A 55,713-nucleotide genomic window follows, 5' to 3' on the forward strand; every position below is an offset into this window, starting at 1 on the left:
GGCCGCAGCAGTGGCCTTGTCCTCGGCAGACGCGCCACCGGTACCCGGAGCGTGTTCACCGTGCGGGGCCAGGCGGATCAGCAGGTCGGTGTTGCCACCGACGCTCTGTACCTGGGCGCCGTCGAAGCCGTTCTGCTCAAGCTTGCTGCGGACGTCCTCGACGTCCACCGCATGCTCGAAGCGGGCTTCGATCAGGGTGCCGCCGGTGAAGTCCAGAGCGTAGTTGAAGCCCTTGAAGCCGATGATGCCGATCGATGCCAGGAACACGATGATCGTGACGACCATCGCGACATGGCGCCAGCGCATGAAGTCGATCTTGGTATCGTTCGGGAGGATGTGCAGCGGAAACAGTTTCATGTGCGTGTCGTCCCGTCAGATGGCCACGTTCTGGAGCTTCTTGCGACGGCCGTAGATCAGCGTCGCCAGTGCACGCGATACGGTGATCGCGGTGAACATGGAAGCGAAAATACCGATGATCATGGTCAGCGCGAAGCCCTTCAGCGGACCGGTACCGAATGCGAACAGCGCCACACCGACGATCAGGCCGGTCAGGTTGGCGTCGAGGATGGTGCCCGATGCCCGCTCGTAACCGGTCACGATCGCGGTCTTGCCCGGCACGCCGGCACGCAGCTCTTCACGGATACGTTCGTTGATCAGCACGTTGGCGTCGACCGACAGACCGACCGACAACGCCAGACCGGCAAAGCCCGGCAGGGTCATGGTTGCGCCGAACAGCGACATCACCGCCACAACGATCAGCAGGTTGAACAGCATCGCGATCGAGGTGATCAGGCCGAACATGCGGTAGTAGATGGTGAAGAACACCAGCGTGAACATGAACGCGTAGACCACCGCGGTGATGCCGTTCTTGACGTTCTCCGCACCCAGGCTCGGGCCGACCACACGCTCTTCGACGAAGTCCATCGGCGCAGCCAGCGAGCCCGACTTCAGCAGCTTGGCCAGGTCTTCGGCTTCCTTCTTCTGCAGACCGGTGGTCTGGAAGTTCTTGCCGAACACGCCGTTGATGTTGGCCACCGAGATCACTTCCTCGTTGACCTTGAAGCCACGCACTTCCTGGCCGTCAACCACGGTCACGGTCGGCACGCGCTCGGTGTAGACCACTGCCATCGGCTTGTTCACGTTGGCGCTGGTGAAGTCGAACATGCGCTGGCCACCGACGTTGTTCAGCGTCACGCTGACTGCAGGGGTGCCACTGGTGGAGTCGGTCACCGCCTGCGCGGCCACCATCTGGTCACCGGTGACGATCACGCGCTTGTTCAGCAGCACCGGACCGCCGTTGTCACGACGCTGGTAGACCTTGGCTTCCGGCGGGATACGACCCGACGCGATGGCATCCTGCGCGTTGCCATCCACAACCGCCCGGTATTCCAGGGTGGCGGTGGCACCGATCATGCGCTTGGCTTCGGCGGTGTCCTGCACGCCCGGCAGCTGCACCACCACGCGGTCGGCGCCCTGGCGCTGGATGATCGGCTCGGACACGCCGAGCTGGTTTACGCGGTTGCGCAGGGTGTTGATGTTCTGCTCGATGGCGCCGTTGGCGATCTGCGCGATCTCGGCTTCCGGAATGGACACCGTGATGCGGTTGCCGCTGACGTCGTAGCCGAGCGTCGGCTGCGCCTTGGCCAGCGCGGCGCGGGCACGGGTACCGGCATCTTCGCCGGCCGACGGGCTCAGGTTGGCGACGATGGTGTTGTCGGCACGACGCTCCACCGACTGGTAGGCGATGCGCGCATCACGCAGGGTGCTGCGCACGTCTTCGGTGTAGGCATCCAGGCGCTTGTCCAGCGCGGCCTTCTGGTCGACCTGCAGCACGAAGTGCACACCGCCCTGCAGATCCAGGCCCAGCACCATCGGGCGACCGCCGAGCTTGGCCAGCCAGTCCGGCACGGTAGAGGCCAGGTTCAGGGCCACCGTGTAGTTCTCGCCCACGCTGTCACGCAGCGCATCGCTGGCGGCGGACTGCGACTTCAGGTCCGACAGGCGGACGATCAGGCTGTCCCCTTCCTTCTCTGCGCCGAGCGTGGTGACACCGGCCTTCTTCAGGTCGGCCAGCACACGGTCACGCAGCGCATCGTCGATCTGGCCGCCACGGTTGGCGGTGATCTGGATGGCCGGGTCCTTCTGGTAGATGTTGGGCAGTGCGTACAGCGCGCTGAGCGCCAGTACGATCACGATGACGACGTACTTCCAGCGTGGAAATTCGAGCATTGCTTGGGTCCCGCGCGGCGCCATCCCCGGCGCCGCGGTTGTGCTTCAGAAAGGGAGTGGCTTACTTGGCCGAATCCAGGGTGCCGGTCGGCAGCACGCTGCCGACAGCGCCCTTCTGCACGCGGATGCGCACGTTCTCGGCCACTTCGACGGTGACGAAGTTGTCGCCGATATCGGTGACCTTGCCGGCGATGCCGCCGTTGGTCAGCACTTCGTCGCCGCGCTTGATCTTCTCCAGCATGGACTTGTGCTCCTTCTGCCGCTTCATCTGCGGGCGGATCATCAGGAAGTACATGATGGCGATCAGGATGATCGGGAACAGCAGCGTGGTCAGGCCCATGCCCTGCGGTTGGCCGCCAGCGGCCTGGGCGTGGGCGGCGGGAATCAGGAAGGCAAGCAGGTTCATCGTTGGTCCTTTGGTTGGGCGGCGCTTCGGCCGTTTCACGGGCACGAGGTGTCGACCGCGGATCTGGGTCAGCCTTGAAGTATGCCACGGCCCCGGGCATTCGTCCTTGGGCCGTTTGGCAGGGGGTGCTGCGGGTTTACAGGGGCGGCGCTACCGCCCCGCGTGCTGCGTAAAAGGACTCGCGGAAGGCCAGGAAGGTTCCCGCCTCGATGGCCGCGCGGATGTCGGCCATCAGTTTTTCGTAATAGAAGAGGTTGTGCTGGGTGCCCAGCATCGGCGCCAGCATCTCGTTGCAGCGGTCCAGATGGCGCAGGTACGAGCGGGAATAGCCGCCGGCGCAGGCCACGCAGCCACAGCCCGGCTCGATCGGGTCCATGTCCCGCGCGTACTGTGAATTGCGAATGCGGACGGTGCCGAACGAGGTGAAATAGTGGCCGTTGCGCGCATTGCGGGTCGGCATCACGCAATCGAACATGTCCACGCCACGTGCGACACCCTCGACCAGGTCCTCGGGGCGGCCGACGCCCATCAGGTAGCGCGGACGGTCGGCGGGCAATTCGGGGTCCAGATGGTCGAGCATGGCGTTGCGCTCGTCTTCCGGCTCACCCACGGCCAGGCCGCCGATGGCATAGCCGTCGAAGCCGATCCCCTGCAGGGCCTCGGCCGAGCGGCTGCGCAGGTCCGTATGCACCCCGCCTTGGACGATGCCGAACAGGGCCGCGTCGTTGCCGAGTTCATCATGGGCGTTGCGGCTGCGCTGGGCCCAGCGCAGGCTCAGCTCCATCGAGCGGCGGGCGACGTCCTCGGTGGCCGGGTACGGCGTGCACTCGTCGAAGATCATCACCACGTCCGAATCGAGCACCTTCTGGATCTTCATGCTCTCTTCCGGCCCCAGGAACACGCGGGCACCGTCGGTCGGCGAGGCGAAGGTCACGCCCTGCTCGGTGATCTTGCGGCGGTGGGCCAGCGAGAACACCTGGAAGCCGCCGGAGTCGGTCAGGATCGGGCCATCCCAGCGGCAGAAGCCGTGCAGGCCGCCATGGTCGGCGATGATGTCCAGGCCCGGGCGCAGATACAGGTGGAAGGTGTTGCCGAGGATGATCTCGGCGCCCAGTGCCCGCACCTGGTCCGGCAGAATGCCCTTGACCGAGCCATAGGTCCCCACCGGCATGAAGGCCGGCGTTTCCACCGTGCCGCGCGGGAAGGTCAGGCGGCCACGGCGGGCGCGGCCATCACGGGTCTGGAGCTGGAACTGCAATCGGGACATGGAGCGGTCATTCGGGCAAATAGTCGCCCATTGTCTCCCAAAACCGCCTTTTCTGCTCCGGTAGCGCCGGACCATGCCCGGCGGATGACCCGCAACTCCGCCACGCCGGGCATGGCCCGGCGCTACCCACCTCAGCCCTACCCCGCCTGCGGGAACAGCAGCATCGCGTCGCCGTAGCTGAAGAAGCGATAACGCTGCTCGATCGCGTGCTGGTAGGCCTCGAACACCCGCTCCTTACCGGCGAAGGCCGAGATCATCATCAGCAGCGTGCTTTCCGGCAGGTGGAAGTTGGTCACCATCGCGTCGACGCTGCGGATCCGGTAGCCCGGGGTGATGAAGATCTGCGTTTCGCCGGCGAACGGCAGCAGTTCGCCATCGCGCATCGCGCTTTCCAGCGCGCGCACCACGGTCGTGCCCACGCCGATCACCCGGCCACCGGCCGCACGCGTGCGCCGCACCTGCTGCACCAGCTCGGCACCGACGTTCAGCCACTCGCGGTGCATCACGTGGTCCTTCAGGTCATCGGCGCGCACCGGCTGGAAGGTGCCCGCGCCCACGTGCAGGGTGACGTGGCCGAAATCCACGCCCTTGTCCTTCAGTGCCGCCAGCAGCGCCTCATCGAAGTGCAGGCCGGCGGTCGGCGCCGCCACCGCGCCCACTTCGCGGGCAAACACGGTCTGGTAGCGCTCGCGATCGTCCACGCCCGGCTCGCGCTGGATGTAAGGTGGCAACGGCAGCCGGCCAGCGTGCAGCAGCCACTGTTCCAGCGACTCCGGCACATGGAACTGCAGCACATAGAACTCGCCATCGCGGCCCAGCACCTCGGCTTCGCCTCCGGCATCCAGGGCGATGCGGCTGCCGGCCTTCGGCGACTTGCTGGCACCGACCTGGGCCCGGGCCTGCTGGCCGCCGAGCAGGCGCTCGATCAGGATCTCCACGCGGCCACCGCTGGCCTTCTGCCCGAACAGGCGCGCCGGAATCACCCGGGTGTCGTTGAACACCAGCAGGTCGCCCGGCTGCAGCAGCGACGGCAGGTCGCGCACCTGTAGATCGGTGAAGGCAGCCGGAGCCGGCGGCACCAGCAGCAGACGGCTCGCCGAGCGTTCGGCCAAGGGTGCCTGGGCGATCAGTTCGGCCGGCAGGTCGTAATGGAAATCGGACTTCTTCAAGGCAGTGGACGGCAACAGGTCGACAATGGCGCGCATTGTACGTCCAGCGTCTGCGAGCCTGCGCAGCGGACCTCGAACGTCGCGCAAAATGCTGCTATGCAGCAGTCTTTTGCGGGGTTATCGCGCAAAAAAACAAGTGCTAGCATCGACGAGGAAGTCCGCTGCACGAGCCCGCCCCAAGCGCGCGTAAAGACGCGCGTTTTGCTTTTGAAGGCCCGTGCGACCCAACGTTTCAGGAGATCTGCAATGAGCTTCATCGAACGCCTCGCCCCCCTCCGCGCCCAGCCCGGCACCCGCCTCACCAACGGCCTGGATGACGCAACCCTGACCGCCCTCGCCGCCAACCATCCGCAACTGGTTGCCGCAGTCGATGCCGCTGCTGCCGAATTCGCGCGCGTGCAGGGCGAGCTGGGGCCGCTGCTGGCACAGGATGAGCAGGCGCAGATCGATGCCATGCAGGACGGCTTCGTCAATTTCTACGCCGATGATGCGGTGACCCCGTACGTGGCGCTGGCCGCACGCGGCCCGTGGGTGGTCACCCTGAAGGGCGCGGTGCTGTATGACGCCGGTGGCTACGGCATGCTCGGCTTCGGCCATACCCCCGATGCGGTCATGGAGGCGATGTCACGGCCGCAGGTGATGGCCAACATCATGACCCCCAGCCTGTCCCAGCAGCGCTTCATCACCGCGCTGCGGGCCGAGATCGGCCACCGTCGTGGCGGCTGTCCGTTCACCCGCTTCATGTGCCTGAATTCCGGCTCCGAAGCGGTTGGCCTGGCCGCGCGCATCGCCGACGTCAACGCCAAGCTGCAGACCGACCCGGGCGCGCGCCATGCCGGTGCGGCGATCAAGCGGGTGGTCATCAAGGGCAGCTTCCACGGCCGTACCGACCGCCCGGCGCTGTATTCCGATTCCAGCCGCAAGACCTACATGCAGCACCTGGCCAGCTACCGTGGCGAGGAGTCGGTGATCACCGTCGCCCCGTACGACGAGGCCGGGCTGCGCAAGGTGTTCGAGGATGCCGCGCAGAACAACTGGTTCATCGAAGCGGTGTTCCTGGAGCCGGTAATGGGCGAAGGCGACCCGGGCCGCTCCGTGCCGCCTGCGTTCTATGCGTTGGCCCGCGAACTGACCCGCGCCCATGGCAGCCTGCTGCTGCTGGACTCGATCCAGGCTGGCCTGCGCGCCCATGGCGTGCTGTCGGTGGTCGACTATCCGGGCTTCGAAGGCCTGGATGCGCCGGACATGGAAACCTATTCCAAGGCGCTCAACGCCGCGCAGTACCCGCTGTCGGTGCTGGCGGTGACCGAGCACGCCGCGCAGCTGTACCGCAAGGGCATCTACGGCAACACCATGACCAGCAACCCGCGTGCGCTGGACGTGGCCTGCGCCACCTTGGCCCAGCTGACCCCGCAGGTCCGCGCGGCGATCTCCGAGCGCGGTGCTGAGGCCGTGCGCAAGCTGGAGCAGCTGAAGAACGAGCTGGGCGGCCTGATCACCAAGGTGCAGGGCACCGGCCTGCTGTTCTCCTGCGAGCTGGCCCCGCAGTTCAAGTGCTATGGCGCCAATTCCACCGAGGAATGGCTGCGCCAGCACGGCATCAACGTGATCCACGGCGGCGAGAACTCGCTGCGCTTCACCCCGCACTTCGGCATGGACAGCAGCGAGCTGGACCTGCTGGTGGGCATGGTGGGCCGCGCGCTGCGTGAAGGGCCCCGCCGCGAGCAGGCTGCCGCTGCGTAACCGCAGACCCTCGTAGAGCCGGGCACTGCCCGGCTGAAGGCCGACGGGCTGGCGGTGATCTGAACGAAATGCCGCCGGGCATGGCCCGGTGCTACAGAGAACATCGGTAAGGCCTCATAATTGCCCGGACACCCCGCCCTGCGACCGGCTTCACTGGTCGACCGCGGGGCGTTTTCGTTTCCGGCCAAGACAGGAAGATCCATGAAGTCGATCTGTGTGTACTGCGGTTCCAACGCTGGCAGCAAGCCGGTCTACACCGAACGCGCCATTGCGCTGGGCGACCGCATCGCCCGCGACGGCATGCGCCTGGTGTACGGCGGCGGCAATGTCGGCCTGATGGGCACCGTGGCCAATGCCGTGCTCGCCGCCGGCGGTGAGGTCACCGGCGTGATTCCGCGCCAGCTGGCCGACTGGGAAGTGGCCCATCGCGGCCTGACCGAACTGGAGATCGTCGGTTCGATGCATGAGCGCAAGTCGCGCATGTTCGATCTGTCCGATGGCTTCGTCGCCCTGCCCGGCGGCTTCGGCACCATGGAAGAGATCTTCGAGATGCTGACCTGGCGCCAGCTCGGCATCGGCAACAAGCCCTGCGCATTCCTCGACGTGGACGGCTTCTACGCACCGCTGATCGGCATGATCGATCGCATGGTGGAAGAGCGCTTCCTGCACCCCGAGCAGCGCCAGGACCTGTGGTACGGCTCGGACATCGAAGAGATGCTGGCCTGGATGAAGAACTACCAGCCGGCCCAGGCCTCGAAGTGGATCGACGAGAAGCGCCGCGCGGCGCTGCGTTGAAGACTGCGTGCGCGGTGGCTCAGGCCGCCGCGCGCGTCCACGGTGCCGGCCGGCCCAGCAGGTAACCCTGGCCGTAGTCGCAGCCGAGCTCAAACAGCGTGTCACGCTGCGCCTCGGTCTCGATGCCTTCGCCAATTGTCTCGATGCCCAGCGTGCGGGCCAGTGACAGCACGCCCTCCACCAGCGCGCGCGTACTCTGCGCCTCCGGCCCGTGCAGGCCGGCAATGAAGCTCTGGTCGATCTTCAACGTGCTGATCGGGAAGCGGTGCAGGTAGGACAGCGCCGAGAAGCCGGTACCGAAATCGTCCAGCTGCACCTGGATGCCGCGTTCGCGCAGGCCCTTGAGGATGTGCAGCGTATGCGGACCATCGTCGAGCAGTGCAACCTCGGTGATTTCCAGGCGCAGCCGCTGTGGGTCAGCGTTGCACGCCTCCAACAAGCCATACAGCCGCCCACTGAACTCAGCGGAGCGGAAATGCCGTGGCGACACGTTGACTGAGACATAGCCACGCCCGCCGTCGGCAAGGCCGGCAATGACCTGCTCGTAAATCAGCCAGTCGACCTGTTCGATCAGGCCACTTTCCTCGCCCAGTTCCAGGAACGCGCCCGGCAGCAGCAGGCCGCGGCGCTCGTGCTTCCAGCGCAGCAGGGCTTCGTGGCCAACCACTTCGCCATCGGACAGGCGCACGATCGGCTGGTAGAACGGCACGAAATCACGGTTGTTGATCGCGCGCCGTAGGTCGGCCTCAAGATCCAGGCTGCGCAACGCCTGCTCGCGCATCTCCTCATCGAAGATCGAGCAGCGGTCGTGGCCCTGCGCCTTGGCCCGGTACATCGCCGCATCGGCATCGCGCAGCAGCTCCTCGCCGGTGCGGTAGCGCGGGTTCCACAGGGCGATGCCCAGGCTGCCGGAGGGAAACAGCTCCCGACCGGCGATCCACATCGACTCCTGCAGTGCCAACAACAACCGCTGGCCGAAATCCAGCGCCTGCGCCAGCCCGTCCGGGCATTGCAGCAGCACGGCGAACTCATCGCCGCCCAAGCGCGCAACCACGTCGTTGTCACCCGCCATCGATACGATGCGCTTGGCCACTTCCACCAGCATGCGATCGCCGGCGGCGTGGCCGATGCTGTCGTTGACCAGCTTGAAGCGGTCAAGGTCCAGGAACAGCACCGCGAACACCGGGCCGCCTTCGCGCCGGGCCAGCGCGAGCGCATCCTGCAGCCTGTCCAGCAGGTGCAGGCGGTTGGGCAGCCCGGTCAGCGCGTCGTGCATGGCCTGATGGGTGAGGCGCTGCTCGGCGCGAAGGCGTTCGCCGATCTGGCCCAGCAGCTTCTCGTTGACCTCGCCCAGTTCGCGGGTGCGCTCTTCCACCCGTTTTTCCAGCTCGGCATGCGCCGAGCGCAGGCGCTGCTGGTCGCGCTGGCGCGCAAGACCGGTGCCGATGTTCTGTGCGACAAAAATCAGCAGGCGCTGGTCATGCACACTGAAGGCGATCTGCTCGGTGTAGCTCTGCACCACGATCGCGCCGACCACTTCGTCGTCGCGCAGCAGCGGCACACCGAGCCAGCACTGCGAACGTGCGCCGGATTCACGTACCTCGCCGGTTTCCAGCAGCGCATCGATCTGTGCACGCGAGGCCAACAGGGGTCGCCGATGACGGACCACATATTCGGTCAACCCTCGGCTGAACGCGCGCGGTGCACGACTCGCGTTGTGCTCGTCTACCGAATAGACGAAATCCAGCCCATCGCCCTCGGCATTGACCAGCGCGATGTAGAAGTTGCGCGCATCCAGCAAGCGCCCGACCACGCCGTGGACCTGCCCGTAGAACTGCGCCAGGCTGTCGGCCGACATCGCCATCTCGGCAATGTTGTACAGCGCGGTCTGCAGCTGCTCTGCACGACGGCGCTCGGCCACTTCATCCTGCAGGCTGAGATTGGCGCGCTGCAGCTCCTGCGTGCGCCGTTCCACCTGCTGCTCCAGCCGCACCTGCGCCTGGCGACGATCCATGGCGGTCTGCACGTGCTGGGCGACAAAACCCAGCAGCGCCCGTTCGGCTTCGCCGTAGCGGTCGGCGTGCTCGTAACTCTGCACCACGATCGCACCACACACGCGGCCATCGCGCAGCATCGGCACGCCCAGCCAGTCCAGGCTTTCCGGGCCGCGCTGCGGGTCGTGCTCCTGGTCTACCCGCGCCAGCAGTTCGCGCGAAGGCCCGCTCAGCGGCCGGCCATGCCGCAGCAATGCCACGGTCAGGCTGCGCGGCATCTGGTCGATGTCGTAGCTCTGTGCAGGATCGGCAACGAAGTCATCTACCTGGTCGGCGAAGTACAGGAAGCGGATCTGCCGGCGGGCATCGTCATACTCGACGATGTAGCAGTTCTGCGCATACATCAGCGTGCCCAGTACGCCATGGACGTGGCGCAGCATCTCGCCCATTTCCAGGTCGGCACCGGCCAGGTCGGCAATCTGGAACAAGGCCTGCTGCAACCGCTCGGCCTGTTCCAGCGCCTTGATCTGACCCGCCTGGCGGTCGCGCTGCAAGGCCAGCTCCATCGCCTGCCGGGCCAGCCCCCACCAGGCCGGGGAGGGTGTCGCCCCGCTCACCGACAGAAGCAGCCGGGCGCCGTCGTACTCCCAGCCATGACGGCCTTCGGCATGGTCGGCCAACGGCTGCCAGACGTCCTCGCCGCCGCCACCGATCGGCCAACCGCCCTGCCCGCTGCCGAGCTGCGGATCGTCCCAACCGACGCGCACGACCGCCGTTTCCGGCAGCAGCGCATGAAGCGCGCGCACCAGCGCCGCGCTCAGCACAGGCTCGTTGTGTGACGCTTCCAGCGCGCGGTCGGCTTCGGTGGACAAATGACGTTCTCTTGGCGCCGCCTGAGCGCCGCCTCCCCTGAATTACCGAGCATAACGCGCCACCCGGGGGGCAATGGAAGCCCGGTAACCCCGAAACGTGCCGTCGGGCGTTTTTCCTGTCGATCCTCTCCTGATTCCCGCCGTGACCGTCGCCCTGTCCCACGCCATCGCCGGCTATGCGCCACCGCCTGCAGGGCTTACCCTGTACGACGTGGATGCCAGCGCCCTGCCAACCGATGAAGCCTTGATGCTGGCCTGGGCCGCCGGTGACGTGCACGCGTTTGAAAGCCTGTATGCACGTCATCGCAAGCGCCTGTTCGGCTTCCTGCTGCGGCAGCTGCGCGACACCGCGCTGGCCGAGGAGATGTTCCAGGACGTCTGGCAACGGGTGATCAGCGCGCGGGCCGGCTGGCAGGCCGACGCGGCCTTCAGCACCTGGCTGTTCCGCATCGCCCACAACCGCCTGAACGACCACTGGCGTGCCGCCCGCCATCGCCCTGCTGCACCGGCCGATGCCGATCTGCGCCTGGCTGCGCTGGAGGATGGGCAGACCCCGGAAGCGGAACTGTCCGAATTCGAACAACGTCGCCGCATCCAACTGGCGATGGAAGAGCTGCCCGCAGAACAGCGTGAAGTGCTGCAGCTGCGGCTGGAACAGGAACTGAGCCTGGAGGAGATCGGCCAGATCACCGGCGTTGGCCGGGAAACCGTGAAATCGCGGCTGCGCTATGCGATGGACAAGCTGCGTGCGGGACTGAACGCATGAACCGAGACGATCCCCTGACCCCGGAAGAACGCGAGCTGGCACGCCTGCTTGGGCGACGCGCCGAACAGGGCCCTCCGCCGGCGCTGGACGCCGCGATCCTGGCCGCTGCGCGTGCGGCCGTAGAGGCGCCGGCCTCTGAGGCGACTCCGCTGCCGGCGGCACCGCGCACGCTGCGCCCGCGCCGCCGCTGGCCGGCCGTCTTCGGCGTGGCCGCATCGACGGTGTTCGCCGTGGGCATCGCCTGGCAGATGCGTCCAGAGCCGCCGTCGGCCCCTGCGGAGGCGGTTGCCACCGCGCCGGCTGCACAGGAAATGGCCGCCGATGCGAACGCCGAAGGCATGTCCTACGACAGCGCGGCCGCCGATGTCGCAGCCACCGAACCGGCACCTGCACCGACAGCAGCACCTGCGGCCGCTGAGGCAGCGCCTGCTCCGGCACCGGCCATCGCAGACGTGCCGAAACCTGCGCCCGTGACACCGCGGCAGTTGCCTGCCCCGATGATGGCGCCAGCACCGCCACCTGCGCCCACCGCCGACACAGCCTTTGCCGCGCCTGCGATGCCTGCGGCAGCGCCGCCCGCACCCGAAGCCTATTCGGCGCCTGCGCCGGCCGCCGCGCCTGCGGTTCCTGCCGCGGCGATGAGGGCGCGCAAGGCCACTGCGGCGACGGCAGAATCAATGTCCTCCGCACAGGCCACGGCCGAAGACCGCATCACGCTTACTGCAGCCAAGCAGGACGCAGCTGGCAGAACCGCGCCTGGTGTCATGCGCCGCGCCAGCGATGCCGGCCTCAGCGCGGAGGCCGTGCAGGCCGAAGTGCAGGCCGACGCCGGGCTGCCCCGCCGGCAATGGCTGCAGAAGATCCGCGAGCGTCGCGACGCCGGCCAGCGTGACCTGGCCCGGGCGAGCCTGGAACGCTACCTGCAGACCTATCCCGAGGCGCGACTGCCAAAGGATGTGCGGCCATTGCTGGACGACTGAGGCACGTCGGCGGCAAGCCCGTAGAATGAAGGGAATGCCCGATACCCTCGCCCAACCGGTCAGCTACACCCTCGACGTCAAGCACAGCCGCTTCATCGCGCATGCCGCGCCGATCGAGGGTGCGTCTGCTGCGCTGGCCTTTCTGCAGGAGGTGGCCGTGGCCGATGCGACCCACAACTGCTGGGCCTACCGGCACGGCCAGGACTATCGCTCCAGCGACGATGGCGAACCGGCCGGCACCGCTGGCCGGCCGATCCTGGCCGCCATTGATGGCCAGGGATTCGACCGGGTGATGGTGGTGGTCACCCGTTGGTTCGGCGGCATCAAGCTGGGCGCCGGTGGCCTGGTCCGCGCGTACGGCGGCGCCGCTGCCGAATGCCTGCGCACCGCGCCACGCCTGCCGCTGGTCGCGATGGCGCGGCTGCAGCTGCTGGCCGGATTCGAGGATCTGGGCGCACTGCACGCGGCCCTGCCCGCCCATGCCGCCGAAAAGCGCGATGAACAGTTCGATGCCAATGGCGTGAGATTGCGGGTGGAATTGCCCGCCGACCAGGTCGACGCATTGAAAATCCGCCTGCGCGACGCCACCCGTGATCGTATCCGTATCCAAGATGACCCCCTCGATGACTGACAAGGACGCACCGGCCTCCGACCCGGCCACCCCGCCGCTGCGCCGACTGGGCAGCCTGCGTACGCTGTGGCCGTTCGTGCGCCGCCACAGCGGCTTGTTCAGCGCCTGGCTGCTGGCCCTGGCCGTTTCTTCGGCGGCGACCCTGAGCCTGCCGCCGGCCGTGAAGCAGATGATCGACCACGGCTTCAGCAGCGGCGGCCAGATCAACCGTGCCTTTGCGCTGCTGATGCTGGTGGCTGTGGTGCTGGCGCTGGCGACGGCCGCGCGTTTCTACTTTGTTTCGTTGCTCGGCGAGAAGGTCGTGGCGGATCTGCGCAGCCGCCTCTACGCGCACCTGATCCAGCTCGGCGCTGGCTTCCACGACCGCAGCCGCAGCGGCGAACTGGTGTCGCGCCTGACTGCCGACAGCGAACTGCTGCGCAGCGTGGTCGGCTCGACCATGTCCGTGGCGCTGCGCAGCAGCGTCACCGTGGTCGGCAGCCTGGCGATGCTGTTCGTCACCAGCCCACGGCTGGCCGCCTGGTCGCTGCTCGGCATTCCGCTGGCGGTGCTGCCGATCATCATCGGCGCGCGCAAACTGCGCGTTGTCGCCCGCAGCAGCCAGGACCGTATCGCCGATGCCAACAGCCTGGCCAGCGAAACGCTGGGCGCGGTGCGCACGGTGCAGGCGCATGCGCGCGAACCTTATGAACGCGGCCGTTTCGACCATGCGCTGGGCGACGCGATCCGCGCCGCACGCCGGCGCATCGGCGCGCAGTCGCTGGTCACCGCCAGCGCCATCCTGCTGGTGTTCGGCGCGATTGTCAGCGTGTTGTGGCTGGGCGCGCACGACGTCATCGACGGGCGCCTCAGCGCCGGCACGCTGGGTCAGTTCGTGCTGTACGCACTGATCGGCGGCGGTTCGGTCGGTGCGTTGGCCGAAGTATGGAATGAACTGCAGCGCGCGTCCGGCGGCATGGGCCGCATCGGCGAGCTGCTGCAGGAAGACATCGAGATCCGTGCGCCGGCCACGCCGCGTGCGCTGCCGCAGCCACTGCGTGGCGAAATCCACTTCGACGACGTGGTGTTCAACTACCCGCAGCGACCGGACCAGGCCGCACTGGACCATTTCAACCTGCACGTGCGACCGGGTGAAACCGTCGCCCTGGTTGGCCCCTCAGGCGCCGGCAAGAGCACGGTGCTGTCGATGCTGCTGCGCTTCCACGATCCGGCCGCCGGGCGCATCTGCGTGGACGGCATCGATGTGCGCGACGTCGATCCGGCCGCGCTTCGCGCACAGCTTGCGCTGGTGCCGCAGCAGCCGACGTTGTTCGCCGCCAGCGCACGCGACAACATCCGCTATGGCCGGCTGGAGGCCAGCGACGCCGAAGTGGAAGAGGCAGCCCGTGCCGCCGAGGCCGACGCCTTCCTGCGTGCACTGCCACAGGGTTACGACAGCGAACTGGGCGAGCGCGGTGCCCGCCTGTCCGGTGGCCAGCAGCAGCGCGTGGCGATCGCCCGTGCCTTGCTGAAGGACGCACCGATCCTGCTGCTCGACGAAGCCACCAGCGCGCTGGACGCGCAGAGCGAGCACGGCGTGCAGCAGGCACTGGAACGATTGATGGCCGGGCGCACCACGGTGGTCATCGCCCACCGGCTGGCGACCGTGCTGAAGGCCGACCGCATCGTGGTGATGGACCACGGTCGCATCGTGGCCGAGGGCACGCATGCGGAGCTGCTGGCTGAAGGCGGCCTGTATGCCGAGCTTGCACGCCTGCAGTTCATCGATTGATGACGGCCGGCTAACACCGGCCGGCTCACTCTGACGTCGTAGCGATGAACCACTGAAGGAGGTCGAACATGTCGTTCCGTCAGTTCCCTGCTGTCGACAGCAATGGTGAAAGCCACATCATCATCGAGTTCAAGCCCGAAGCCAGCGGCAGCGGGCATGGCTCCGAGACGACGCCGCGTTATGAACTCGACGACGGCCGCCAGCTGGTACGCAACGGCCGCGAATTCACCACCAGCGGTGGTGAGGTCAGGCTGTCGATCTAGCGGTCCGCTATAGCGCCGAGCCCAGCTCGTCTCAGCCGTTGGCTCCGTCAAAAAAAGGTTGGTTATTTTTTGACCAACCATCTTGACAACCTTGCCCGCCAAGGCCTGCAGCTGGTTATCCACATGTTTGCGCAGAAGCCATCCACACGCCCTGTGGATGAATGTTCTATGCAAGCACCCGGCCGATCCCGCTGGCATCCACCTCGGCGGCGGCCGCCGCAATAGCCCTTGGTTCGCTGCCTGCCACGAAGCCGATACGGAAATGCACCTCACCGGCCGGCGTGCGCGAGGAATGGATCGAGGCCAGGCTGATGCCATGCTGCTCGAACACGTTCAGCAGTTCGCGCAACGAACCCGCGCGGTCTTCAGGCAGATGCACCGACAGGGCGTTGCGCTCGGTGAGGTCGGCCAGCAGATAGCCGACGCGCTCGAAGGTGTAATTTCCCGCAGCCAGCGCCTGATCACCGAAGGCACTCCGGTTTGCACCAAGCAGGTGTTCGCGGAATGCGCCGCGCGCGGCATCGTCGCCCTGCCCGACCTGCGCCTGCAGCGTCTGCAGCTGGCCGATCAGGCGTTGCAGCATCGGCGCCACATAGGGATTGCCGAACTGGATGTCTTCGTAGATCGCCGGATTCAACGACAGGATGCGCGAGATGATCGCCGTATTCAGTTCGAATGAAGCCGATCGATACGGCAACATTGCTGCCAGCGTGCCCAACTGCGGCTGGTACTCGCGCAGCACACCCGCCTGGGCCAGATGGGTCGCATGCACCATCGCCTGCACCAGCGCCATCATCTGGTCATGGTGCTGCGGCGTGGCCCGCACGCACTCTGCCTGCAGCGCCTGGCACAACGCGTCGACCCAGGGCCGCCACTGCTGCAGCCGGGCCTCGCAGACCACCATCACCCGGCCCTTCAGGGTCGGCGCCTTGGGCGGCGCCGTCATCGGATGCAGACCCACTACCTCGGCGCGCGAGGCCAGCATCGCCTGCACCGGCGCTTCCTTCACCGAGGTTACGTCCAGCCACAAGCGTTCCTGCTCGCGGCCAGCCGACAGGCGCGTGTACTCGGCGATCAACGCGGACGTGTGCCGGATGGGTGCGGAGAACACCAGCACATCGGCCTGTTCCAGCAGCTGCTCCGGCGCATGCGAATCCGGATCGGCCGGATCGTGGCCGATCACCTGCACCTGCATGTGCTGTTCGAAGAAGCGGGCCAGCCAGCGCCCGTAGGCGCCGGCACTGCCGACGATGCCGACCGTGCGCGGCGTACGTTCGTGCAGCTCGCTCATGCCAGCCGTTCAGCGCGGAAGCGCATCCCGTCGGCCAACGCCGCCGGTGCGGCCGCGATCACATCGAACTCCTCGAAACCATGGGCCAGGGTCGCCTCCAACGCCGCATGGGTGCCGGCGATGGCGCGCGAGATCGCCATCTGCATCGGCTCACCGCGCAGCAGGAAGGACACCATCAGCGACATCAGCACATCGCCGGTACCGGCCACGTCGACCGGCAGCAGCGGCGAGGTCCAGCGCCAGGTTTCCTCGCGACCCACAGCCAGCGTCACCAGCTCGCCCGGATTGCCGCCGACGCTGTGGGCCAGCACCCACTGCGGGCCGCGTGCCAGCAGCGCGCGCGAGGCAGCAATGGCATCGGCTTCAGCCAGCGCGGGCATGCCGGTCAGGCGACCGAGTTCGAAGGCATTGGGGGTGACCAGCCAGGCATGCGGCAGCAGGCGCTCAGCGAAGATCGCTTCCAGGCCTGGCTCCACGTAGGGACCGGTGTGGGTATCGCCGATCACCGGGTCCAGGCAGTAGCGCAGCTGCGGGCATGCGGGCAGGATCTCGTCCAGCCAATCAGCAAACGCGGCACCATTGGCGGCGCTGCCGAAATAGCCGGACACCAGCATCTTCGCTCGCTGCGGAAGACCACGTTCGCGCGTACCGAGCAGCAGGTCGGCAAACCAGTCGCTGGGCAGCACACGGCCACGGGTGGTCTCGTAGAACGGCGCATTGCTCAACAGCGTGGTCGGGATCGAGGCCACGCGCACGCCAAGCGCGCGCATCGGGGGCAGCGCGGCGCTGTTGCCGGCATGGCCGTAGACCAGTTGTGATTGGACCGAAATGACATCGATCGGCGAAGGGCCGTCGGGCCGCTGGCGGCGGCCGTGGACCAGGTGGTTGTCGAGGGATTCGCTCATGCCCGCATTCTACGCCCAAGGGTTTTCGGCAGGGCTGCGCCCTGCACCTGCGGTAGTGCCGGCCGCTGGCCGGCAACCTAAACAGCAACAGCAACAGCAACAGCAACAACGGTACTCCGAGGGATGGCGGGACACTGTGGGTTTGCGGGGCCGCCGCAAGTACGTCCGTGTAGGCTTGGTCGCCGCATCCATGCGGCTCACACCCCGCAAACCCACAGTGCCCCGCCTTCGACAGTTCCCCGCGAGCAGTAGATCCACGCCATGCGTGGATGAATCTCTTTCAGATATCGAAATCAATCTGGGGTCAGATCCGTTTTCCTACGGAAAACGGATCTGACCCCAAGAGCCATTCAATCAGTTCGCAGAAATCTGTCGAAAGCGGGGTGGGTCCGGTTGCGGGGGTGTCCGCGGCATGGATGCCGCGGCCAAGCCCCCAGGGATGGGTTCACGGCGTCCCCCGCAACCGGACCCACCCCGCCATCCCACGGAATGCCCGCTGTTGCTTTGGCTGTCGCCATTGCCGTTGCCTCGGCAGGTGCAGGGCGCAGCCCTGCAGAAGAACCCCCTCAGTGCGCAGCAGGCCTGGACGGCGGCAGCCATGCCGCGACGATACCCAGCAATGGCAGGAACGCGGTGAGCTGGTAGACGAATTCGATGCTGGTCTTGTCGGCCAACAGACCGAGCACTGCTGCACCGAGACCGCCCATGCCGAAGGCGAAGCCGAAGAACAACCCGGACACCATGCCGATCCGGTGCGGCATCATTTCCTGCGCGTAGACCACGATGGCCGAGAACGCGGAAGACAGCACGAAGCCGATCAGCACCGCCAGTATCGTGGTCCACAGCAGATCGGCATGCGGCAGCATCAGCGCGAACGGTGCCACGCCCAGGATCGAGGCCCAGATGATCGGCTTGCGACCGATACGATCACCCAGCGGCCCGCCAAAGAAGCCGCCCGCGGCGGACGCCACCAGGAAGGCGAACAGATGCAGCTGCGCCTGCGCCACCGGAATGCCGAAATGATGCATCAGGTAGAAGGTGAAATAGCTGCCGATGCTGGCCATGTAGAAGTACTTGCTGAAGATCAGCACCAGCAGGATGGCCAGCACCCGGGCGATCGTGCGCGGTGGATGGCGCGCCGCGATCACGCCATGTGTTGCTGGGCGGGGAGCGCCCAGGTGCAGCGCATACCAGCGGCCGACATAGGTCAGCAACGCGATGCCGATCAGGGCGGCACCGGCGAACCACGATGCGGAATGCTGGCCGTAGGGCACGATCACCGCGGCGGCGATCAGCGGCCCCAGTGCCGTACCGAAATTGCCCCCTACCTGGAACACCGACTGCGCCAGGCCATGACGGCCGCCGGAGGCCAGGCGCGCGATGCGCGAGGCTTCCGGATGGAAGATGGCCGAACCGATGCCGACCAGCGCGGCGGCCAGCAGCACCATCGCGTAATTGGGCGCGAAGCCGAGCAGCAGCATGCCGCACAAGGTCGAGGCCATGCCGATCGGCAGGGAGTACGGTGCCGGCCGGCGGTCGGTGGCGAGCCCGACCAGCGGCTGGAAGATCGAGGCAGTGAGCTGGTAGGTCAGCGTGATCAGGCCGATCTGGGTAAAGCTGAGGTTGAAGCCGCCCTTGATCACCGGATAGATGGCGAGGATCAGCGACTGCATCATGTCGTTGACCATGTGCGAGCTGGAGATCGCCGCCAGCACTCCTGGCGATACGGGGCGGGCGGGTACGGCGGGAGAAGCCAGAGTCGACATTGCGCACGGTCAGGATGGGGGCGAGCCGTGCATGCTACGGTGGCCTTCCACTCCCTTCTGCCGCGTTCTGGTCATGGCCTATCGCAAAAAGGACACCCCCTGCCCTGTCCGCGAAACCGCGCCGTGGAACGAGGTGCCGGTGCATCGCCCGGTGACCTGCCGCGCGCGCGACTACCGTGCCGGCACCCACATCTCGGCACACAAGCACCGCCGACACCAGCTGGTCTATTCCATGTCCGGGCTGATGGTGGTGCGGTCGGAAGTCGGCCGCTGGGTGGTGCCCTCCACCCGTGCCATCTGGATGCCGGCGGGCATGGCGCATGCGGTGGACTGCATCGCCGAGGTGCACATGCGCAGCCTGTACATCGAACCGGCGTTCGCCCCGCAGCTGCCCGCCGAGCCCTTCGCCGTGCAGGTGGCGCCGCTGCTGCGCGAGCTGCTGCAGGCCGCCATCCTGATCGACGGACCGCATGAAGAAGACAGCCGCGACGGCCGCGTAGTGCGACTGATGCTCGATGAGCTGCACCGCATGGACGTATTGCCGTTGCACCTGCCCGAGCCCGTCGACCCGCGCCTGCACAGGATCTGCCAGCACATCCAGAAGCATCCCGGCGACGAGGCGACCCTGCAGGACTGGGCGCAGGCGTTGGCGATCGACGTCAAAACCATCCAGCGCCACTTCGCCAGCGAACTGGGCATGACCTTCGGCCAGTGGCGGCAACAGGCGCGCCTGCTGGCCGCGATGGAACGGCTTGCCCGCGGCGAGAAGGTGATCGACGTGGCGCTGGCGATGGGCTATGACAGCCCGAGTGCGTTCACCAGCATGTTCAAGCGCCAGCTGGGGCAGACGCCGGCAGCATTTTTCCGTTGAGCCGTTGAACGGCATCCACGCATGGCGTGGATCTACTCCGCCACCTACAGGTAGGGATTCTGCTTGTCAGGATTCAAGTGGAAAGTCCGTCTCATTTTCGCAACCGCACCCATGTTCCGATAGCACCTCACGGAAGAGGAAGCACTTGTGACGAAGGCATGGAGTATCAGCCGATGGCTTGCGGTTTCTGTGTTGCTGGCCCTGACGGCAATGCAACCATCCGCATATGCGAGCGGCACGCAGTTCCGTTTCTACTCGGATGAACAGAAGGACGGTTTTCATTTCTTTCTCGAGATCCAAGGTCGAAGCGACGATGGCTACATCCATGTTCGTTGGAAGGGACAGCCCAAGGATGCCGCCCCGCGGAACCCGTGCTACGTCGAAATGAACCGTGCCCAGAAGCGCTTCTACATCCGGCCCAAAAAACGGGATGGCCACCCTTGGTTCGAACTGGATGTCGTGGGTGATCGCGGAACGCTTCTGTTCGAGGGGCGCCGGCTGTACGGAAAAGCCGATTGGGAAATCCTGTAAAACAGCCACAAACGAAAACGCCGGGCAGAGCCCGGCGCTGTCGTTCAACATGTCCGTTGACAGATCAGGACGTCATGCGGTCCCAGAAGCCCTTGACGCCGTCGATGAAGGTCGCCGACTTCGGCGAATGCTTGCGCGCATCTTCGCCGTTGAAGGTGGCTTCGAACTGCTCCAGCAGCTTGCGCTGGTCGCTGGTGAGGTTGACCGGCGTCTCCACCACCACGCGGCAGTACAGGTCGCCTTCGCTGCGGCTGCGCACCGAACGCACGCCCTTGCCGCGCAGGCGGAACAGCTTGCCGGTCTGGGTCTCGGCCGGAATGCGGATTTCCGCCTCACCACCGAGGGTGGCCACGCGCACGGTGTCGCCCAGTGCGGCCTGCGAAATGCGGATCGGCACTTCGCAGTGCAGGTCGTCGCCGTCGCGCTGGAAGATGTGGTGCTCACGCACGCGCACTTCCACGTACAGATCGCCCGGTGGCGTCCCCGCCGGACCGGCCTCGCCCTCACCCGCCAGGCGGATGCGGTCACCGGTATCCACGCCCGCCGGTACCTTCACCGACAGCACCTTGTCTTCCTCGACGCGGCCGTTGCCGTGGCAGGTCTTGCAGGGCTTGGCGATGATCTGGCCACGGCCGCCGCAGTTGTGGCAGGCCTGCTGCATGGCGAAGATGCCACGCTGGATGCGCACCTGGCCGCGACCATGGCAGACGTTGCAGGTTTCGACCTTGCCGTCTTCCGAGCCGCTGCCATCGCAGTCGCCACATTCGGCCAGGGTCGGAATCTCGATGCGGCGTTCGACGCCACGCACCGCTTCTTCCAGGTCCAGCTCCATCACGTAACCGATGTCGGCGCCGCGACGCGCCTGGCGCGGACCGCCGCCACCGGCACCACCAAAGATGTTGCCGAAGATGTCACCGAAAATATCGTTCATGTCCGGGCCGCCCGGACCACCGCCGCCACCGCCCATGCCGTGTTCGAACGCGGCGTGGCCATGGCTGTCGTACATGCGGCGCTTGTTGCCGTCGGACAGTACTTCGTAGGCTTCCTTGCACTCCTTGAAGGAGGCTTCGGCCGCCGCATCACCCGGGTTGCGGTCCGGGTGGAATTTCATCGCGCAACGACGATAGGACTTCTTCAGTTCTTCGTCGGTGGCGGTGCGGGCAACGCCCAGCACTTCGTAGTAATCGCGCTTGCTCATATCGTGGATCGCATTCCGGAAAGTCGGGATTCGTCAAAGCGGAAGAGCGGAACCAGGTCCGCTCTTGCGTCGGGCGCCCCGACACGCCAGAGGGCGGTCAGGACCCTGATGCGACAACGGGACGCTGGCAAGCAGCGTCCCGCGTCGGTCCGGATCAGGACTTCTTGTCGTCCTTGACTTCGGTGAACTCGGCGTCCACCACGTCATCCTGCGCCTTGCCCGCATTGCCGGCGTCGGCGCCCGGGGCAGCACCGCCCTGGTCGGCCGAAGCGGCAGCGAACAGCGACTGGCCGGCTTCTTCCAGCACCTTCGACTTGGCTTCGATCTGTGCCTTGTCGTCACCCTTCATCGCGGTTTCCAGGTCGGCCAGGGCCGCTTCAACCTTGCCGATCACTTCACCACCGACCTTGCTGCCGTGCTCGGTGATCGCGCTGCGGGTGCCGTGGATCAGGGCATCGGCCTGGTTGCGGGCCTGCACCAGCTCCTGGAACTTCTTGTCTTCTTCGCGGTTGGCTTCCGCGTCGGCGACCATGCGTGCGATCTCTTCCTCGGACAGGCCCGAACCGGCCTTGATCTCGACCTTCTGTTCCTTGTTGGTCTTCTTGTCCTTGGCCGACACGTGCAGGATGCCGTTGGCGTCGATGTCGAAGGACACTTCCACCTGCGGCAGACCGCGCGGGGCCGGCTCGATGCCGGACAGGTCGAACTTGGCCAGCGACTTGTTGAAGCGGGCCTGTTCGCGCTCACCCTGCAGCACGTGCACGGTCACGGCCGACTGGTTGTCCTCGGCGGTGGAGAACACCTGCGAGGCCTTGGTCGGGATGGTGGTGTTCTTCTCGATGATCTTGGTGAACACACCGCCCATGGTTTCGATGCCCAGCGACAGCGGGGTCACGTCCAGCAGCAGCACGTCCTTGACGTCGCCGCCGAGCACGCCACCCTGGATCGCAGCACCCAGTGCCACGGCTTCGTCCGGGTTGACGTCCTTGCGCGGCTCCTTGCCGAAGAACTCGGTGACCGCCTGCTGCACCTTCGGCATGCGGGTCTGGCCACCGACCAGGATCACTTCGCTGATGTCGCTCGAACGCAGGCCGGCGTCATTCAACGCAACGCGGCACGGCTCGATCGACTTCTTGATCAGCTCTTCCACCAGCGACTCCAGCTTGGCGCGGGTCAGCTTGATGTTCAGGTGCTTCGGACCCGACGCGTCAGCGGTGACGTACGGCAGGTTCACTTCGGTCTGCTGGGCGCTGGACAGCTCGATCTTGGCGCGCTCGGCAGCATCCTTCAGGCGCTGCAGGGCCAGCGGATCCTTGCGCAGGTCGATGCCCTGGTCCTTGTTGAACTCTTCAACCAGGTACTCGATGACGCGGTTGTCGAAGTCTTCGCCACCCAGGAAGGTGTCGCCGTTGGTGGCCAGCACTTCGAACTGCTTCTCGCCGTCGACGTTGGCGATCTCGATCACCGAGACGTCGAAGGTGCCGCCGCCCAGGTCGTACACAACGATCTTGCGATCCTTGTTGTCGCCCTTGTCCAGGCCATAGGCCAGCGCGGCCGCAGTCGGCTCGTTGATGATGCGCTTGACGTCCAGGCCGGCGATGCGGCCGGCGTCCTTGGTCGCCTGGCGCTGGCTGTCGTTGAAGTAGGCCGGCACGGTGATGACCGCTTCGGTGACCTTCTCACCGAGGAAGTCCTCGGCGGTCTTCTTCATCTTCTCCAGCACCTTGGCCGAGATTTCCTGCGGCGCCATCTTCTTGGCATCGCTGGTGGCCACCCAGGCATCGCCATTGTCATGGGCCAGGATGCTGTACGGGACGTGCGCGATGTCCTTCTGCACTTCGGCGTCGGTGAACTTGCGGCCGATCAGGCGCTTCACCGCGTAGAAGGTGTTCTTCGGGTTGGTCACGGCCTGGCGCTTGGCCGAGGCACCGACCAGGACTTCGCCGTCCTTGGTGTAGGCGACGATCGACGGGGTGGTGCGATCGCCTTCCGAATTTTCGATGACGCGGGCCTTGCCGCCGTCCATGATCGCCACGCACGAGTTGGTGGTGCCGAGGTCGATACCAATGATCTTGCCCATGGGGGAGACTCCTTGAAGGATGTTGTTTTTGTCAGTCCGGCCGTTCGGCCGGTGGATGAATGGGATGTGGGGGAGGCTCGTGGAACATTCAAGCCATCCCCCGAACGCTGTGTTTCCGTTCGCCCAACACGTTCAGCGTCGGTCGTGCCGATGCCCCGTCCGGGGCGCGGACAGCCTCGCCAGGCAGGGCCCGGCGCGCGGGGTCAATCGGCGGCAACCACCACCAGCGCCGGCCGCAGCAGGCGCTCGTTGAGCAGGTAACCCTTCTGGAACACGGTCACCACGCTGCCCGGGGCGGCGCCGGGGGCCGCAACCTGGCTGATCGCCTGGTGGTGCTCCGGGTTGAACGGCTGGCCGGTCGGGTCCAGCAGCACCAGGCCGTTGTCACCAGCGACCTTCAGCAGCTGCTTGTAGGTCAACTCCAGGCCCTCGCGAAGCGGATGGGCATCGTCGCCGGCGGCCTTGAGGCCGGCATCGAGGCTGTCAAATACCGGCAGCAGCTCGCCAAGCAGCTTCTCGTTGGCGAACTTGCGGGCCTGCTCGATGTCACGGGCCACGCGCTTGCGCTGGTTGTCCAGGTCGGCGCGCTCTCGCAGCGCTTCGGCCTTGACCTGCTCCACTTCGGCACGGAGCTGTTCGATCTGTTCGTTGACGCCCTCGGCGGCAGCTGCGTCGGCGGCGGCCTGCTGGGCGGCGATGTCTGGCTGATCTTGATTCATGTCTGGGTCCCTGGCGGTCACTCTCCGCCTCCACCCACCCTAGTGTGGGCGGGATGCTGCGTTTCAAGCGTCCGATGCACCTGGACTTCGCCCGCCGGGCGAAAAGGCCGCACCGAGCACATCGGCGGTGGCCTGCACCAGCGGGATCATGCGGTCGTAGGCCATCCGCTTCGGCCCGATCACGCCCAGCACGCCCAGTACCTGGCCATTGGCGGTGTAAGGCGCGGTGACCAGCGAGACGCCCTGCAGCGGCACCACGCCGGTTTCTTCGCCGATGAAGATGCGCACGCCGGGGGCCTGGATGGTCCGCTCCAGCAGCTGCAGGATCTCGCGCTTGCTGGAAAACAGCTCGAACAGTTCGCGCAGGCGCTCCAGGTCGGACAGGTCCTGCACCCCCATCAGACGGGTCTGGCCGGCCACCAGCATGTCATCGGCCGGCGGCTGCAGGGCCTGCTCGGCCAGCTCGATGCTGTGCGCCAGCACCTGTTCCAGCTCGGACCGCGCGTCGCGCAGCTCCAGCAGCAGGCGGGTACGGATCTCGGCCAGCGGCAGTCCGGCGAAGTGGGCATTGAGGTAGTTGGCCACCTGCTCCAGCTGCCCCGGCGCGAAGTCCTGGCGGGTCTCGATCACCCGGTTCTGCACCTCGTTGTCGGCAAACACCAGGATCGCCAGCACCCGGCGCCCGTCCAGCGCCACGAAATCGATCTGGCGGAAGGCGAACTGCTCACGCCGTGGGGCGCTGACCACGCCAACGAAATGACTCATCGCCGACAGCAGCTCCGAGGCACTGCCGAGCAGGGCCTGGGTACTGCCGCCTCCGGCCAGCTCCTGACGCAGCCGGGCCAGCTCACCTTCGCCCGGCGGCTGCATCTGCAGCAGGCTGTCGACGAACACCCGATAGCCATGCGCGGTCGGAATCCGCCCCGCCGAGGTATGCGGTGACGCCAGCAACCCAAGATCTTCCAGGTCACCGAGGATGTTGCGGATGGTGGCGGGACTGACCTCCAGGCCGGCCACACGCGCCAGCGTCTGCGAGCCCACGGGTTCACCGTCCTGGATGTAGCGCGCGATCAGCGTGCGCAGCAGGTGCCGCGCGCGTGGGGCAAGTTGGTCGGGAGAACCGTGCATGGAATCAACCTGTGAGACAGGGACATTAGATAATGGCGGCGCATCCCCTTGGCAAGTCATTGGACGACCCCGCCGCGCGTGCTAGCGTTGCGCGGCTGCAGACACCCCCTTACCCATGCTCAGACATCTTTCAATCAAGGATTTCGCCGTCGTCCGCGCCACCGAACTGGAGTTCGGGCCGGGCATGACCGTGGTTTCAGGCGAGACCGGCGCGGGCAAGTCGCTGATGGTCGACGCCCTGGGCTTCCTGTCCGGCCTGCGCGCCGACAGCGGCGTGGTGCGCCATGGCGCGGCCCGGGCCGAACTGTCGGCCGAGTTCGCGCTGGACCAGCTGCAGGCCGCCCGCCAGTGGCTGGCCAGCAACGAACTGGACGACGACGACCAATGCCAGCTGCGCCGCGTGATCCGCGCCGACGGCGGCTCACGCTCGTGGATCAACGGCCGCCCGGTCACCCTGGCGCAGCTGGCCGACCTGGCTGGCCTGCTGGTGGAGATCCATGGCCAGCACGAGCAGCAGGCCCTGCTGACGCGTCCGTCGCAGTTGGCCCTGCTGGACGCCTATGCCCGCAACGAAAGCGAACGCCGCCAGGTGCGCCGTGCTGCCGCCACCTGGCAGGCGCTGGTCGATGAATCCCTGGCACTGTCGCAACAGGGAGATGTGAGTGACCGCATCGGCTTCCTCGAGCACCAGCTGCGCGAACTGGATCGTGAAGATCTGGAACCGGAGTCGATTACTGCGCTCGGCGCCAGCCATCGCCGCCAGGCGCATGCCAGCGCCCTGCTGAGCGCCTGCCAGACAGCTACGGACCAGCTCAACGGTGACGAAGGCCACTCGGCGCTCGATCTGCTGCAGCAGGTGCGGCATGAACTGGCCCGGGTGGCCGAACATGACCCGCGCCTGGGCGATGTCGATGCCTTGATCGACAGCGCCTCCATCCAGCTGCACGAAGCCCTGGCCCTGCTCGACCGGGTACATGACGACCTGGACGCCGATCCGGACCAGTTCGAGGAGAACGAGCGCCGCCTCGGCCGCCTGCACGACCTGGCCCGCAAGCACCGCGTGCCGATGGATGAGCTGGGTGCGCAGCGTGAGCGCATGCACGCCGAAGTGGAACAGCTGCGCGGCGCCGACGAGCGCCTGCAGCGTCTGGCCGGCGAAATTGAAAAGGCCGCAGCGGCCTGGCGCGTCGAGGCCGCAGCACTGACCACCAGCCGCCGCACCGCTGCTGCCGAGCTGTCGGCCACCACCACCGGCATCATTGCCGAGCTGGGCATGGGCGGCGGCCAGTTCCTGATCGAGCTGGAGCCGCAGGACAACGGCAAGCCGGACCCGCAGGGAGCCGAGCGCGTCGAGTTTCTGGTGGCAGCCAATGCCGGCCAGCCGCCGCGTGCGCTGCGCAAGGTCGCTTCCGGCGGCGAGCTGTCACGCATTTCGCTGGCCATCGAGGTGGCCGCGCTCGACCTGGACGCGGTACCGACCATGGTGTTCGACGAAGTCGATTCCGGCATCGGTGGCGCGGTGGCTGACATCGTCGGCCAGAAGCTGCGCGCCCTCGGCGAAAAGCGTCAGGTGCTATGCGTGACCCACCTGCCGCAGGTTGCCTCCAAGGGCCACGCGCACTACCGGGTCAGCAAGGCACCGGTGGAAGGCATGACCCAGAGCTCGGTGGAGAAGCTGGACACCAAGGCGCGCGAGGAAGAGCTGGCGCGCATGCTGGGTGGCGTGGAAGTGAGCAAGGAAGCCCGCGCCGCCGCGCGCAAGCTGTTGCAGGCCTGAGGCTGGTGGCGCCGAGCGTGGGCTCGGCTCTACAGGAATCTCGAACGGAACCGACGTGTAGAGCCGAGCCCATGCTCGGCTTCCGCGCGGCAGCGCGGCGCATGTCACCCCAGCGGTCGCGCCAGATCCACCGTTTCCACCAGGAAATCCAGGAACGCGCGCACGCGCAGCGGCAGGTAACCACCCTGCCCCAGGAACACGGCGTGCACCTCTTCCAGGTCGCCCGGGTTGGCGTCCTCCAGCACCGGCAGCAACCGCCCTGCCGCGAGGTCGGCCTGCACCTGGAACGCCGCCAGCCGGGCCATGCCCAGCCCGCCCAGCACCAGCTGACGCAGCGCATCGCCATTGCTGGCGCGCGCATTTCCGCTGGGCAGCACCCGCTGCTCCTGCCCATCCTGCAACAGCGGCCAGCCCTGCACCGACCGTGCGTGGCCGATATCCAGCCGGTTGTGCGCCAGCAGCGCCTCGACATTGCCCGGCAATCCGTGTCGTGCCGCATAGGCCGGTGCCGCCACGATCATCATCCGCGTTGCGCCCAGCCGGCGCGCGACCAGACTGGAGCTCTTCAGCGGACCGGCCCGCACCGCCACGTCGGTACGCTGCTCCAGCAGATCGATCACCTCGTCGGTCAGGGTCAGGTCCACCCCCACCTGCGGGTGCCGCTGCAGGAATTCCGGCAGCAGTGGCAGCAGGAAGTGCTGGCCGAACGGCACGTTGGCATTCACCCGCAGCCGCCCGCGTGGCTCGGCGTGGGCGCTGGCGCAGCGTTCGGCTTCTTCCAGATCAGCCAGCACCCGCAGGCCACGCTCATAGAACGCACACCCCTCTGGGGTCAGCTGTAGTTGGCGGGTGGAGCGCTGCAGCAAGCGCGTTCCCAGCCGCTGCTCCAGGCGCGCAACCAGCTTGCTGACCGCCGAGGGCGTCATCTCCAGGCTGCGGGCGGCAGCGGAAAAGCCGCCGGTTTCGATCACCCGCACGAACACTTCCAGTTCGCCGGATCGGTTGATGTCGGTGCGTGCCATGGCAATGAATTTGATTCACAGATGATTATCCATGCGCAGTCTAGTTCACAGGTGAGCGCGGACGCACCATGGCCGTCCCTGCCACCGGGTCACTCCCATGAATCGCTTGAGCCAACTGACCGCCGCCGCCCTGCTTGCCCTGTCCGGCGCTGCCGCCGCATCACCTGCCCCGCACTGGGTCGCCAGCTGGCAAGCCAGCCCGCAGCCGGTGTGGGGCAGCGATTTCCTGTTTCCCACCCTCATCCCCGGCCAACTGCAGGACCAGACCTTCCGACAGAGCGCTCGCCTCAGCCTGGGCGGGGCGCGCCTGCGGGTCCGGCTGAGCAATGCCTATGGCACCCGACCGTTGCGGATCGGCGCTGCCAGCGTGGCTGCACATACGGGTGACACGCCGCAGCCGCTCCGCTTCGACGGCCAGCCCGGGGTCGTGATTGCGCCGGGGCAGGACCGCCTGAGCGATCCGCTCCCCCTTCCCACCGCTGATCGGCAGGCCTTGCAGGTCAGCGTCTACCTGCCCGACCCCACGCCGCTGCAGACCTTCCATTGGGACGGGCGGCAGACCAGCTGGATTGCGCCGGGTGACCAGCATCGCCTGCCTGCATTGCACGGCGCCAACAGCACCACGGCCCGCCTGCTGTTGTCGGGCATCGAAGTCGAGGCTGCGGCCAGCGCGCGCAGTGTGGTGGTGGTTGGCGATTCAATCACCGATGGCGCCACCGCCAGCCTCGACCAGGACCAGCGCTGGACCGATCACCTCGCCACGCGGCTGGCACCAGAAGGTGTAGCGGTGGTCAATGCCGGCATCTCCGGCGGTCGCCTGCTGCGTGATGGCATGGGCGAATCGGCCTTGGGTCGCTTCCAGCGTGATGTGCTCGATCAGCCCGGCGTCGCCAGTGTGATCGTGCTGATCGGCATCAACGACATCAGCTGGCCGGGCACCGCCTTTGCCCGCGGCGAGACGCAGCCGACCCTGGCCGAGCTGCAGGCCGGCTACCGCGACCTGGCCGAACGCGCCCATGCCCGCGGGCTGCGCATCCTCGGTGCGACCCTGACACCGTTTGCCGGTGCCCTGCCCGGCACCCCGCTGGACGACTACTACGCCCCTGGCAAGGATGCCCAGCGCCGGCAGCTCAATGCCTGGCTGCGCACGGATAGTCCGTTCGATGCGGTGATCGACCTCGACGCCGCCCTGCGCGATCCGGCCGATCCTTCACGGATGGCGGCTGCCTATGACTCCGGCGATCACCTGCACCCGGGCGATGCGGGAAACCGGGCGATGGCCGAGGCGGTGGATCTGGAGGTCCTGCTGGGTCCATCCACGCATGGCGTGGATCTACGGTGACAAACGAAAAACCCCGGGCATGCCCGGGGTTTCGTCGCAATCAGCTGGCTGCGGGGCTTACTTGCGCTTCTTGCGCACGTACAGCACCAGCGAGTGCTCTTCCAGCTCGTAGCCGTGATCGGCGGCGATCTTGCGCTGCAGCTCTTCGATCTCGGTGCTTTCGAACTCGATGATCTTGCCGCTGTCCACGTCGACCATATGGTCGTGGTGGCCGCCGCGGTCGAGTTCGTAGACGGCCTGGCCGCCTTCGAAATTGTGCTTGAGCACGAGGCCGGCAGCCTCGAACTGGGTCAGCACCCGGTACACCGTGGCCAGGCCGATCTCGTCGCCATGCTCCAACAGCTGGCGGTAGATGTCTTCGGCGGTCATGTGGTGCTGGGCATTGCGCTGCTCGAGCAGCGCCAGGATCCGCATCCGCGGATGGGTCACCTTCAGGCCGACTTTACGCAGGTCGTGGGTTTCCATAGGTCTCCGTTCATTGGCGATTTAGCGCCAGCTGCCTCGGATTGGGTCGCGGTGGCACGCCGGGAGTGTATCATCGGATTGATTTCCCCAACCGCCAGTCCCGATGCGCAATCTCCTGTTGGTCGCCGCCGTTGCCTTGTCCACCACCGGGTGCGGCATCATCTACAAGCAACCCATCTACCAGGGCAACCTGATCCGGGAAGATGCCGTGGCCAAGCTGCAGGTCGGGCAGAGCAAGCAGCAGGTCAACGCCCTGCTGGGAACCCCCTCGGTGCCGGACCCGTTCCACGCCCAGCGCTGGGACTACACCTCGACCGAGCGCGTGAACCGCCTGGGCCGTACCGACGTGAAGAATTTCGTCGTGTACTTCGAAAATGATGTGGTCACCCGTTGGGATGGCGATTACTTCCCGGCCAACGACAAGGCCCTTGCCCAGCAGACCGTGCGCCAGTTCGGCCGCAATCTGCCGAAGGACAAGAAGAAGAAGGGCGGCCGCTGAGCCACCCTGCCCGTCCTTCGGGACGGGTCTTGAGGATCATCCGCCGCGCGCACGTCGCCGGCGGTTGTCCTTCGGGTCGGCCTGCAGGACACGCAGCAGCTCCACACGATCACCATCCAGCAGCAGCTGCTGCGGCCGCGCCAGCACGCCATGCACGGCAACGGCCGGACAATCGGCACTGCCTTCGAGCCCGGCCGCTGCCACCGCATCAGCCACGGTCGCCCCTTCCTCCAGCTGCAGCCGGCGCGACAGCACCTGTTGTGGCCAGGCCAGCACGACCTCGACCTCGATCATCGTTCAGTCCTCGTCGGCGACGCGGACGAAATCGTTGACCATGCGATCGGCCAATCCCTGGAAGCCGATCGCCAGCGCCGGGCCCAGCAGGCGTGAACTCGGCTCGAAGTCCAGGGTGAGGGTGACCTTGCAGGCATCTTCAGCCAGGGCATGGAACTCCCAGCGGCCGTGCAGTTGCTTGAACGGCCCCTCGCGCAGCTGCATGTCGATGCTGTGCGGGCGCTGCAGGGTGTTTTCGGTCTGGAACCAGGTACTGAACGAACCCAGGCCCAGGTCCAGGCGAGCGACCAGCCGGTCTTCGCCCTGCTCGAGGATGCGGGCGTCGGAGCACCAGCGGAAACGGCGCGGATAGGCCTGGACATCGTTGACCAGATCGAACATGCGCGCGGCCGAATGTTCGACCAGGGCACTGCGGCGGATAGTAGGCATGAATACAGGACGCTTCGGCAATCGACCGGGCGGGCCCGAATCGGAGACAATACGGAAATGAGCAAGAACACCGGCAAGGATAAAGCAAAGAGCGCGACGGCCAACAAGACCATCGCGTTGAACAAGCGTGCCCGTCACGAGTACCACATCGAAGACCGCTTCGAAGCCGGCCTGGCCCTGCAGGGCTGGGAAGTGAAGTCGATCCGCGCTGGCCGCGGCAACATCGTCGACGCCTACGCCTATGTGAAGGATGGCGAGATCTTCCTGATCGGCGCGCAGATCACCCCGCTGATCCAGGCCTCCACCCACGTGGTGGCCAACGACCGGCGCGAGCGCAAGCTGCTGCTGCACCGGAGCGAGATCGACAAGCTGGTCGGCAAGGTCGAGCGCGATGGCTACACGATCGTGCCCACCGCGATGTACTGGAGCAAGAACAAGATCAAGCTGGAAGTGGCGCTGGCCAAGGGCAAGCAGACCCACGACAAGCGCGATGCCGCCAAGGATCGTGACTGGGCGATCGAGAAGCAGCGGGTGATGCGTCGCGGCAACCGCGACGCATAAGGACGCCGGCCCGCTTTCGTGTGGAGCCGAGCCATGCTCGGCTTCGGCAAAGAAGCAGCCGAGCGCAGGCTCGGCTCTACAAGACGCTGATCAGCCCGCCAGCAGGCCCTGCCCGCGCAGGCGCGGGGACAGCGCCGCGTGCATCACCGCCAGGTGCATCACCACCGACAGCTCCGGGGTATGGCGATCATCGCCGGCACGCCACTGCTGCGCTAGCCGCGCTGCATCAACGGGCAGCAAGGCCAGCAGCTGGGCATCATCCAGCGCATCGGCGGAGGCCTGTAGTTGCCGGGCCAATTGCCGCGACTGCCACACGTGCACGCCGATACTGAGGCTGGCCAGCGACATCAGGGTCAGGGCCAGGCCATGTTCGAACCACTGTGACAGCACATCCGGGCCCCACAGCAGCACGGCGAGCACCGCCAGCGCCGGCAGCCGCCAACCCAGCCAATGGAAGCGGCCACGCCGCGGCCAGTGCACCACCACCGCACTGGCGATCAGCGCAGCTGCCGCCGTGGCCGGCAGCTCGGTTGCCCACGTTCCAGCCAGCAACACCGCCAGCACCGCCCAGACCCAGCCGGGCGGCAGTGCCCGCCGCTGGTAATCGGCCCCTACCGGGCCAACCAGCTGACGCAGGCTGCGCTGTTGCATTGCTTCGGTCACCGGCCGTCTCCGTCTCTGTGCTGGCTCGAATGGTCGTGGCCAGTGTGTCGCAAATTCGTGCCAGCGACGTTAGCAATCCGCTATGACGGAAGCTCTACAACATGTTGCGGATTGACGTGGGAACGGCTGGGCGGGCCGGGTGACTGTTCAGGCTTTTTGGCGTAGCATGTGCAGCGTTAGGCGGGCACTGACCGTGGCAACACGAAACAGGCCTTGTACCTTGCAGGACTTGAAGAAACCGGGGGTGCATTGGTTTCGACGGGGGTTGTGAAGTCGCCTGGCGCATGCCGAGGGGGTAGCTTTCCTCGTAAATCCAGCTGCAAAACTCTAGTTGCCAACGACGACAACTACGCTCCGGTCGCCCTCGCAGCCTAAAAACTGCGGTGCGTGACCTTCTGCCGACTTAGGCGGAGCCTCGAAACTGCTTGTGTCCATGCTCGCAGCGTAGAGTCATTATCATGGAATCGCGCTGGGCGGCTGCCTGTCAGTCCGGCACAAGAACACAACAGGCTGGTCCTTGGATGCGCTTTGCACGCCGTGCTGTCCCGGGATGAGATTCAACGGTGAGCTAAGCATGTAGTGCTGGGGATGGAGTGCCTTCGGACGGCGGTTCAATTCCGCCCACCTCCACCATTTGTACCGCCCTTCGGGGCACGAAAAGCCAGATTTCCCGTCGATTGGGATCTGGCTTTTTTGTTGGTCCCATCAGGTCCAGAACCGCCGCCTCGGCAGGGAGAAGCACCGTGGCGTTGATGAACAACACCGAATGCCACTGCAAGGCATACAGCGATACGGCGACCTGCCCGCTCTGCGATGCAACCGCCCCGCCGGCCATTCCGCGGCCGATCGACGCCGTCTATGCGGCACCGGTATCGCAAGCCCTGCCGATCGCCAGGAACCGGGCAATCTACATCCTCCTCGCCCTGTTCCTGGGCATTTTCGGCGCCCACAACTTCTACGCCGGTTACCACGGACGTGCGATCTGCCAACTACTGATCACGCTGCTGTTGGGCTGGCTTCTGATCGGCGTAATGATCACCGGCCTGTGGGCGCTGGTGGAAATGATCACGGTGGAAACCGACGCCTCTGGCGTGCAGATGGTGTAATCCTTGGCCCGGGAGGAACTGCCATGGATCTCGACAGAATCGACGTTGTTTGCTGGCTCGACCAGATCCTGGATCAGGACCCGGCAACCTTCGAAGACGCCTACTGGGGTCTTCGCCCGGCCGCGGCCATTGCGGTACCGCACCTGCTCGCCCGCCTGGCGGCTGCGCACGATGGTTACTCGCGCGGAAAACTGCTGGAACTGCTCGGCGAATCAGGCGACAGCGCCGTCATCCCGACTTTGCAGGCTGAGCTGCAACATCCGCTGGAAGAGGTGCGCGACTGGGCGCAACTGGCACTGGATGCGCTTGATCGGGGAACCTCCTGGCAGCCCAGCATGGGGGCCTAGCCGACAACGCTGCCCTGCCCCACACTTCCGGCTGTCTGCCCGGACTTCGTGCCGGCGCCCACGCTCCTCCGCGATACAGAAGGATCTGCAATGAACAAGCCGTTGATTGCCCTGATGCTAGGCCTGGCCACCGCGAACGGTGCACTCGCCGCGCCGGCCACGAATAGCACCGCCGCACTGGAAGCCCTGTTGGCCTGCAAGGCCGGCTCCGACTTCACTGAAGCGCAGGTGGAGCAGGCATTCCATGCCGCCGGCCTGAGCCGCGACCCCGGTAGCGTGTTCGAGCCGAAGGACAAGCCCGTTGCGCTGTTCGGTGGAACCGTGGCCAGCGCGGATGTGAGCGTGTCAAATGTCCACAAGAGCCTGCACGTGTACCTGAACAACGTCGACCACAAGCGCCTGGCTAAAGCGTGGTCGGTAACCGCCGTCGACGATGCCGCCCAGACGGAGGAACCGTCGTACATCAAGCAGACCGACGCCCGTCACACCCAGCATGTCGGCGCCGCTGACGACTACGAGGGCTATTCGGCCTCAGTGACCTGCCAGATCCATCCGTGACCGGACCGATGATCGACTGAAGCGCCGATCCGGACCCTACAACCAACGCCGGACCTGCTGCCGGAACGCGTTGTACTGGGCGCCGAAACGCTCGCCAAGAACGCGCTCTTCCGGATGGATCTGAAAGCGCGTGATGAACAGGACAAACAACGGCACCACTGCGAGTGCCAGGAGGTTCTGCAGATACAGCATGCCTCCGAGCAGGAACGCGGCTTGCCCCAGATACATGGGGTTGCGCGTATAGCGATAGACACCTCTGGTGATCAGCGCCGTGGATGATGCCGGCCGCATCGGATTGACCGTGGTACCCGCACGCTGGAATGCCAACTTGGGCAACAGGTTCATCGCCAGCCCCGCGGCCATCACCGCCACCGCAGCCCACCATGGCGTTGGCAATTCCGCTGCGGGCAGCCAGCGGCTGATGCCGAGACCGAGCAGACCGCACAGCAGCATTACAAGAGGTGGGGGAATACGGGTTTCCAGCAATCGCATCGGCCGTCCCGGCATCGGATGTCCGAACCAGTGTCACACGCCGATGCCGGAGCCGCACATCGGCCAGCAATGACCCAGCTGCGCCCTGCTTCCGCGTTGACACGCCTGCCGCTAGAGTGGCGCCAGCGCAGGGAGTCCACATGGCAAGAACAGGCATCGGCTTCATCGGCCACACCACCTTCGTCCTCATTGCCCTGCTGACCCTCAGCGGGTGCGCGACGCTGCGCCAGTTCGGCCCATCGGTGCAGGTGGGCACGGTCACACCGGGCCAGTACATCGCGCTCAAGCGCGGTGACATCCTCACCAGCGGCAAGCTCAGCGCGGCCACGATGGAGACCCTGCGCGTGGCAGGCCTGGACGAAGGCGCCTGCGCCAAGCCGGGCCTGCCCTGCATCGAAGCGATGGAGGCCAGCATCGTCGTCCGTGAGGAGGACAAGCGCTCGTCGCTGGCCGAGCTGTGGGTGCAGTACGCGATGACGATGCCGGCGCCGAAGCGCGAGTCAGCGTCGGTGGCGCGCAGCAAGGCCGCGACCGCCCAGCCCGACCCGACTTTCCAACCACGCCTGGATGCGTGGATGCAGATCGCACGGCAGTCCTATGCGTATCTGTTCTTCACCGAACGCACCGCCAACCAGCGTGGCTTCGAAGACCGCCAGACCCAGGTTCGCGACTACTACAACCTGGCCGTGCAGGAATCCGCCGTGCTGCTGTTCGAGGCCTATTCGAGCAAGCAGGTGCGCAACGACAACGGGCGATTCCAGTTGGGTCGGTGGACCTTCGTGCTGGCGCCTGCCGACGATGGCGCGGCCGCGGACACGCGCGAACCGATCGAACTGGTACCGGCTGCATCGATGTCCTTCACCGGCACCCTGCGCAGCGTGCATCGACGCGATGGCTTCGGTGCCGAGCTGGTGGCGGTGATGGCCGACCCGGCCAGCACCGGACTGGCGGCGGCCGCTGCAGGCACCGCACCGGCGACCGAGCGCGACTGGAGCGAGATGCCGTCGCCGTCGATGACTGTGCTGCTGCGCTTCTCGGGAAAGAACCTGTGGGAAGTGCTGCACGACGACGAGCCGGAACTGGAGATCCACGACCCCTACCAGGTGGCGGTGGTGGAACTGCATGGCGAGCAGGTGCCGCTGGCGGCGAACTTCACCGCCGGCTACGCGCTGTGGCTGGCCCGCTCCAACTTCAGCCGGCAATCGCTGCGTACATTGTTCGGTGGCAAGGGCGGCATCGAAAAACCGCACCTGTTCATGATGCAGCCCTACGATCCGAACCGCCGCGTGCTGCTGATGATCCATGGCCTGGCCAGCAGCCCGGAAGCGTGGGTGAACGTGGCCAACGAACTGATGCGCGACGATGAGATCCGCGGCGATTTCCAGATCTGGCAGTTCTACTACCCGACCAACATGCCGATCGCGCTCAGCCACGATGAGATCCGGCGGATCCTGCACGACACGCTGCGGCACTTCGACCCGAGCGGCCAGGCGCTCGCCTCGCACGACATGGTGGTGGTCGCCCACAGCATGGGCGGCGTGATTTCGCGGCTGATGGTGTCCTCCTCCGGCGACCATCTGGTCGATACCCTGTTGGCGACCGCGCAGATGACCCCGGCGCAGCGCGAACTGCTGCGTACGAAGGGCGCACCGGTGCTGACATTCCAGCCGGAACCGGAAATTTCACGGGTGGTGTTCATCGCTACCCCGCATCGCGGCACCGATGTTGCCGGCACGCGTCTGGGACGCTGGCTCGGCCGATTCGTGCGCCTGCCGCTGACCGTGCTGGAGGATGTCGCAACGTTGGCAAACGACGGCAAGGTCGAGCGCAACGACGACAAGCACGGCTACCAGATGAACAGCATCCAGAACCTGGACAAGGACGATGCCTTCGTCAAGGCCGTGGCCGATCTGCCGATATCGCCGAAGGTGCGTTACCACTCGATCATCGCGCGCACCCAGGCTGAAGGCCCGCTGGAAAAGACCGACGATGGACTGGTCCCGTACTGGAGCTCGCACCTGCCCAATGCCGTCTCGGAAAAGGTGATCGTGTCCGGTCACAGCGTGCAGGAAGCTACACCGGCCATCGTCGAGCTTCGCCGCATTCTGCATGAGGACATGGAGGCTCATCCGCTGCCGGCGAAGTAACGCCTGCATTCGCGGGCGAAGCCGCTTCCTTCGCATCCTGGTTGCGGGAAATCCCTCATCGCGTGTACGCATCCACCCTCCTATGCTGGCCCGACATCCCCGCAGGAGATCCACATGAACACGTCAGAGCCCAGCCGCCAGCCCAGCCCCGATCCGGCCGAGCGCGATGCGTTTTTCCCGTCGCCGTACTCGCTGTCCCAGTTCACTTCGGCAACCACCGATCTGTCCGGCGCGGACTATCCCGATGCCCGGCGTGACGGACGCTGGAAGGTGCTGATGATCGCCGCCGACGAACGCTATCTGCCGACCGCCAACGGCCATCTGTTCTCCACCGGCAACCATCCGGTGGAGACGCTGCTGCCGATGTACCACCTGCACAAGGCCGGTTTCGAAATCGACGTGGCCACGCTGTCGAGCAACCCGGTGAAGTTTGAATGGTGGGCGTTCCCACGCGAGGACCGCGAGATCGGCAGCCTGTACGAGCGCTACGAACCCCGCTTCCGCCAGCCCCTGCACCTGGACGACGTGGCGGCCGCGCTCGACGCCAGTTCGGACTATGCCGCAGTGTTCATTCCCGGTGGCCACGGTGCGTTGATCGGCCTGCCGGAAAGTCGCGCAGTGAAGGCCACCCTGCAGTGGGCGATGGACAATCAGCGCCACATCATCACCCTCTGCCACGGCCCTGCCGCGCTGCTGGCGGCCGGCGTGGATGAAGCCGATGGCGGCTCATTGTTCCGCGGCCATCGGATCTGCGCGTTCCCCGATGCGATGGACCGGCAGACACCGGATATCGGCTACATGCCTGGTCAACTGCCGTGGTTCTTCGGTGAACGCCTGGCCCAGCAGGGCGTGCAGATCGTCAACGAAGGCATCGATGGCAGCGTGATGCAGGACCGCCTGCTGTTGACCGGCGACAGCCCGCTGGCGGGCAATGCGCTGGGCAAGCTGGCCGCACGCACCCTGCTGGATGCGTTGGCAACGCACTGACCGGCATGGACACCACCGTGCAGTCATTGCTGGTGCTGGAACGCGCACCTTCGTTGGCGGCGATCGGCGCGTTGCTGCGCAGCACCGGCGCGCCGCTGGGCTATGACCGCACGTTGATGTTCGCCACCGGCACCGATCTGGAACGCGGCGCGCAGCGCCTGTACTGGATCGATGGCGATTGGTTCGGTGAGACCGCCAGCACTGACATGGCGCACTACCTGCATGCATGCCCGGTCAATCGCCATGTGCTGGACAGCGATGCGCCCTTCTTCTGGAGCAAGCAGCAAGGCGTGCGCGGCGAGCGCTACCGGGTCGTGCGGCAACCGCGGGGCGAAGGACTGCACGGCCTGCAGGTGCCGGTGTTCGGTGCAACCGGCCTGGAAGGGGCGGTCAGCTGGGGCGGGCGCACGATCGACGCATCTCCATCGGCACGGTTGCTGCTGGAGCTGATCGGCACCGCCGCCTTCCGTGCGGCGCATCGGCTCTCTGTCGCCCCGGCGGTTGTGCCTGCCGGCACACTCAGCGCGCGCGAGCGTGAGGTACTGCGTTGGGTTGCCGCCGGTCGTCGCCAGGCCGACATCGCTGCCACGCTTGGGCTGTCCGCGCGCACCGTGGAAAACCACCTGCGCAGAGCACGCCAGCGGCTGGGCGTGGCGACCACGGCGCAGGCAGTGCGCGCGGCCAGCCGGCGCGGTGAGATCGGGGACTGAGCGCAGGCGTGACACTTCCGTGGACCGCCGTCGCATGCTACACAAGCCAAGCGCATGTGCGCGATTGCAGAAAGCAAGGATGATGCTTATGAAACTGCAACTGGCCTCGATGGCCGCATTGATGTTGGCGATTGGCAGCATGGCATCGGCCGGAAGTGCCGTCGCCGGTGTGCCATCGCCACCCGGCAGCACCACCGAATGCGTACCGGTGGAAGTGGAGCGCTACCGCATCCACCAGCACTGCACGGTGACCTTCGTCGACGAAACGGGCAGCGTCTTCGTTTCTGAATACTGGATCGACGAGTACGGCAATCCCTACCTGATCTGAGCGACGAACCCTATCGGCAACGTTGCTGCAGCCGACGGTCACGCCGGGGCGGGCGCACGGAAATCGCCCGCTCCGGCATACCTCCACCCTCCCTTTCCGTGGCATCCTCCGTGAAATCGTTTTCACGGAATGGAGGGATTCCACGATGCTGTCACGTTTCCGCAGATCCGCGCTCTGCGCACTCCTGGCGTTTGCACTGCCTGCCGTCACCTGGGCAGCCTCGCCCGCGCCGCTGAAGGTGATGTCCTTCAACGTGCGTACGCCGGCCGATACCGACCCTGGCAAGCGCTGGCAAGACCGCCGCGATGCCATGGTCAAGGTGATCCAGCAGGCGCACCCGGCGGTGATCGGTACCCAGGAACTGGTGCTGGAGCAGGCCAACTACCTGGCCGAGCACCTGCCCGACTATCGCTGGTTCGGCGAAGGCCGGCGCGGTGGCAGTGGCGACGAACACATGGGCGTGTTCTACGACAGCAAAGTGCTGGCGGTGGAAGAATCCGGCAACTTCTGGCTGTCCGATACGCCCGGGGTCGCTGGCAGCATCAGCTGGGGCAACCTGTTCCCGCGCATGGTCACCTGGGCAGTGTTCCGCCGCCTGGATGATGGCCGTCGTTTCTACTTCATGAACACCCACCTGCCCTACCGCGACGAGGACGAACCGCGACGGATCAAGGGTGCCGAACTGATCGCCACGCGCGTGGCCGCGCTGCCTTCCGATCTGCCGGTGGTGCTGACCGGTGATTTCAACAGCGAGCCCGGCGGCGGCACCTATCAGGCCTTCACCCGGGTGCTGCAGGACACGCGCCCCCAGGTCAAAACACCGCAGGGTCCGCGCCTGACCTTCCACGACTTCACCGGCACGGCGACTTCGCAGCTGGACTGGGTGCTGGTACGCGGCTTCCACGCACGCAGCTTCCTGACCGACGACCGCCGCATCGACGGCGTGCTGCCCTCCGACCACTTCCCGCTGGTCGTTGAACTGGACTGGCCGAAGCCCTGAGCACTGCAGCGGCCCTCGCTACGGCGGGGGTCGCTTGCCCAGCAGCCGGTACAGCGCCTGGTGCTGGTCGCGCGCCTGGCAGATGCGTGCGCCGATGGCCAGGAACACCGCAATGCCGACAAGGCCAATACCCAGCAGTGAGTCGGGCAGGCGCAGGAAGCCGATCACCGCAGCCATTGCCGCCAGTACCAGCAGCATCACCACGGCGACCGACAGGCCGGCCCCCGGCAGGCCGGGATCGCCCAGCAGCGTCCGTTGGGTCGATTGCTTCTGTTCGCTCATGTCCCGTCCTCCCTTGGTTTCCCCACTAGTTACACGGTGGGCCGCAGTTCCGGCAGAGTCAGAAACGTCATGACCGCGACAACGCGCGCGGCGGCGCACGCGCTACCCTGCCGGCACCCTCATTGAGCGGAGACGGCACATGACCCATCGCAGCCGACTGGCCGGTTTCATCATCGATTGCCAGGACACGCCTGCCGCAGACAGCGCCCGCTTCTGGGCCGCAGCGCTGGGCCTGCAGGCTGAGCCCGCCCGTGCCGAAGGCGACGCAGAGTACGCCGACCTGACAGGTGCGCCGGCAGGCTTGAACGTAGAGGTGCAGCGGGTCGATCACCCGTCGCGGGTGCATCTGGATATCGAAAGCGACGACATCGACGCCGAAGTCGAACGGCTGGAAAAACTCGGTGCGCGCCGGGTCGGTTTCGTCAAACGCTGGTGGGTGATGGAAGCGCCCACCGGTCATCGTTTCTGCATCGTGCGCATGCGCGATCACGATGCCCCGGCCAACCTCTGGCCATAGCGAAAAAAGGGGACGGAAGCAGATGCTCCCGTCCCCTGCCGATCAGCGCGCCTGGGCCACGCTCGGCGCCTGCGGTGACTGGCCCCAGCCACCGAGTGCCTTGTACACGCCCACCACGCTGACGTTGACCTCCGATTCGGCGGCCGCCAGTGCATCGTCGGCCACCAGTTGCGTGCGCTGCGCGTCAAGCAGGGTCAGGAAGTCTTCCGAGCCCTCGCGGTAGCGGATCTGCGCCAGCGATTCGGCACGTCGCGCCGCCTGCGCCTGCTCGACCACAATGGCCAGCCGGGCCTGCTGCTTGGAATAGCGGGTCAACGCGTTTTCGGTGTCTTCCAGCGCCAGCAGCACCGCCTGTTCGTACTGCGCGGCTACGCCCTCGGCCTCGGCCTTGCTGGCACGCAGGCGTGCCTTGACCGTACCGAAGTCGAATGCCGCCCAGCTCAGCGACGGAGTCAGCGACCAGGCCTTGTTGTTGCCGTTGACCAGGCCACTGGCATCGCCACCGAGGAAGCCGACGAAACCAGACAACGACAGCCGTGGGAACAGATCGGCGGTGGCAACACCGACACGCGCGGTGGCGGCAGCCAGGCGACGTTCGGCGACCCGCACGTCGGCACGCTGACGCAGCAGTTCGCGGGTATCGCCCAGCGGCAATGCCTTGGCAAACGCCGGCACTTCGTGCGGCGCAAGCATGGCGGTCAGCACTTCCGGGCGCTGCCCAAGCAGCACGGCGAGCCGGTTGCGCGACTGCGTCTCGGCCACTTCCAGCAGCGGGATGTCGGCCTCGATGGCCTTCAACCGTGCGCGGCTGCTCTGCACGTCCAGCTCGCTGCCGGCACCCAGCTCCCAGCGTGCCTCGGTCAGCCGCTGCGTATCGCGCAGGTTGACCAGGGTGCGCTGGGCCACTGCGATGCGCTTCTGGGTGCCACGCAACTCGAAGTAGTTGCGTGCCACTTCGGCAGCGATCAGCACCTGCGCGTCGGCGAGGTTGGCCTGCTCTGCGTCCAGGTCGGCACGCGCGGCCTCTGCAGCACGGCGCTTGCGGCCGAACAGATCCAGCTCCCAGCCCGCATCGAAGCCGAGCTGGTAGCTTTCACTGAACACCCGCTGCCCACCCAGCTGCGGATCGGGTTGCTTGCGGCGATCGTAGCTGCCGCCAGCGGTAACGTGTGGCGCCTGGTCGAAGCGGCTCTCGACGAACACTGCACGGGCCTGGCTGACACGGGCAACAGCCACGCGCAGGTCCAGGTTGTCCGACAGCGCGCCGTGCACCAGCTCTTCAAGCACCGGATCATCGAACTGCGCCCACCAGCTGGCCACCGGCGAGGTGGTGCTGAACACCGGCTGCTGCGCGCCCTGCAGGACGACGGGCTCCTGCACCGGTGCTTTGTAGTTGGGGCCGACGCTGACACAGCCCGCCAGCACCAGGCTGGAGACGGCCATCGCCAGGGTGCGGATCACCATGGCAGCACCTCGCCCAGGTAAGTGAAGCTGCCGCTGGCACCGGACTCGCCGATCAGCGACATCTGCACGCTGGAGCGTGCGCCCTCGGCGATTTCGATCTCGCCGTTGCCACCGTTCATATCGGTTTTCACGTAGCCGGGGTGCACGGTGTTGACCTTGATCGGCGTGCTGCGCAGCTCATGGGCCAGGGCCAGCGTCCAACTGTTCACTGCGGCCTTGGACGCGTTGTACGCCGGGATCTTGAAGTCGTAGATGCCCGAGGTCGGATCGGCATGCAGCGTCTGCGAGCCGAGCATGCTGGAGACGTTGACGATGCGGCCGGACTTCGCCTGCTTGATCAGCGGCAGGAAGGCCTGGGTCACTGCCACCAGCGCGTACACGTTGGTGTCGAAGGTGCGACGCCAGGTGTCCAGCGATTGTTCCGACGGCAACTGTGCCGGGTTCTCGATCATGATGCCGGCGTTGTTGACCAGGATGTCCAGACGGCCATGGCGCTGACGCACCTGCTCGACCGCCTCGGCGATGCTGGCGCCATCGTTGACGTCCAGCTGCAGTGCCTCCACCGGCAGGCCCTCGGCCTGCAGCTTCAGCGCCAGTTCGACGGCGGTCTCGCGCTTGCGCCCGGCCAGCAGCGTATGCACGCCGGCCTGCGCCAGCTGACGCACGGTTTCCAGGCCGATGCCGCGGGTTGCGCCGGTGACCAGCGCGATCTTGTTCTGATGGGTGTTCATGGATTCATTGCCTTGGTAGGGGGAAGCGGGCGCCGGTGGTTGCCGGCGCCGCTGTTTTCCATGTCAGTGGTGGATGGTCGGCTCGCCGTGCTGCACCAGCTGGCCACCACCATTGCGGGTGACGAACTTGCGCAGTGCCACGTAGAACACCGGGGTCAGGAACAGGCCGAACAGGGTCACGCCCAGCATGCCGGCGAACACGGTGATACCGGTCACCGAGCGCACTTCGGCGCCAGCACCATGCGACAGCACCAGCGGCACGGTGCCGGCGATGAAGGCGATGGAGGTCATCACGATCGGGCGCAGACGCAGGCGGCAGGCTTCCAGTGCCGCTTCGACGATGCCCTTGCCGCCCATCTCCAGCTCTCTGGCGAACTCGACGATCAGGATCGCGTTCTTGCACGCCAGGCCCATCAGCACCACCAGGCCGACCTGCACGAACACGTTGTTGTCGCCGCCGGTCATCCACACACCGAACAGCGCGGACAGCAGGGTCATCGGCACGATCAGGATCACCGCCAGCGGCAGCGACCAGCTTTCGTACAGCGCGGCCAGCACCAGGAACGCCAGCATGATCGCCACCGGGAACACGATGAAGGCAGCCTTGCCCTGGGTCGCCTGCTGGTAGCTCAGGTCGGTCCATTCGGTCGCCATGCCGACCGGCAGCACCTTGGCGGCGATGGCGGTGAGGTTGTTCATCGCTTCGGCCGAGGACAGCACACGCGGGTCGGCTTCACCGGCCAGGTCAGCGGCCGGGTAGCCGTTGAAGCGCAGCACCGGGTCCGGACCGTAGGTTTCCTTGACGGTAACCATCGAGCCGATCGGCACCATCTCGCCACGATCGTTGCGGGTGCGCAGCTTGCCGATGTCCTCGACGCTGTCACGGAACTGGCCATCGGCCTGTGCGATCACCTGCCAGGTACGCCCGAACTGGTTGAAGTCGTTGACGTAGGCCGAACCCAGGTAGGTCTGCAGCGTGTCGAACAACTCGGTCAGCTGTACGCCCTGGGCCTTGGCCTTGACACGGTCCACCTCGGCATCCAGCTGCGGCACGTTGGCCTGGTAGCTGGTGATCGGGAAGGCCATGCCCGGGGTCTGTGCAACCGCACCCTGCATCGACTGCACCGCGTTCTGCAACGCGCCATAGCCGAGGTTGCCACGGTCCTGGATGAACATCTGGTAGCCGTTGCCGTTACCGAGGCCAAGGATCGGCGGCGGCATCATGGCGAAGGCAAACCCTTCCTGCAGACCGGCGATCTTCTGGTTGATCTCCGCATTGATCTGCGCGGCGGTGCGGCCATGGCGCTCGCTGAACGGCTTGAGCGGAATGAACGCGACACCGGTGTTGGGCGTGTTGGTGAACTGCAGGGCATTCAGGCCCGGGAACGAGATGGTGTGCGCCACACCGTCGGTTTCCTGGGCGATCTTGGCGACCTTGCGCAGCATTTCATCGGTACGCGCGATCGACGACCCTTCCGGCAGCTTCACACCCGCGATCAGGTACAGCTTGTCCTGGGTCGGAATGAAGCCCGGCGGCACCAGCTTGAAGATGAAGCCGGTACCCACCAGCAGCACCGCGTACACCACGAACACCGCACCACGACGGCCGAGGATCTTCGACACGCCACGCTCGTACTTTTCCGAGCTGGACTTGAAGAAGCGGTTGAACGGACGGAACACCCAGCCGAACAGACGGTCGATGATGCGGGTCGGGGCATCCTTCGGCGCGCCATGCGGCTTCAGCAGGCGGGCAGCCAGGGCCGGCGACAGGGTCAGCGAGTTGATCGCCGAGATCACCGTGGAAATGGCGATGGTGACCGCGAACTGCTTGTAGAACTGCCCGGTGACGCCCGACAGGAACGCCATCGGCACGAACACCGCACACAGCACCAGCGCGATGGCGATGATCGGCCCGGACACTTCGCGCATCGCCTGATGCGCAGCGGCCAGCGGGGTCAGGCCTTCCTCGATGTTGCGTTCAACGTTTTCCACCACCACGATCGCGTCATCGACCACGATGCCGATGGCCAGCACCAGGCCGAACAGGCTCAGCGTGTTGATCGAGAAGCCCAGCAGGTACAGCGCGCCGAACGTACCGACGATCGACACCGGCACTGCGATGAGCGGGATGATCGAGGCACGCCAGGTCTGCAGGAACAGGATCACCACCAGCACCACCAGCGCGATGGCTTCCAGCAGGGTCGAGACCACCGCCTTGATCGAGTCGCGCACGAAGATGGTGGTGTCATACACCGCTTCGTACTTCACGTCGGCCGGCATGGTCTTCTGCATCTCGTCCATGCTGGCCATCACCGCATCGCGGATCTCCAGCGCGTTGGCGCCGGGGGCCTGGAAGATACCGATACCCACCGCGTTCTTGCCGTCCAGCTGCGAGCGCAGCGTGTAGTCGCCGGCACCCAGTTCAACCCGGGCCACGTCCGACAACCGCACCACTTCACCGTCGGCGCCGCTCTTGAGCACGATGTCGCCGAACTCCTGCTCGCTGCGCAGGCGGCCCTGGGCGTTGATCAGGGTCAGGAACTGGCTGTTGGGCATCGGCTCGGCGCCGAGCTGGCCGGCCGAGACCTGCACGTTCTGCTCGCGCATGGCGCGCACCACGTCGCTGGCGGTCAGGCCGCGCGAGGCAACCTTGTCCGGGTCCAGCCAGGCGCGCATGGCGTAGTCACCACCACCGAAGATCTGCGCGTCGCCCACGCCCTGGATACGTGCCAGCGCGTCCTTGACGTGCAGGCGGGCGTAGTTGCGCAGGTACAGGGTGTCGTACTTGCCGTTGGGGGAGGTCAGGTGCACCACCATCAGGAAGGTGGGCGACTGCTTCTGGGTGGTCACGCCTTGCCGGCGTACGTCCTCGGGCAGTCGCGCCTGGGCCTGGGCGACACGGTTCTGCACCTTCACCGCCGCTTCGTCCGGGTCGGTGCCCGGGCGGAAGGTGATGGTCATCTGCAGCACGCCGTCAGAGCCGGCCACCGACTTGAGGTAGATCATGCCCTCAACGCCGTTGATGGCCTCCTCCAGCGGGGTGGCCACGGTTTCGGCGATCACCTTGGGGTTGGCGCCGGGATACACGGTACGCACCACGACCGACGGCGGCACCACTTCGGGGTACTCGCCGATGGGCAGCATCGGAATCGAGATCAGGCCGGCGGCGAAGATCACGATCGACAGCACCGCCGCGAAGATCGGCCTGTCGATGAAGAAACGGGAAAAGTCCATGGAAGAATTCCTGGAAAAGGCCGTCGGCGGGCAACAGCCGCCCTGCCCCTCGCCAATCTGGCGAAGGCAGTGACGGCTGCCGCTGGCACCGGCAGCTAAGCGGGGACGCGGATCAGTGGTTCAGTGCGGCAGTTGCATCGCGACCCGGCGCCGGCGCAGCGGTGGGCTGCATCGCCACCGCCTTCGCCTGCACCGGCATACCGGGCATGAAGACCTTCTGCACGCCATCGATGATCACCTTGTCACCGGCGGCCAGACCCTTCTCGACAATGCGCAGGCCTTCGGCGGTGCGGCCAAGCTGGATGTCGCGACGCTGGGCCTTGCCATCCTTGTCGACCACGTAGACGTACTTGCGGTCCTGGTCGGTCAGCACGGCCTTGTCGTCGATCAGCATCGCCTGGAACTGGCCGCTGCCGAGCAGCTGCACGCGGGCGAACAGGCCCGGGGTGAACTGGCGATCGGCGTTGTCCAGCAGCGCGCGGACGCGGATGGTGCCGGTGCTGCGGGTCACCTGGTTGTCGAGGAAGTCGACCTTGCCCGTGTGCGGGTAGCCTTCTTCACCGGACAGGCCGACCTTCACCGGCAGCTCACTGTCGCGCTCGCTCGGGCGCTCGCCCTTGCGTGCCATCTGCGCGTACCGCAGGAAGGTGCTTTCGTCGGCATCGAAATAGACGAACACCGTATCCAGCGAGACCAGCGTGGTCAGCACGCTGGCACTGTCACCGGCGGTGACCAGGTTGCCGGCGGTGACCATCGCGCGACCGGCACGGCCGTCGATCGGCGCACGCACCTTGGTGAACTCAAGGTTGAGGCGGGCTGCATCCAGCGCGGCCTGCGCAGCCTGCACTGCCGCACCGGACTGGTCGGCGGCTGCGCGACGCTGTTCGGCCGTTTCGGTGGAGATCGCCTGCTGCTCGGCCAGGCGCTTGGCGCGCTCGGACTCACTGCGGGCCAGCACCGCCTGGGTGCGGGCACGGGCCAGTTCGGCGTTGGCGCGATCGTACTCGGCCTGGTAGCTGCGGGCATCGATGGTGAACAGGACGGCGCCCTTCTTCACTTCTTCGCCTTCAACGTAGTTGACCTTGTCGATGTAGCCGGACACGCGCGGGCGCAGCTCGACGCTCTGCACGGCCTCGACACGACCGCTGAATTCGTCCCACTGGCTGACCTGCTTGAGCAGCACGGGGGCAGCTGAGACCTGCGGCGGGGGCGGTGCGCCAGCTTCTTCGGCATGGCCACCGCTGCAGGCAGCCAGAACGGCGGCAGCGAGGATCGACACGCCAGCCATCGCCAGGCGATGACGGAAACGATGTGGAGTGGTGTTGGGGGAAGTCATGGCATGCATCCGTACGGAGGGGTGGTACAGCTATTTGAGAATTGCTATCAACTTTTGGCGGCGTATCCTGCGACCTCAACCAAGGCTGAGGTCAAGCAACGCCTGCGGTGTCGCGCCACAGCGGCGGTATTTCCAGGTGCAGCAGCCCGCGCGGCAGTTCGGCATCACTGCTGTCGCAACGGACGATCGCGCGGTTGTCGCGGCAACCATCGAGCAGGGACACCACGCGGCGACCGACCAGCAGCGAACTGGGCCATTCGATGCAGGCATTGGCGGCGTTGGCCGGGGTGCATACCGGGCTGCACACTTCCAACATCTGCGCACGAACGCCCACGGCCTGCGCTTCCTGGTGCACCACCTGCGCGTACATGCGCAGCGCGGCCGTGGTGATCGAGGTCTCGCCATAACCGGCCCAGGGCTTCAGCCCGGCCGGGCTGCCGATCATCACGTAGCGACGGGCGTGCACGTTGTCCTGCAGCAGCGGCAACAGATGCCGCACCGCGTGCACATGCGGCATCAGGTCAGCCTGCAATGCCGCCGCCAGTGCGTCACCGCCGCGCTCGACCACACGACCGCGGTTGTACGGACCACCCATTGCCGCGATCACTGCCGCAAGCGGACGCGGACGCTGCGCCACGCGTTCGGCCACCACACGCGCAGAGCTGTCATCGCTCAGCGAACCCAGCATCGTCTGCAGGCCCGGCTCATCGGCGAACTGCTCGTGCAATGCAGCCAGGCGGCGCGGATCGCGGCCGACCACCAGCACGGGGCTGCCGGCCTCCAGCAGGGCGCCGACCACACCCTGGCCGACGGCACCGGTGCCGCCGAGAACCAGGACTTCGGGGGTCAGAATCCCATTCACGGGACATTTCCTCCCAAATCCGGGATAGTCCCGATTCGACGCAGTCGGTCACCCTTCTGCGAAGCAAGGCGCAAGGCACCGCCACGCTGCTGACGCATGGGTGCGGTAAACTCACGAAAGTCCTTGTGTACCAAGGAACTAGGGCGGGATTCGACGGTCATCGCCAGGTCCAGGGCGTTCTGGCCGGCGATCCGGAAACGGGCAAGAATGTTGCGCAGGCTCATGGCGGACGGGCTCCAATTAGCGAATGGCGCCACGATAGACCTCAAACCCCTACTTGATTAGTCCTGATTAAGGGGAATAATCATCCCGTCCCCGGTCCAATCGTTCTGTCACGATTGCCCCATCCCCGACGTCCAGGATTCCTGACCATGTCCCACGATCTCAACGAGACGCTGATCTTCGTCAAAGTGGTCGAGCAAGGCAGCTTCATCGCGGCTGCCAAATCGCTCGGCCTGCCCAAGACCACGGTCAGCCGCAAGGTGCAGGAACTGGAAACGCGCCTCGGTGCGCGCCTGCTGCACCGGACCACGCGCCGCCTCGGCCTCACCGAGGCCGGCTCGATCTATCACGAGCATTGCCAGCGCATCGCGCGCGAGCTTGAAGAAGCCGAAAGCGCGGTCAGCCAGCTGCAGTCCGGCCCACGCGGCTGGTTGCGCTTCACCGTGCCCTATTCGATCGGCATCACCTGGATCGCGCCGCTGCTGGGCCAGTTCCATGCGCAGTACCCGGAGATCCGCCTGGACATGCACATGGGCAACGAGAAGCTGGACCTGATCGCCGGCGAGGCCGATCTCGCCCTGCGCGTGGGTGCCCTGCCCGATTCCAACCTGGTGGCGCGCAAGCTCGGCAGCCTGCGCACGCAGGTGTTCGCCAGCCCGGCCTACATCGAGCGCTACGGCGAGCCGCTGCATCCGGAAGAGCTGCAGTTCCACCGCATCCTGGCCATGCGCAAGCCGTACCACACCGGCAGTTCGCCACGCTTTACCTGGCAGCTGGGCGAGAACGGCGGCGAGCTGCGCGACTTCCCGGTGACGCCGCTGATGACGGCCAACGACATGTCGGCGCTGAATGGTGCGCTGGTGTGCGGCGAAGGCCTGCTGCTGACCGGCGACGTGATGGCCAAGCCGTTCGTCGAGTCGGGCATGGTGCGCCGCGTGCTGGCCGGCTGGACCGGGCCGGAAGTGGATTTCAATGCCGTGTTCGCCGGCGGCCGCCTGGTCTCGCCGAAGGTGCGCGCGTTCGTCGACTTCCTGGTGGAGAAGCTCAACTTCGACGCCAACTACATGCTGGCGCAGTGCCCCGGTGCGAAGCTGGCGCGGCAGCAGCAGGAACAGGAAGAAGCGGCGCTGGCGAGCAGCGGCAAGCGGATTCTGGAGAAGGTGGCGGCGTCGGCGGCGTAATCCACAACAATCCCGCGCGCCCATCCTGGTAGATGCCGACCTTGGTCGGCACGGCTTTCCACATGCGCTATCGGCGTGCCGAGCAAGCTCGGCACCTACAAAAAATGCCGCCTGCAAGGGCGGCATTTTCGTTCCGGCTGCGCCGGAACAGCAATAACGCTGCGCGTTATTGCTTCAGAGGAATCACTCGGATCTCGACGCGGCGGTTCTTGGCACGGCCGGCATCGGTACTGTTGTCGGCAATCGGGTAGGACTTGCCAGCGCCCAGGGTCTCGATGCGCACGCTCTGCACGCCCTGACCGATCAGGTACTGCGCCACCGAATCAGCACGCTCCTTGGACAGGCGGTTGTTGACCGCGTCGCTGCCGATGCTGTCGGTGTGGCCGACCACTTCGATCATGGTCTGGTTGTAATCGCGCAGGGTGCCAGCAACGCCATTGAGCGAGCCGTAGAACTGCGGCTTCAGCGCCGACTTGCCGAAGTCGAAGGTGATGCCGTCCGGCAGGTTCAGCGTGATGTTGTCGCCCTGACGCTGCACATCGATGCCGGTGTTGGCGGTGCGCTCGCGCAGCGCGCGCTCCTGGCGATCCTGGTACTGACCCACGGCGGCGCCGCTGAGTGCACCGATACCCGCGCCGATCAGCGCGTGCTGGCGACGCTCGGTGGCGCTGTCGCCGGTCAGCAGGCCCGCGGCCACGCCGATGGCGGTACCGATCAGGGCATTGCGGCCGGTGCGGTTCTGCTGCTCGGTCGGGTTGCCGTACGGATCACTCTGCACATAGGAGCCGCCGGTGGCGCAGGCCGACAGGACGGCCGCACTCATCAGGGCCAGTGCGACGTTGCGGGTGGTGTTGCGGATCATGGTGTTCTCCTTGGTTTCCGGTCGGGCCGGCGGCTTGCGGGCGGCAACGAGGATAAACAGCCGGACGCGATGTCGGGATGATGATCGCACCGGCCGACAGGGACGTGTTCAGCTAGCTGTCTGGACCGCTCAGCCAGCGCTTTACCCCGCCGCCGACTGGCGGTAAGCAGCCAGTGCCGCATCCCGACCTGCCGCCAGGTCCACCAGCGGCATGCGCGGATACTCGGGCGCGCGTTCGGCCAACAGTTGCGGGTGCTGCCAGGGAGCGAAGCGCGCCTTCACCGGCAGCGCCGCCAGCTCCGGCACCCAGCGGCTGATGTAACTCGCTTGTGGATCGAACTTCTCGGCCTGGGTAACGGGATTGAATACCCGGAAATAGGGAGCCGCGTCGGCACCGGTACCGGCCACCCACTGCCACCCCATCGTGTTGTTGGCCAGGTCCGCGTCCACCAGCGTGTCCCAGAACCACTGCGCGCCGTGGAGCCAATGCGCACGCAGGTGCTTGCACAGGTAGCTGGCGACGATCATCCGTACCCGGTTGTGCATGTAGCCGGTATGCCAGAGCTCACGCAGGCCCGCGTCTACGATGGGGACGCCGGTGTTGCCGCGCTGCCAGTCCTGCAGCTGGGCAGCACTGGGGTTGGCCCAGGGGAAACGATCAAAACGCGGGTTGAGATTTTCCGTGGGCGTCTTCGGGAAGTGGTGCAGCAGGTGGTAGGCGAAGTCACGCCAGCCGAGCTGGCGCAGGTAGCCGTCGATGTCGGCATCGGTGCCAGCGCTGCGCAGGTCTTCCAGCGCGTGGGCGATGCGCCACGGAGCGATTTCGCCGAAATGCAGGTGCGGCGACAGCCGCGAGGTACCGACCCGGTCCGGCAGGTCGCGCTGTTCGCGATAGCCGCGCAGCGCACCCTCCTCGAACACGGACAGCGCCTCGAGCGCACCGGCCTCACCCGGCTGCCAGTGCTCCCAGAAGCCGCAGTCCCACTGCAACGACGGCGCCAGCTGCAGCGCGTCCAGCGCCAGGCCTTCAACGGTATGTGCGGCCAACGTGCGCGGCGGCGCCTGCAGGGCCGGCAATCGCCAATGGCTGAGCACGTTGCGCCAGTACGGGGTGAATACCTTGTAGGGCTGGCCCTGCTGGGTGGCGATGTCCCAGGGCTCGAACAGCAGGCTGCCGTTGCAGCTCTGCGCATCGATGCCCTGCTCGCGCAGCGTGCGTTTGACGGCGGCATCGCGGGGTTGGGTCGCCGGTTCGTACTTGCGGTTCCAGTACACCGCCTCGGCGCCGGTCTGTTCGATCAGCGCCTGCAGGGTCGGCAGGCTGTCGCCGGTGCGCAGCACCAGCGAGGAGCTGCGTGCACGCAGATCGCCATCCAGCGCTGCCAGCGAGCGGTGCCGCCAGGCGTTCGACGCGGCACCCGGCGCCCAGTCGGCCTCTTCGTGCGGGGCGTGGATGTAGACCGGCACCACATCGTGGCCCGCGTCCAGCGCCGCCTGCAGCGCCGGATTGTCCTGCAACCGCAGGTCCCGACGGAACCATACCAACGCTACCGACACGTGCACTGCCTCTCTGTCCTGGGCGGCCATGATAGCGAGCGACGGTGAAGGCGATGCGTGCGACCGGCTCTGCTAGGCTGCGTGCTCTCCTGCTTCCGCCCTGACCTCATCATGGATGATCTTCGCGCCACGTTTGCCCGCTTCGGCCCCCTGCAACCGCAACACGCTGATGCGTGGCAGGGACCATTCCCGTTGCCGGAGGTGCTGGCCGGATTCTATGCACACGTCGGCCCGTTCGGTGAGGTATTCAATCCTGCCAAAGGCCCCAGCGGCATCACCGTACCGGGGCTGGAGGTGTGGCTGCCGCCGTTGCAGCGCCTGTGGGCGTATCAGGCGGGCTACCGCTGGAATGGCATCGATGGCGAGCCGATCAGCGACTGGCCGGCGCACTGGCTGGTGATCGCCGACCGTGGCGCCGATCCCCTCATCCTCGACATCAACGATGGCCGCGTGTTGTTCGCCCGTCATGGCGCGGGCCATTGGGACGCCGACACGTTCGTCGCCGACGTACCGACCTTGATGGCCGCATTGGCGGCGGCGGGCAGCGTTTACCTCGAGGCCGATGAGGACCTGTACAGCGATGACGATGATGGTGGGATCCGTCCCGAACATCGCGAAGCGGCGCTGCGCGCTGTCGCTGCGCTGCTGGGCGACACGGACGAGGCAGAACTGTTCCTGGACGCGCTGCAGTAGATCCACGCCGTGCGTGGATGGTGTACGGGAAGGCTCAATCCACGCGTGGCGTGGATCTACTTCATGCCTTCCTGGTCACCCGCCCGTCTTTCTTTCCAGCGGCGCCTGCTTCAGCGCTGCTGAGCGGCACGGACGAGGCGGAACTGTTCCTGGACGCGATGCAGTAGATCCACGCCGTGCGTGGATGGTGTACGGGAAGGCTCAATCCACGCGTGGCGTGGATCTACTTCATGCCTTCCCTGGTCACCCGCCCGTCTTTCTTTCCAGCGGCGCCTGCTTCAGCGCTGCTGAGCGGCACGGACGAGGCAGAACTGTTCCTGGACGCGCTGCAGTAGATCCACGCCATGCGTGGATGGTGCGCGGGAAGGTTCAATCCACGCATGGCGTGGATCTACTTCATGCCTTCGTTGATCACCCGCCCGTCTTTCTTTCCTGCGGCGCCTGTTTCGGCGCTGCTGGGTGGAACGGAGGAGGCAGAACTGTTCCTGGACGCGCTGCAGTAGATCCACGCCGTGCGTGGATGGTGCACGGAAAGGTTCAATCCACGCATGGCGTGGATCTACTTCATGCCTTCGTTGATCACCCGCCCGTCTTTCTTTCCTGCGGCGCCTGCTTCGGCTGGGCGGTCAGGAACGGGTGCAGGACCGAATCCGCGGCAGCCACCGCGCTGCCCATCAGCAGCAGGGCAACGGCAATGGCGGCTATCGGAACCATGCGCGGGCGCGTGCTCATCGGTCTGTCCTCACTCCCAGCAGCGATCGGTGCGACCCTTGGCGGTCTGGGCGCGCGCGCAGTCACGCGGTGCAATTCGTCCTTCCTGCTGCTCCACCCGCTGCTTGCCGCCATTGTCATCGCGCTTCAGCTCGAAGGCGTCGTACAGGCGTCCGGTGACTGTGCGCGCTTCGTAGCGCAGATGCTGCGGGTCGATGCGCAACACCTGGAACAGCTGGGTGTCCTCGCCCACAGGTTCCATCGTCCTGCGCGCCTCGTCCGACAGACGGTACTGCTTCGGCCCTGCCACGGTCACCACGTACTGCGGCGTTGCCGCCTGCCCTTCACCGCGACGGCCGTAGGTGTGGTCATGCCCCTGCAGCACCAGATCCACCTTGTGGCGTCGCACCACCGGCAGCAGCACGTCGCGCAGGGCGGCGTTCTCGCGGCCCTCGCGCGGTGAATAGAACGGCTGGTGCAGTAGCACGATCGTCCACGGCTGCCGGTTGCCGGCCAGCACCTTGTCCAGCCACTGCGCCTGCGCCTTCGCGGTGCCGAGATCCAGCGCCGAAGTGCCATCGACCACGGCCACGCGCACACCCTGCGCATCGAACCAGTAGCTGGTACCCGCCGCTGCATTGGCACCGTTGCCCGGCAGGGCGAAGGTCACCGGCCAATGACGGCCCAGCACGCGGCGCTCCCGCGGGGTATCCTCGAATTCCTCGAAATACTCGTGGTTGCCGATCGCCGGCGCCACCAGCGTCTCCTGCGCCAGCCAGCTGGTGGCGGCGAACCACTCGCCCCATTCGCTGTCGTCCATGCTGTCGCCCCCACTGACCAGGTCACCGGCAAAAAGGCTGATCCGCGCATCCGGTGCAGCCTTCTGTGCAGCCCGCACCACGCGGCTGACATGGCTCACGTTCTTGTTCTGGGTATCGCCGAAATACAGCAGGGTCAGCGGCTGCTCGGCAGCGGCCAGCGTGCGCAGCTGGTTCCACGCGCTCCAGCTGCCATTGCCCTGTACGCGATAGACGTACAGGGTGTCCGGCTGCAGGCCATCGATGTCGGCACGATGATGATGCGACAGGCCGTTCTCGGTCTGCAGCACCTGGGTTCTCGCACGCACCTGGCGGATGCCCTCAATGGCCGGCGAATCGTCGGCCAGTGCGATTTCCAGCAGCGGCGACTGCACGCTGCCGTCGGTGCGCCAGGCCACCGCGAAACCGTGGCTGGGGTCGACCGACGGAGAGGCGACGATGCGGTCCGGCACCGATGCGGCTGCGTAGTAACGGCTGCCCGACGGCACCTGGGTGTTGGGCTCGGCCGCCGCCATCGCCAGTGATGGCAATGCCAACAGCAGGCCGACCGCAAGCAAGCGCATCAAACGCGCGCTCACGAACCGCACTCCAGCGGCAGGGCCAGCTGCTTGGCAATGCTCTCCCAGTCGAAGGCCACCACGCCCTGGTCATCGTGCACCGCGTACAGGGCGCCGTGCGGGAACCGCGGTGTCGGCTGCTGCATCATCCAGATGCCATCGGTGTTGGCCACGGTATTGCCCTGGAACGCGCCCACCGGCTTCAGCGTATGGCGGTCGAACAGATGGAACACGCTGCGCTGCTTGCCCTGCTCGGTGGTGATCCACCAGCCGTCCTTGCCACAGGTGCGCAGCATCACGCCTTCGGCCTGCGCCTTGAACACGTCGCGGCCGAAGGTGGTGCCGGTGAAGCGGCCCGCAAGCGTATAGACCTTGAATTCGCTGGCGTAGCTTTCGTCCTCTTCGGCGATCAGCAGGCGATCATTGGCCGGATCACCCCAGATCGATTCGACCACGCGCAGCGCGCCGGCTTCGCTGGTATCTCCGATGCTGGCGGTGAGCGTTGCATTGATCTTCGAGCCTTCGCGGGTCACGTGGTACTGGCGCACGCGCTTGTCCAGCTCCGCCAGCGGCGGCAGGATGTC

At 66.3% G+C, this 55,713-nt stretch carries 55 protein-coding genes, 1 other RNA gene and 1 pseudogene (2 of these 57 cut by a window edge); 26 read left to right on the top strand and 31 right to left on the bottom strand.

Annotated features, from left to right (window positions below; genetic code table 11):
• From secF to queA, 5 genes are all read right to left on the bottom strand, one after another.
• Positions 1 to 357 carry the 5' portion of a protein translocase subunit SecF gene (gene secF, locus HFK18_RS19160; protein WP_180167511.1) on the bottom strand. The gene continues 624 nt to the left of window position 1, outside the view, so only the first 357 of its 981 coding nucleotides appear in the window; the start codon lies at positions 355 to 357; the stop codon falls past the left edge of the window.
• A 15-nt stretch (positions 358 to 372) separates the two neighbouring features.
• Complete coding sequence (gene secD, locus HFK18_RS19165) at positions 373 to 2,229, bottom strand: protein translocase subunit SecD (protein ID WP_180167512.1); 1,857 nt, start codon at positions 2,227 to 2,229, stop codon at positions 373 to 375.
• A gap of 61 nt (positions 2,230 to 2,290) precedes the next feature.
• Positions 2,291 to 2,635, bottom strand: a complete 345-nt coding sequence (yajC, locus tag HFK18_RS19170; protein WP_089240484.1) for a preprotein translocase subunit YajC — start codon at positions 2,633 to 2,635, stop codon at positions 2,291 to 2,293.
• A gap of 136 nt (positions 2,636 to 2,771) precedes the next feature.
• Positions 2,772 to 3,902, bottom strand: coding sequence for a tRNA guanosine(34) transglycosylase Tgt (tgt, locus tag HFK18_RS19175; protein WP_180167513.1), 1,131 nt, complete (start codon positions 3,900 to 3,902; stop codon positions 2,772 to 2,774).
• A 137-nt stretch (positions 3,903 to 4,039) separates the two neighbouring features.
• Positions 4,040 to 5,071 (bottom strand): tRNA preQ1(34) S-adenosylmethionine ribosyltransferase-isomerase QueA, encoded by a 1,032-nt coding sequence (gene queA, locus HFK18_RS19180; RefSeq protein WP_099820217.1) that lies wholly within the window; start codon positions 5,069 to 5,071, stop codon positions 4,040 to 4,042.
• Positions 5,072 to 5,317: 246 nt separating this feature from the next.
• Between queA and HFK18_RS19185 the strand changes: the two genes are divergently transcribed.
• Positions 5,318 to 6,814 (top strand): aminotransferase class III-fold pyridoxal phosphate-dependent enzyme, encoded by a 1,497-nt coding sequence (locus tag HFK18_RS19185; protein WP_100552290.1) that lies wholly within the window; start codon positions 5,318 to 5,320, stop codon positions 6,812 to 6,814.
• 201 nt (positions 6,815 to 7,015) lie between these two features.
• Positions 7,016 to 7,609, top strand: coding sequence for a TIGR00730 family Rossman fold protein (locus HFK18_RS19190; protein ID WP_025875132.1), 594 nt, complete (start codon positions 7,016 to 7,018; stop codon positions 7,607 to 7,609).
• Positions 7,610 to 7,628: 19 nt separating this feature from the next.
• On the opposite strand, the gene HFK18_RS19195 is transcribed toward HFK18_RS19190, so the two are convergent.
• The gene (locus tag HFK18_RS19195) at positions 7,629 to 10,475 is read right to left on the bottom strand and encodes an EAL domain-containing protein (RefSeq protein ID WP_180167514.1); all 2,847 of its coding nucleotides are present in this window, start codon (positions 10,473 to 10,475) and stop codon (positions 7,629 to 7,631) included.
• A gap of 247 nt (positions 10,476 to 10,722) precedes the next feature.
• Here HFK18_RS19195 and HFK18_RS19200 point away from each other — a divergent pair, with 247 nt between their 5' ends.
• The 5 genes from HFK18_RS19200 (at position 10,723) to HFK18_RS19220 (ending at position 14,886) form a co-directional block, all read left to right on the top strand.
• Positions 10,723 to 11,241 (top strand): RNA polymerase sigma factor, encoded by a 519-nt coding sequence (locus tag HFK18_RS19200; RefSeq protein WP_218946912.1) that lies wholly within the window; start codon positions 10,723 to 10,725, stop codon positions 11,239 to 11,241.
• The gene (locus HFK18_RS19205; protein WP_180167515.1) at positions 11,238 to 12,221 is read left to right on the top strand and encodes a hypothetical protein; all 984 of its coding nucleotides are present in this window, start codon (positions 11,238 to 11,240) and stop codon (positions 12,219 to 12,221) included. The genes HFK18_RS19200 and HFK18_RS19205 overlap by 4 nt, the downstream gene beginning before the upstream one ends.
• A 34-nt stretch (positions 12,222 to 12,255) precedes the next feature.
• Positions 12,256 to 12,852 carry a YigZ family protein gene (locus HFK18_RS19210; RefSeq protein ID WP_180167516.1) on the top strand — a complete coding sequence of 199 codons (597 nt, stop codon included), beginning with the start codon at positions 12,256 to 12,258 and terminating at the stop codon, positions 12,850 to 12,852.
• Positions 12,845 to 14,623, top strand: a complete 1,779-nt coding sequence (locus HFK18_RS19215) for an ABC transporter transmembrane domain-containing protein (protein ID WP_180167517.1) — start codon at positions 12,845 to 12,847, stop codon at positions 14,621 to 14,623. The genes HFK18_RS19210 and HFK18_RS19215 overlap by 8 nt, the downstream gene beginning before the upstream one ends.
• A gap of 68 nt (positions 14,624 to 14,691) precedes the next feature.
• On the top strand, positions 14,692 to 14,886 hold the full coding sequence (locus HFK18_RS19220) for a hypothetical protein (protein WP_088101408.1): 195 nt from the start codon (positions 14,692 to 14,694) through the stop codon (positions 14,884 to 14,886).
• Positions 14,887 to 15,052: 166 nt separating this feature from the next.
• Here the strand turns inward: HFK18_RS19220 and HFK18_RS19225 are convergent, their stop codons facing one another.
• From HFK18_RS19225 to HFK18_RS19235, 3 genes are all read right to left on the bottom strand, one after another.
• The gene (locus HFK18_RS19225) at positions 15,053 to 16,177 is read right to left on the bottom strand and encodes a prephenate dehydrogenase (protein ID WP_180167518.1); all 1,125 of its coding nucleotides are present in this window, start codon (positions 16,175 to 16,177) and stop codon (positions 15,053 to 15,055) included.
• Positions 16,174 to 17,082, bottom strand: a complete 909-nt coding sequence (gene pdxY / locus HFK18_RS19230) for a pyridoxal kinase (RefSeq protein WP_099820190.1) — start codon at positions 17,080 to 17,082, stop codon at positions 16,174 to 16,176. Before pdxY ends, HFK18_RS19225 begins: the two co-directional genes overlap by 4 nt.
• A 566-nt stretch (positions 17,083 to 17,648) precedes the next feature.
• Positions 17,649 to 18,848, bottom strand: coding sequence for an MFS transporter (locus HFK18_RS19235; RefSeq protein ID WP_180167519.1), 1,200 nt, complete (start codon positions 18,846 to 18,848; stop codon positions 17,649 to 17,651).
• A gap of 73 nt (positions 18,849 to 18,921) precedes the next feature.
• Here HFK18_RS19235 and HFK18_RS19240 point away from each other — a divergent pair, with 73 nt between their 5' ends.
• Positions 18,922 to 19,719 (top strand): helix-turn-helix transcriptional regulator, encoded by a 798-nt coding sequence (locus HFK18_RS19240; protein WP_099820187.1) that lies wholly within the window; start codon positions 18,922 to 18,924, stop codon positions 19,717 to 19,719.
• A 147-nt stretch (positions 19,720 to 19,866) separates the two neighbouring features.
• Positions 19,867 to 20,250, top strand: a complete 384-nt coding sequence (locus HFK18_RS19245) for a hypothetical protein (RefSeq protein ID WP_180167520.1) — start codon at positions 19,867 to 19,869, stop codon at positions 20,248 to 20,250.
• 64 nt (positions 20,251 to 20,314) lie between these two features.
• Here the strand turns inward: HFK18_RS19245 and dnaJ are convergent, their stop codons facing one another.
• The 4 genes from dnaJ to hrcA form a co-directional block, all read right to left on the bottom strand.
• Positions 20,315 to 21,448 (bottom strand): molecular chaperone DnaJ, encoded by a 1,134-nt coding sequence (dnaJ, locus tag HFK18_RS19250; RefSeq protein ID WP_025878872.1) that lies wholly within the window; start codon positions 21,446 to 21,448, stop codon positions 20,315 to 20,317.
• 154 nt (positions 21,449 to 21,602) lie between these two features.
• Positions 21,603 to 23,528, bottom strand: a complete 1,926-nt coding sequence (gene dnaK, locus HFK18_RS19255) for a molecular chaperone DnaK (protein WP_099820185.1) — start codon at positions 23,526 to 23,528, stop codon at positions 21,603 to 21,605.
• A gap of 203 nt (positions 23,529 to 23,731) precedes the next feature.
• Positions 23,732 to 24,247: a nucleotide exchange factor GrpE gene (gene grpE / locus HFK18_RS19260; protein ID WP_025878870.1), complete on the bottom strand. Its 516-nt coding sequence runs from the start codon at positions 24,245 to 24,247 to the stop codon at positions 23,732 to 23,734.
• Positions 24,248 to 24,310: 63 nt separating this feature from the next.
• On the bottom strand, positions 24,311 to 25,375 hold the full coding sequence (gene hrcA / locus HFK18_RS19265; protein WP_089240450.1) for a heat-inducible transcriptional repressor HrcA: 1,065 nt from the start codon (positions 25,373 to 25,375) through the stop codon (positions 24,311 to 24,313).
• A 115-nt stretch (positions 25,376 to 25,490) separates the two neighbouring features.
• On the opposite strand from hrcA, the gene recN reads away from it, so the two are divergent.
• Positions 25,491 to 27,152: a DNA repair protein RecN gene (gene recN, locus HFK18_RS19270; RefSeq protein ID WP_180167521.1), complete on the top strand. Its 1,662-nt coding sequence runs from the start codon at positions 25,491 to 25,493 to the stop codon at positions 27,150 to 27,152.
• 104 nt (positions 27,153 to 27,256) lie between these two features.
• Here recN and HFK18_RS19275 read toward each other — a convergent pair whose 3' ends face one another.
• Entirely contained in the window at positions 27,257 to 28,174 is a 918-nt protein-coding gene (locus HFK18_RS19275; RefSeq protein ID WP_180167522.1) for a LysR family transcriptional regulator, read from the bottom strand.
• A 97-nt stretch (positions 28,175 to 28,271) separates the two neighbouring features.
• Here HFK18_RS19275 and HFK18_RS19280 point away from each other — a divergent pair, with 97 nt between their 5' ends.
• Complete coding sequence (locus HFK18_RS19280; RefSeq protein WP_180167523.1) at positions 28,272 to 29,516, top strand: SGNH/GDSL hydrolase family protein; 1,245 nt, start codon at positions 28,272 to 28,274, stop codon at positions 29,514 to 29,516.
• 57 nt (positions 29,517 to 29,573) lie between these two features.
• Here the strand turns inward: HFK18_RS19280 and fur are convergent, their stop codons facing one another.
• A complete protein-coding gene (gene fur, locus HFK18_RS19285) occupies positions 29,574 to 29,981 on the bottom strand; it encodes a ferric iron uptake transcriptional regulator (RefSeq protein WP_100552275.1) in 408 nt (135 codons plus the stop codon).
• A gap of 103 nt (positions 29,982 to 30,084) precedes the next feature.
• On the opposite strand from fur, the gene bamE reads away from it, so the two are divergent.
• Positions 30,085 to 30,480 (top strand): outer membrane protein assembly factor BamE, encoded by a 396-nt coding sequence (gene bamE, locus HFK18_RS19290; RefSeq protein WP_099820180.1) that lies wholly within the window; start codon positions 30,085 to 30,087, stop codon positions 30,478 to 30,480.
• 36 nt (positions 30,481 to 30,516) lie between these two features.
• Here the strand turns inward: bamE and HFK18_RS19295 are convergent, their stop codons facing one another.
• Complete coding sequence (locus HFK18_RS19295) at positions 30,517 to 30,774, bottom strand: RnfH family protein (RefSeq protein WP_180167524.1); 258 nt, start codon at positions 30,772 to 30,774, stop codon at positions 30,517 to 30,519.
• 3 nt (positions 30,775 to 30,777) lie between these two features.
• Entirely contained in the window at positions 30,778 to 31,203 is a 426-nt protein-coding gene (locus HFK18_RS19300) for a type II toxin-antitoxin system RatA family toxin (RefSeq protein ID WP_080149115.1), read from the bottom strand.
• Positions 31,204 to 31,260: 57 nt separating this feature from the next.
• Between HFK18_RS19300 and smpB the strand changes: the two genes are divergently transcribed.
• A complete protein-coding gene (gene smpB / locus HFK18_RS19305) occupies positions 31,261 to 31,764 on the top strand; it encodes an SsrA-binding protein SmpB (protein WP_025878861.1) in 504 nt (167 codons plus the stop codon).
• A 90-nt stretch (positions 31,765 to 31,854) separates the two neighbouring features.
• Here the strand turns inward: smpB and HFK18_RS19310 are convergent, their stop codons facing one another.
• Positions 31,855 to 32,427 (bottom strand): hypothetical protein, encoded by a 573-nt coding sequence (locus HFK18_RS19310; RefSeq protein ID WP_180167525.1) that lies wholly within the window; start codon positions 32,425 to 32,427, stop codon positions 31,855 to 31,857.
• A gap of 240 nt (positions 32,428 to 32,667) precedes the next feature.
• Here HFK18_RS19310 and ssrA point away from each other — a divergent pair.
• From ssrA to HFK18_RS19330, 4 genes are all read left to right on the top strand, one after another.
• Positions 32,668 to 33,060, top strand: a transfer-messenger RNA (tmRNA) gene (gene ssrA / locus HFK18_RS19315).
• 119 nt (positions 33,061 to 33,179) lie between these two features.
• Positions 33,180 to 33,533: a TM2 domain-containing protein gene (locus HFK18_RS19320; protein WP_180167526.1), complete on the top strand. Its 354-nt coding sequence runs from the start codon at positions 33,180 to 33,182 to the stop codon at positions 33,531 to 33,533.
• Positions 33,534 to 33,556: 23 nt separating this feature from the next.
• On the top strand, positions 33,557 to 33,880 hold the full coding sequence (locus tag HFK18_RS19325) for a hypothetical protein (RefSeq protein WP_180167527.1): 324 nt from the start codon (positions 33,557 to 33,559) through the stop codon (positions 33,878 to 33,880).
• 114 nt (positions 33,881 to 33,994) lie between these two features.
• Positions 33,995 to 34,438 carry a hypothetical protein gene (locus HFK18_RS19330; RefSeq protein WP_180167628.1) on the top strand — a complete coding sequence of 148 codons (444 nt, stop codon included), beginning with the start codon at positions 33,995 to 33,997 and terminating at the stop codon, positions 34,436 to 34,438.
• 36 nt (positions 34,439 to 34,474) lie between these two features.
• On the opposite strand, the gene HFK18_RS19335 is transcribed toward HFK18_RS19330, so the two are convergent.
• On the bottom strand, positions 34,475 to 34,930 hold the full coding sequence (locus HFK18_RS19335) for an isoprenylcysteine carboxylmethyltransferase family protein (protein ID WP_180167528.1): 456 nt from the start codon (positions 34,928 to 34,930) through the stop codon (positions 34,475 to 34,477).
• Positions 34,931 to 35,070: 140 nt separating this feature from the next.
• Between HFK18_RS19335 and HFK18_RS19340 the strand changes: the two genes are divergently transcribed.
• The 5 genes from HFK18_RS19340 (at position 35,071) to HFK18_RS19360 (ending at position 40,102) form a co-directional block, all read left to right on the top strand.
• Positions 35,071 to 37,077, top strand: a complete 2,007-nt coding sequence (locus tag HFK18_RS19340) for an alpha/beta hydrolase (protein WP_180167529.1) — start codon at positions 35,071 to 35,073, stop codon at positions 37,075 to 37,077.
• Between the two features lie 114 nt (positions 37,078 to 37,191).
• Positions 37,192 to 38,064, top strand: a complete 873-nt coding sequence (gene hchA / locus HFK18_RS19345) for a glyoxalase III HchA (RefSeq protein ID WP_180167530.1) — start codon at positions 37,192 to 37,194, stop codon at positions 38,062 to 38,064.
• Positions 38,065 to 38,069: 5 nt separating this feature from the next.
• Positions 38,070 to 38,774: a PA1136 family autoinducer-binding transcriptional regulator gene (locus HFK18_RS19350; RefSeq protein WP_180167531.1), complete on the top strand. Its 705-nt coding sequence runs from the start codon at positions 38,070 to 38,072 to the stop codon at positions 38,772 to 38,774.
• 88 nt (positions 38,775 to 38,862) lie between these two features.
• Positions 38,863 to 39,102 (top strand): hypothetical protein, encoded by a 240-nt coding sequence (locus HFK18_RS19355; RefSeq protein WP_223880184.1) that lies wholly within the window; start codon positions 38,863 to 38,865, stop codon positions 39,100 to 39,102.
• A 145-nt stretch (positions 39,103 to 39,247) separates the two neighbouring features.
• Complete coding sequence (locus tag HFK18_RS19360) at positions 39,248 to 40,102, top strand: endonuclease/exonuclease/phosphatase family protein (protein WP_180167532.1); 855 nt, start codon at positions 39,248 to 39,250, stop codon at positions 40,100 to 40,102.
• Between the two features lie 18 nt (positions 40,103 to 40,120).
• Here the strand turns inward: HFK18_RS19360 and HFK18_RS19365 are convergent, their stop codons facing one another.
• Entirely contained in the window at positions 40,121 to 40,384 is a 264-nt protein-coding gene (locus HFK18_RS19365; protein WP_180167533.1) for a hypothetical protein, read from the bottom strand.
• A gap of 139 nt (positions 40,385 to 40,523) precedes the next feature.
• Here HFK18_RS19365 and HFK18_RS19370 point away from each other — a divergent pair, with 139 nt between their 5' ends.
• A complete protein-coding gene (locus tag HFK18_RS19370; RefSeq protein ID WP_180167534.1) occupies positions 40,524 to 40,901 on the top strand; it encodes a VOC family protein in 378 nt (125 codons plus the stop codon).
• Positions 40,902 to 40,943: 42 nt separating this feature from the next.
• Here the strand turns inward: HFK18_RS19370 and HFK18_RS19375 are convergent, their stop codons facing one another.
• The 6 genes from HFK18_RS19375 to HFK18_RS19400 all read right to left on the bottom strand — a co-directional run bounded on the left by HFK18_RS19375 (position 40,944) and on the right by HFK18_RS19400 (position 48,752).
• Positions 40,944 to 42,365, bottom strand: a complete 1,422-nt coding sequence (locus tag HFK18_RS19375) for an efflux transporter outer membrane subunit (RefSeq protein ID WP_025878845.1) — start codon at positions 42,363 to 42,365, stop codon at positions 40,944 to 40,946.
• Positions 42,359 to 43,096, bottom strand: a complete 738-nt coding sequence (locus HFK18_RS19380; RefSeq protein ID WP_089240412.1) for an SDR family oxidoreductase — start codon at positions 43,094 to 43,096, stop codon at positions 42,359 to 42,361. The genes HFK18_RS19375 and HFK18_RS19380 overlap by 7 nt, the downstream gene beginning before the upstream one ends.
• 63 nt (positions 43,097 to 43,159) lie before the next feature.
• Positions 43,160 to 46,330, bottom strand: a complete 3,171-nt coding sequence (locus HFK18_RS19385; protein ID WP_089240410.1) for a multidrug efflux RND transporter permease subunit — start codon at positions 46,328 to 46,330, stop codon at positions 43,160 to 43,162.
• A 112-nt stretch (positions 46,331 to 46,442) separates the two neighbouring features.
• Entirely contained in the window at positions 46,443 to 47,666 is a 1,224-nt protein-coding gene (locus HFK18_RS19390) for an efflux RND transporter periplasmic adaptor subunit (protein ID WP_180167535.1), read from the bottom strand.
• A 91-nt stretch (positions 47,667 to 47,757) separates the two neighbouring features.
• Entirely contained in the window at positions 47,758 to 48,528 is a 771-nt protein-coding gene (locus tag HFK18_RS19395; RefSeq protein ID WP_100552200.1) for an SDR family NAD(P)-dependent oxidoreductase, read from the bottom strand.
• A complete protein-coding gene (locus HFK18_RS19400; protein WP_100552199.1) occupies positions 48,525 to 48,752 on the bottom strand; it encodes a hypothetical protein in 228 nt (75 codons plus the stop codon). The genes HFK18_RS19395 and HFK18_RS19400 overlap by 4 nt, the downstream gene beginning before the upstream one ends.
• Positions 48,753 to 48,899: 147 nt before the next feature.
• Between HFK18_RS19400 and HFK18_RS19405 the strand changes: the two genes are divergently transcribed.
• Positions 48,900 to 49,931 carry a LysR family transcriptional regulator gene (locus HFK18_RS19405; protein WP_180167536.1) on the top strand — a complete coding sequence of 344 codons (1,032 nt, stop codon included), beginning with the start codon at positions 48,900 to 48,902 and terminating at the stop codon, positions 49,929 to 49,931.
• A gap of 166 nt (positions 49,932 to 50,097) precedes the next feature.
• Here HFK18_RS19405 and HFK18_RS19410 read toward each other — a convergent pair whose 3' ends face one another.
• Complete coding sequence (locus HFK18_RS19410) at positions 50,098 to 50,793, bottom strand: OmpA family protein (RefSeq protein ID WP_100464910.1); 696 nt, start codon at positions 50,791 to 50,793, stop codon at positions 50,098 to 50,100.
• A 141-nt stretch (positions 50,794 to 50,934) separates the two neighbouring features.
• On the bottom strand, positions 50,935 to 52,350 hold the full coding sequence (locus HFK18_RS19415) for a deoxyribodipyrimidine photo-lyase (protein WP_180167537.1): 1,416 nt from the start codon (positions 52,348 to 52,350) through the stop codon (positions 50,935 to 50,937).
• A gap of 111 nt (positions 52,351 to 52,461) precedes the next feature.
• Here HFK18_RS19415 and HFK18_RS19420 point away from each other — a divergent pair, with 111 nt between their 5' ends.
• Positions 52,462 to 53,043 (top strand): hypothetical protein, encoded by a 582-nt coding sequence (locus HFK18_RS19420; protein ID WP_180167538.1) that lies wholly within the window; start codon positions 52,462 to 52,464, stop codon positions 53,041 to 53,043.
• 380 nt (positions 53,044 to 53,423) lie between these two features.
• Complete coding sequence (locus HFK18_RS21975) at positions 53,424 to 53,546, top strand: hypothetical protein (protein ID WP_257216344.1); 123 nt, start codon at positions 53,424 to 53,426, stop codon at positions 53,544 to 53,546.
• A gap of 94 nt (positions 53,547 to 53,640) precedes the next feature.
• Here the strand turns inward: HFK18_RS21975 and HFK18_RS19425 are convergent.
• From HFK18_RS19425 to HFK18_RS19435, 3 genes and pseudogenes are all read right to left on the bottom strand, one after another.
• Positions 53,641 to 53,775 (bottom strand): annotated as a pseudogene (locus HFK18_RS19425) (inorganic diphosphatase); the annotation flags it as partial.
• A 10-nt stretch (positions 53,776 to 53,785) separates the two neighbouring features.
• On the bottom strand, positions 53,786 to 55,135 hold the full coding sequence (locus HFK18_RS19430; RefSeq protein WP_180167629.1) for a metallophosphoesterase family protein: 1,350 nt from the start codon (positions 55,133 to 55,135) through the stop codon (positions 53,786 to 53,788).
• An 11-nt stretch (positions 55,136 to 55,146) separates the two neighbouring features.
• Positions 55,147 to 55,713 carry the 3' portion of a phytase gene (locus tag HFK18_RS19435; protein ID WP_180167539.1) on the bottom strand. 552 nt of this gene lie beyond the right edge of the window, so only the last 567 of its 1,119 coding nucleotides appear in the window; its start codon lies off the right edge, out of view — the gene reads right to left on this strand; the stop codon is at positions 55,147 to 55,149.

This window comes from Stenotrophomonas sp. SbOxS2, from assembly GCF_013416715.1.
Lineage (GTDB): Bacteria > Pseudomonadota > Gammaproteobacteria > Xanthomonadales > Xanthomonadaceae > Stenotrophomonas > Stenotrophomonas lactitubi.

Coding starts and splice junctions, on each gene's coding strand:
- secD (WP_180167512.1), bottom strand. CDS start 2,229: ATGCTCGAATTTCCACGCTGGAAGTACGTCGTCATCGTGATCGTACTG.
- yajC (WP_089240484.1), bottom strand. CDS start 2,635: ATGAACCTGCTTGCCTTCCTGATTCCCGCCGCCCACGCCCAGGCCGCT.
- tgt (WP_180167513.1), bottom strand. CDS start 3,902: ATGTCCCGATTGCAGTTCCAGCTCCAGACCCGTGATGGCCGCGCCCGC.
- HFK18_RS19185 (WP_100552290.1), top strand. CDS start 5,318: ATGAGCTTCATCGAACGCCTCGCCCCCCTCCGCGCCCAGCCCGGCACC.
- HFK18_RS19190 (WP_025875132.1), top strand. CDS start 7,016: ATGAAGTCGATCTGTGTGTACTGCGGTTCCAACGCTGGCAGCAAGCCG.
- HFK18_RS19200 (WP_218946912.1), top strand. CDS start 10,723: ATGCTGGCCTGGGCCGCCGGTGACGTGCACGCGTTTGAAAGCCTGTAT.
- HFK18_RS19205 (WP_180167515.1), top strand. CDS start 11,238: ATGAACCGAGACGATCCCCTGACCCCGGAAGAACGCGAGCTGGCACGC.
- HFK18_RS19210 (WP_180167516.1), top strand. CDS start 12,256: ATGCCCGATACCCTCGCCCAACCGGTCAGCTACACCCTCGACGTCAAG.
- HFK18_RS19215 (WP_180167517.1), top strand. CDS start 12,845: ATGACTGACAAGGACGCACCGGCCTCCGACCCGGCCACCCCGCCGCTG.
- HFK18_RS19220 (WP_088101408.1), top strand. CDS start 14,692: ATGTCGTTCCGTCAGTTCCCTGCTGTCGACAGCAATGGTGAAAGCCAC.
- HFK18_RS19225 (WP_180167518.1), bottom strand. CDS start 16,177: ATGAGCGAGCTGCACGAACGTACGCCGCGCACGGTCGGCATCGTCGGC.
- pdxY (WP_099820190.1), bottom strand. CDS start 17,082: ATGAGCGAATCCCTCGACAACCACCTGGTCCACGGCCGCCGCCAGCGG.
- HFK18_RS19235 (WP_180167519.1), bottom strand. CDS start 18,848: ATGTCGACTCTGGCTTCTCCCGCCGTACCCGCCCGCCCCGTATCGCCA.
- HFK18_RS19240 (WP_099820187.1), top strand. CDS start 18,922: ATGGCCTATCGCAAAAAGGACACCCCCTGCCCTGTCCGCGAAACCGCG.
- dnaJ (WP_025878872.1), bottom strand. CDS start 21,448: ATGAGCAAGCGCGATTACTACGAAGTGCTGGGCGTTGCCCGCACCGCC.
- dnaK (WP_099820185.1), bottom strand. CDS start 23,528: ATGGGCAAGATCATTGGTATCGACCTCGGCACCACCAACTCGTGCGTG.
- grpE (WP_025878870.1), bottom strand. CDS start 24,247: ATGAATCAAGATCAGCCAGACATCGCCGCCCAGCAGGCCGCCGCCGAC.
- hrcA (WP_089240450.1), bottom strand. CDS start 25,375: ATGCACGGTTCTCCCGACCAACTTGCCCCACGCGCGCGGCACCTGCTG.
- recN (WP_180167521.1), top strand. CDS start 25,491: ATGCTCAGACATCTTTCAATCAAGGATTTCGCCGTCGTCCGCGCCACC.
- HFK18_RS19275 (WP_180167522.1), bottom strand. CDS start 28,174: ATGGCACGCACCGACATCAACCGATCCGGCGAACTGGAAGTGTTCGTG.
- HFK18_RS19280 (WP_180167523.1), top strand. CDS start 28,272: ATGAATCGCTTGAGCCAACTGACCGCCGCCGCCCTGCTTGCCCTGTCC.
- fur (WP_100552275.1), bottom strand. CDS start 29,981: ATGGAAACCCACGACCTGCGTAAAGTCGGCCTGAAGGTGACCCATCCG.
- bamE (WP_099820180.1), top strand. CDS start 30,085: ATGCGCAATCTCCTGTTGGTCGCCGCCGTTGCCTTGTCCACCACCGGG.
- HFK18_RS19295 (WP_180167524.1), bottom strand. CDS start 30,774: ATGATCGAGGTCGAGGTCGTGCTGGCCTGGCCACAACAGGTGCTGTCG.
- HFK18_RS19300 (WP_080149115.1), bottom strand. CDS start 31,203: ATGCCTACTATCCGCCGCAGTGCCCTGGTCGAACATTCGGCCGCGCGC.
- smpB (WP_025878861.1), top strand. CDS start 31,261: ATGAGCAAGAACACCGGCAAGGATAAAGCAAAGAGCGCGACGGCCAAC.
- HFK18_RS19320 (WP_180167526.1), top strand. CDS start 33,180: ATGAACAACACCGAATGCCACTGCAAGGCATACAGCGATACGGCGACC.
- HFK18_RS19325 (WP_180167527.1), top strand. CDS start 33,557: ATGGATCTCGACAGAATCGACGTTGTTTGCTGGCTCGACCAGATCCTG.
- HFK18_RS19330 (WP_180167628.1), top strand. CDS start 33,995: ATGCTAGGCCTGGCCACCGCGAACGGTGCACTCGCCGCGCCGGCCACG.
- HFK18_RS19335 (WP_180167528.1), bottom strand. CDS start 34,930: ATGCGATTGCTGGAAACCCGTATTCCCCCACCTCTTGTAATGCTGCTG.
- HFK18_RS19340 (WP_180167529.1), top strand. CDS start 35,071: ATGGCAAGAACAGGCATCGGCTTCATCGGCCACACCACCTTCGTCCTC.
- hchA (WP_180167530.1), top strand. CDS start 37,192: ATGAACACGTCAGAGCCCAGCCGCCAGCCCAGCCCCGATCCGGCCGAG.
- HFK18_RS19350 (WP_180167531.1), top strand. CDS start 38,070: ATGGACACCACCGTGCAGTCATTGCTGGTGCTGGAACGCGCACCTTCG.
- HFK18_RS19355 (WP_223880184.1), top strand. CDS start 38,863: ATGAAACTGCAACTGGCCTCGATGGCCGCATTGATGTTGGCGATTGGC.
- HFK18_RS19360 (WP_180167532.1), top strand. CDS start 39,248: ATGCTGTCACGTTTCCGCAGATCCGCGCTCTGCGCACTCCTGGCGTTT.
- HFK18_RS19365 (WP_180167533.1), bottom strand. CDS start 40,384: ATGAGCGAACAGAAGCAATCGACCCAACGGACGCTGCTGGGCGATCCC.
- HFK18_RS19370 (WP_180167534.1), top strand. CDS start 40,524: ATGACCCATCGCAGCCGACTGGCCGGTTTCATCATCGATTGCCAGGAC.
- HFK18_RS19375 (WP_025878845.1), bottom strand. CDS start 42,365: ATGGTGATCCGCACCCTGGCGATGGCCGTCTCCAGCCTGGTGCTGGCG.
- HFK18_RS19380 (WP_089240412.1), bottom strand. CDS start 43,096: ATGAACACCCATCAGAACAAGATCGCGCTGGTCACCGGCGCAACCCGC.
- HFK18_RS19385 (WP_089240410.1), bottom strand. CDS start 46,330: ATGGACTTTTCCCGTTTCTTCATCGACAGGCCGATCTTCGCGGCGGTG.
- HFK18_RS19390 (WP_180167535.1), bottom strand. CDS start 47,666: ATGACTTCCCCCAACACCACTCCACATCGTTTCCGTCATCGCCTGGCG.
- HFK18_RS19400 (WP_100552199.1), bottom strand. CDS start 48,752: ATGAGCCTGCGCAACATTCTTGCCCGTTTCCGGATCGCCGGCCAGAAC.
- HFK18_RS19405 (WP_180167536.1), top strand. CDS start 48,900: ATGTCCCACGATCTCAACGAGACGCTGATCTTCGTCAAAGTGGTCGAG.
- HFK18_RS19410 (WP_100464910.1), bottom strand. CDS start 50,793: ATGATCCGCAACACCACCCGCAACGTCGCACTGGCCCTGATGAGTGCG.
- HFK18_RS19420 (WP_180167538.1), top strand. CDS start 52,462: ATGGATGATCTTCGCGCCACGTTTGCCCGCTTCGGCCCCCTGCAACCG.
- HFK18_RS21975 (WP_257216344.1), top strand. CDS start 53,424: ATGGCGTGGATCTACTTCATGCCTTCGTTGATCACCCGCCCGTCTTTC.
- HFK18_RS19430 (WP_180167629.1), bottom strand. CDS start 55,135: ATGCGCTTGCTTGCGGTCGGCCTGCTGTTGGCATTGCCATCACTGGCG.